This window comes from Nocardiopsis sp. NPDC058789, from assembly GCF_042745575.1.
Taxonomy (GTDB): domain Bacteria; phylum Actinomycetota; class Actinomycetes; order Streptosporangiales; family Streptosporangiaceae; genus Nocardiopsis; species Nocardiopsis eucommiae.
The window spans coordinates 340,852-397,836 of sequence record NZ_JBHYOW010000004.1 but is presented as its reverse complement, the minus strand read 5'-3'; the positions used below and the strand labels follow the sequence as shown (position 1 = coordinate 397,836).

Genomic DNA, 56,985 nt, shown 5'->3' with positions numbered 1-56,985 from the left:
CTGTTGAGGAAGTTGAGGGTCAGGTCGACCACGTCGTCGTCGGCCTGGTCCCCGATGTCGAAGAAGGACAGCCCCAGGTCGTTGTTCTGGACCACCGTCGAGCCGTCGAGGACCACGGCCATCGGTGTGCTCTGGCCGTCGTCGATGGCGGCCCTGTCCAGACCGGGCATGACCGTGAGGTGCTCGCACATCTGCTGGGTGTCGCAGGTGCCGAGGTCGGTGAACTCGCCGTTCTCCAGGTCGAGGGCCCGGACGACGTCCTCGCTCTCACCGGTCTCCGACACGAAGACGATCCTGTCCCGCTCCGGGTCGGCCACGGGGTGCAGGTGGTCGGCCGGGCCCTCGGAGCCGGCGTCCTCGGGGGCGGGGCTGAGCGCCGTGAACGTGCCGTCCTCGGCCATGACCCCGAACCCCGTGACGGCGACGCCGTCGACCCTCTCCGCGAAGGTGCCCAGGACCAGGCCGCGTTCGGGGAAGAGGGACGGCGCGCCCGTGTCGCAGGAGGTCTCCAGGGAGAGGCTCTGCGGTTCCACCGCACGACCGTGGGAGAGGTCGTCGGACTCGGCGTGGACGGCCTCGGCCGTGTCGAAGCGGACGCTGGTGATCTCCCGGGCGTCCTCGGGGGAGCGGAGGGTGAACTCCAGCCAGCCGGGCTGGCACTCCGCGGTGAGGATGCCCGGGGCGGCCAGCGAGCCCGACCCCGTGGACCTCTCGCGGGCGGGACCGCTCTCCTCGGTGTCGGGTGCCTCCGTCTCCTCGGAAGCGCTCTCCCCGGGCTCCGTGGGAGCGGGTTCCTCTGTTCTGAGGAGGCCGCAGCCGGAGAGCACCAGGGCCAGGGCGGCCGCGGGGGCGAGCACTCGGAGGGCGGGGGGAATGGTTCTGGAGGTCACGGCCGAAATCTATACCACGGGTCGTCCGGGCGAATTCCCGGAGCGGGGGGAATGGTGACGGAGACGGTCACGTGTTTCTCGCGGGAGCGCGCCGGAAAGCGGCGGACCGCTGGTGATCCGTGACCCCTCCGGGTGGCCGGAACCGGCCAGGAAGGGGCGAGTCTGGTGGCGAGCGGAGCTCAAGCCACCAGACCCGGGGTGCCGACCGACGAGGGCGAGCGGGTGGGAGCTCGAGCCCGGTCATCGGCCGTGCCCCCCGTACAACCAGGGGATGAACCAGGACATTCCCGGCACTGGCTCAGCACTCGATGACGTTGACGGCGAGGCCGCCTCGGCTGGTCTCCTTGTACTTGTCGTGCATGTCGCGGCCGGTGTCGCGCATGGTCCGGATGACCTTGTCCAGGCTCACGAAGTGGCTGCCGTCGCCGCGAAGGGCCATACGGGTGGCGCTGATCGCCTTGACCGAGGCGAGCGCGTTGCGTTCGATGCAGGGGATCTGCACCAGGCCGCCGATCGGGTCGCAGGTCAGCCCCAGGTTGTGCTCCATCGCGATCTCGGCCGCGTTCTCCACCTGCGCGGGGGAGCCGCCCAGGACCTCGGCCAGACCGGCCGCGGCCATGGAGGAGGCCGAACCCACCTCGCCCTGGCAGCCCACCTCCGCACCGGAGATCGACGCGTTCTGCTTGAACAGGATGCCGATGGCCGCCGCCGTCAGCATGAAGCGGACCACGCCCTCGTCGCCCGCGCCCGGGCTGAAGTGCAGGTAGTAGTGCAGGACCGCCGGGACGATACCGGCGGCGCCGTTGGTCGGCGCGGTCACCACGCGTCCGCCCGCGGCGTTCTCCTCGTTGACCGCCAGCGCGTACAGCGTGATCCAGTCGCTGCCGCGCATCGGGTCCGGGTCCACGTGGGTGGGGGCGAGCAGCCCGTGCTCGTCGCAGTTGCCGCCCAGCTGACGGTAGAGCCGGTGCGCGCGGCGGGGCACCTTCAGGCCCCCGGGCAGGCTGCCCTCGGTGGACACGCCGCGACGCACGCACTGGCGCATCGCCGTCCAGATCTCCAGGAGCTCCTCCCGGATCTGGTCCGGCGTCCGCCCGAAGGCCTGCTCGTTCGCGAGCATCAGCGCGCTGATCGACATGCCGGTCTGCTCGCACAGCTCCAGCAGTTCCTCGGCGGAGGAGAAGGGGTGGGGCAGGACGGTGTCGTCGGCCTTGATCCGGTCGGCGCCCGCGGCCCTCTCGTCCACGACGAAGCCGCCGCCCACCGAGTAGTACACCTTCGCGGCCACCTCGGCGCCGGAGGCGTCCAGCGCCAGGAAACGCATCCCGTTGGGGTGGTCGGGCAGGCTCTCCCTGCGGCGGAAGTCCACGTCTACGGCGGGGTCGAAGTCCACCGCCGGGCCCTCGGGGCCACCCAGGAACAGTCTTCGGTCCGACCGGACCCCCTCCACGAGGCGGGGGACGGCGTCCACGTCGACGCCCTCGGGGGTGTGCCCCATCAGCCCCAGGATCACGGCGGTGTCGCTGCCGTGCCCCTTGCCGGTGAGTGCCAGTGAGCCGTACAGCTCCGCCCGCACGTGGGTCACGCGCGACAGGAGGTCCTCGGAGCGCAGGCCGGACACGAACGTCCGAGCCGCCTTCATCGGACCGACGGTGTGGGAACTCGACGGACCGATACCGATCTTGAACAGGTCGAAGACACTGATGGCCATGGCTGTCCTCCTCGTTGAGCACAGGGGTGGGGCCGTGGTGACCGGCGCCGTGTGGGCCCGCGCGGCCCACACGGCGGGGACTGCTACAGGTTCGGGTAGAGCGGACGCTTGGCGGCCAGAGCGGTGACCCGGTCGCGCAGGGCGGCCTCGTCGAACTCGGGCTTGAGCGCCTCGGCGATGACGTCCGCGACCTCGGCGAAGTCACCCTCGTCGAACCCGCGCGTGGCCAGGGCCGGGGTCCCGATCCGCAGGCCCGAGGTCACCATCGGCGGCCGGGGGTCGTTCGGGACCGCGTTGCGGTTGACCGTGATCCCGACCGAGTGCAGCCGGTCCTCGGCCTCCTGCCCGTTGAGCTGGGAGTCGACCAGGTCGACCAGGACCAGGTGGACGTCGGTGCCGCCGGTCAGGACCTTGACCCCGACCTTGGAGGCGTCCGGCTGGGTGAGCCGCTCCGCGAGGATGCGGGCGCCCGCCACCGTGCGGCGCTGGCGCTCGGCGAACTCCTCGCTCGCCGCGACCTTGAACGAGACCGCCTTGGCCGCGATCACGTGCTCCAGGGGTCCGCCCTGCATGCCGGGGAAGACCGCGGAGTTGATCTTCTTGCCGAGCTCGGCCCTGGACAGGATCATCCCGCCGCGCGGGCCGCCGAGCGTCTTGTGGGTCGTGGTGGTGACCACGTCCGCGAACGGCACCGGGTTGGGGTGCAGTCCGGCCGCGACCAGACCGGCGAAGTGCGCCATGTCCACCATGAGCAGCGCGCCGACCTCGTCGGCGATCTCGCGGAACCTCGCGAAGTCGAGGTGGCGCGGGTAGGCGGACCAGCCCGCCACGATCATCTTCGGCTGGTGCTCCCTGGCCAGGGCGGCGACCTCGTCGTAGTCGACGGTGCCGTCCTCGTCGCGCACGTGGTAGGCCACGGCGCTGAGGATCTTGCCGGAGTAGTTGATCCGCATGCCGTGGGTCAGGTGACCGCCGTGGGCCAGGTCCAGGCCCAGGATGGTGTCACCCGGCTTGAGCAGCGCGAAGTACACGGCCGTGTTGGCCTGCGCGCCCGAGTGCGGCTGCACGTTGGCGTGCTCGGCGCCGAACAGCTCCTTGGCGCGGTCGATCGCCAGCTGCTCGACGACGTCGACGTGCTCGCAGCCGCCGTAGTAGCGACGGCCGGGGTAGCCCTCGGCGTACTTGTTGGTCAGGACCGTGCCCTGGGCCTCCAGGACCGCCTGGGGGGCGAAGTTCTCGGAGGCGATCATCTCCAGGGTGTCGCGCTGGCGCGCCAGTTCGGCGTCGACGGCGGCCGCGACCTCCGGGTCGAGTTCGCCCAGGGTCTGGTTGAGAAGGTTGTCGCTGGTCATGCTAGTTCTCGCCTTCGGTCAGCTTGGTGTACTCCTCGGCGGAGAGCAGGTTCGCGGGCTGCTCGGAGAAGCGCACCCTGAACAGCCAGCCACCCTCGAAGGGCTCGGAGTTGATGGTCTCGGGGGCGTCCTCGAGCGCCTCGTTGACCTCCACGACCTCTCCGGTGACGGGGGAGTAGATGTCGCTGACGGACTTGGTGGACTCCACCTCGCCCGCGGTCTCGCCGGCGGTGACCTCGTCACCGACCGCCGGGGTCTCGACGAAGACGATGTCACCCAGCGACTCGGCGGCGAAGGCCGTGATCCCGACGGTGGCGACCCCGTCCCTGACCGCGATCCACTCGTGTTTGGCGGTGTAACCCAGCTCCGTGGGAACGCTCACTTCAACTCTCCTTGGAGGTGTTCCATTTGTCTGCCGTGCGCCCGTACGGCGACCCGGCCCGGCCTACGCCTGGCCACGCCCCGACCGTGCCGGTCCCTCGTGGGGATCCGGCCGCGCGGGGCGTGCAGGTTCTCGGGTCCGCCGGTGGCGGCCCCGCTTCCTACGACTGCCGCTGGTAGAACGGCAGCTCGACCACGTCGACGTCCTCGCCCCGTCCGCGCACGTCCACGGTGAACGCGCCGGTCGAGGTGTCGAGGTCGCCGTCCACGTAGGCCATGGCGATGGGGCGGCCCAGGGTGGGGGAGGGGGCGCCACTGGTGGTGACTCCGATGACGGTGCCGTCGCGCAGGACGTCCTGGCCCTTGCGGAGCGGACGGCGGCCGCGCGAGGCGAGGCCGATCAGACGCCGACCACGGGCGGTGCGCGAGGCCTCCTCCAGCGCGGCGCGGCCCACGAAGTCGCCCGGCTTGTCGAGCTTGACCACGCGGCCCAGTCCGGCGTCGAAGGGGGTGAGGTCGGCCGAGAGCTCCTGGCCGTAGAGCGGCATCCCGGCCTCCATACGGAGGGTGTCGCGGGAGGAGAGACCGGCCGGGACCAACCCGTGCGGGGCGCCCTCGGCCATGAGCGCCGCCCACACCTCGGGGGCGCGGTCGGCGGGCCGGACGAAGATCTCGAACCCGTCCTCGCCGGTGTAGCCGGTGCGGGCGAGCAGGACCGGTACCCCGGCCACGGTGTGCTCGTACCCCGCGTAGTAGCGGATGTCGTCCAGGTCGGCGTCGGTGAGCGGGGCGAGGATCTCCACCGCGCGCGGGCCCTGGATCGCGATGAGCGAGTAGTCGGCGGACTCGTCCGCGACCTCGACGTCGAAGCCGGAGGCGCGCTCGGCCAGGGCGGAGGCGACCACGGGCACGTTGGCCGCGTTGGCCACGACCAGGTACTCGTCCTCGCCGAGCCGGTACACGATGAGGTCGTCCAGGACCCCGCCGTCCTCGGCGGTGATCATGGTGTAGCGGGCGCGGCCGACCTTGACCTTGGACAGGAAGCCGACCAGGGCGTGGTCGAGGGCCTCGGCTGCCTGCGGGCCGGTCAGCCGGATCTCGCCCATGTGGGAGAGGTCGAACAGCCCCGCGGCCTCACGGACGGCGGTGTGCTCGGCGGTCTCGCTGCTGTAGCGGAGGGGCATCAGCCATCCGGCGAAGTCGACGAGCGTCGCCCCGGCCTCTTCGTGGATCTTGTGCAGCGCGGTGAGACGCGGCGCGGTCGCGGACTCTGACATGGGCACTCCCGAGAGGATGGGTGTCGTGCGTAAGGCGTTGCCATCCTCCCCCTCTGTCATGGGTGCCTGAGAGCTTCACCGCGCGCTCGGCGTGGTTTGCACCTTCGGCGAGGGAACGCGTCCCTGCTTTCCAGAGTGGTCTCGCCCGTACGGTCCGCTGTGCCTGAGAGGTTGTCTTCGGGGAGGGATTGCTCCTTCGGCGGCCCACGCTGGATACGCGGACACTCTCCCGTACGGGGTCAGCAACACACTCAGCCTAGCAGCGGAGAACTGGGGCGCCCAAGACTGCCCGGGCGGTTGTGGACGACCGCGCCACCCCGGCTCAGACAGGCCGGGACGACCTTCGCGACACGGTCCGCCGAGGTCACGAAGCGTGGTGTGTGACCACCGTGCATGCCCTAGCTTTGTGGGTGGACGTTCCTTCGGACAGCCCTGTGGAGGAGACGAGTGCGTACCGACACCGAACACGCTCCCGGGAGGCCGGGGCACGCCCCCGGCCGTTTCGCCCTCGGAGCGGCGGGTTGTGCCCTCACCCTGTTCGGCGGGGTCGCCTGCGCGGCGACCGACGACACGGAGCCCGCCCAGGGCACCGTCGGCAACCCCGTACAGCTGGGCGACGTGCAGACCGTGGAGCGTGAGGACCTGGAGGCGGTCTTCGCCGAGGCCGGGGTGAAGGGGACGTTCGTGCTCTTCGACGCCGGTGACCGGTCCGCCGTCGTCGTGAACCCGGACCAGGCGGACGAGCGCGCCGTGCCCGCGTCCACCTTCAAGCTGCCGAACACGCTGATCGCCCTCCAGACCGGCGAGGTGTCCGACGTGGACGAGGTGATCTCCCCGGAGTCCGGCGACGAGCTGAGCCTGCGTGAGGCCCTGCCCACCTCCGACGTCCCGGTGCACCAGGAGGTCGCGGACCGGATCGGGTACGACCGGATGTCCACCTGGGTGGACCGGTTCGACTACGGCAACCGGAACGTGGGCGAGGAAGGGGCTACGGACCGCTTCTGGCTGGAGGGCCCCCTGGAGATCTCCGCGCTGGAGCAGGCCACCTTCGTCGCGGAACTCGCCCGCGAGGAACTGCCCGTGGACGTCCAGCACCAGCGCGCGCTGCGCGACCTGCTCCTGGTCGAGGAGGGACCGCACCACCAGCTCTTCGGCCGGACCGGCCTGGGCGTCGACGTGGACCCGGTGCCCGGCTGGTGGGTGGGCTGGGTCGAGCAGGGCTCCGACCTGCACACCTTCGCGCTCCGTCTGGAGGTCGAGGACCAGGAGGACGCCGACCTGCGCGAGTCGCTGGGCCGTGAGCTCCTGGTCGCCCTGGACGTCCTCCCGGCCGCCTAGGAACGGCGAGGGGCTGCCCGGGGCCGCCGGGGGCGACATTGCTTCTCGGGTCCTTTCGGCCCGTGAGACGACCAGACGTCCCGAGGGGTCGGGGGGACGCCTCGACCGTTCTCGCGGGAGAGGGATCGTGGCGTGCGGCCGGGTCGGCGGAGGGCGCCGATCCGGGGGACAGGTGTCCCCGCTCTCCCGCCCCGAACCTACGGGTCGCCCGGGGACCGGAGCTGGACCGGGACGGACCGCACGAAGCGCTGGTCGGCGTCGGTCACCCCGCCCATGAACTTGAACGTGCGCAGCGTCATCCGACGGTCCGCGATGCGCAGTCCCGGCAGCTCCTCCAGCAACCTGCGCTCCACCCGGGTGAGGTCGGGGGCGTCGCGCAGCCACAGGATGAACAGCGTGTTCTCCGGACCCGCGATGGTCGTGCACAGACGCACCTCGGGGATGCGCTCCCCCAGATCGGGAACGGCGTCCAGCACGCTCGGGTCCACGGTGCCCCACAGGGTGGCGGCGCTCGGCCACCCCATGTGCGCTCGGGAGATGTCGCAGCGCAGCCCGAGGAGGCCGTCGCGCAGGAGCCGGTTGATCCGCCGTGCGGCGGTGGTGGGCGCGACGTCCAGCCGGTCCGCGATGGCCTGGTAGCCCAGCCGGGCGTCCCGGCACAGCAGGTCCACGATCTCCTGGTCGAGCTCGGTGACGCGTTCGTCGCCCACCGGGTCACGCAGGGTGGGGGCGAGGGCGCGCAGCCGACGCCGTTGCGCGGGCGACAGGGCGCGGACCTGCCACAGGTAGGCCTCCCGAGGGACCTCCGTGACGACGTGCACCCGGTAGGAGACCACGTCCGGGATGCCGCCCACCCAGTTGAGCAGGTAGTCCGCCAGACCCGAGCCGGGCACCACGGTGAGCATGAGCTGGTGGGACCCGGCCACGAACTGGATGCTCAGGGTGTCGCGGTCCTCGGCCAGCGCCGCCGCGACCCGTTCGACCGATCCGTTGCGGCAGCTCAGCTCCACGTAGCTGAGGTGCCGCCGTGCCATCACCCGGCGACGGGGGAACGCGGCTATACGGGCCAGACCCTCCTCCTCCAACCTCCTCCAGCGTCGGGCGAGCGTGGTGGGGTCCGCGTCCAGCACCGGTCCCAGCTCCGCCCAGGTGGCTCTGGGGGCGAGCTGGAGCGCGTTGATCAGGGTCAAGTCGAACTCGTTGGGCATGCTCGATTCCGGCAGGATCCACCTCCTCGATAGCGGTATCCGGCGATTTCCGCAGGCTACCGGAGCATCCACGTAGGTTTCCGCAAGATCAGAAGCGCGGCCCTGAGCTGCGAGTCCTCGGTTGGGTGCGCACCGTCGCGTCCGGGCGGCCGCGTCGCGGCGCCGGGACCGGGTGCGGGGAGAAAGGTGGCGTCGATGACCTCGGCTGTCAGGACCCTCGTGGTCCGCAACGGAACCGTGATCGACGGGACCGGAGAGGGCCCCCGCCACGACTGGGCGCTGGTCCTGCGTGACGGACGGATCGACTGGATCGGCCCCGCCGACCAGGCGCCGCACGTCGGCGAACCCCACGAGGAGGTCGACGCGGCCGGGGGCACGATCCTGCCCGGCTTCGTCGACACCCACGTGCACATGACCATGTCCGGCGACGGCATGAACCCCGCCGACCTGATCGACCAGCCCCCGCACTACGGCTACTTCACCGCCATCCCGCGCCTGCGGGCCACCCTCGACGCGGGGGTCACCAGCGTCCGCGACCTGGCCGGACTCGACCAGGCCGTGGTCCGCGCGGTCGAGGAGGGCATCGTCGCCGGGCCGCGCGTCACGACCGCCTACCGGGCGCTCGGCCCCACCGGCGGCCACGGCGACTTCCGCACGTGCTGCGGCTTCGACTACGGCACGGTCCTGGGCCCGGGCGGGGCCGTCTCGATCAACACCGACGGCCCCGCCGAGGCCCTGCGCGCCACCCGCGAGGTGATGCGCAAGGGTGCCGGGGTCATCAAGGTGATGGCCAGCGGCGGTGTGTGGAGCCCCCAGGACACCCCCTGGCACGACGGCCTCAACGTCGAGGAGATGTCCGCGATCGTGCGCGAGGCCGCCAGCCACGACATCCCCGTGGCCGCGCACGCGCAGAGCGCCCGCAGTATCCGCAACGCCCTCACCGCCGGGGTCACCAGTGTGGAGCACGGCTACGAGATCGACGAGCTCGGCATCGAACTCATGCTGGAGAACGGCGCCTACCTGGTGCCCACCCTGTCCACCGCCACCACCCCGCCCGACCCCGCGAAGTCGGCCGACTACGCGGTCGCCAAGAAGCTCAGGCTCCAGGAACACCTCGGCGAGAACATCACCGCCGCCGTCCGGGCCGGGGTCCGCGTGGCCCTCGGCACGGACTCGGGTATCTGCCCGCACGGCCGCAACCTGCGCGAACTCGCCCTTCTGGTGGAGCACGGCATGAGCCCCATGGGCGCCCTGCTCGCCGGTACCCGCGACGCCGCCGACCTCCTCGGCCTGAGCGAGGAGATCGGCACCCTCGAACCCGGCAAGCGCGCCGACGTCGTCGTCTGCTCCGGCGACCCCCTCGCGGACATCAGCCTGCCCGGTGACCCCGACAACGTCACCGTGGTCATCAAGGACGGCGCGGTCCACAAGGACACGACCGGCACGCGGCCGGGCACGGCGAACTGACCCCGGGACCCTCCCCGACCCCTTCATCCCAGAGGTGACCCATGAGCACCCCACGCTCCCAGCGGGGCGGCGCCGTCGAGACGCGCCCCGGCTTCCTCACCCGCTCCCTCGACGGCATCGAGCGCCTCGGCAACAGGATCCCCGACCCGTTCGTCCTCTTCCTGCTGCTCTTCGCGATCGTCGCCGTCGCGTCCTCCGTCCTGTCCGCGCTGGGCGCCACCTACGAGGTGCCCGGCAGCGAGGACGGCGCCCAGCGGGTCCAGGGCTTCTTCACCACTGAGGGACTCACCTGGCTCACCACCAACCTCGTCCCCAACTTCATCGGGTTCCCGCCCCTGGGCGTGGTGCTGACCATCCTCCTGGGCGTCGGCATCGCCCAGCGGACCGGGCTGCTCAACACCCTCGTCCGCCGGGCCTTCAGCGGGGCCCCGCAGTGGCTGCTGCCGTACGTGGCCGCCCTGGTCGCGGTCTCCGGCAGCATCATGAGCGACGCCGCGATGGTGGTCATCCCGCCGCTGGCCGCGATGGTCTTCAAGGCGGCCGGACGCCATCCCGTCGCCGGTCTGCTCGGCTCCTTCGCCGCCGCCATGGCCGCGTTCAGCTGCAGCCCCTTCATCACCAGCACCGACGCGCTGCTGTCCGGCATCACCAACACCGCCGCCGCGTCGGTCGAGGGCCTGGGCACCACCCACGTCAGCCCGATCTCCAACCACTTCCTCACCTTCACGATCGCGATCGTGCTCAGCGTCGTGGCCGGTCTCCTCATCGACCGCGTCCTCGAACCCGCCCTCGAACGGCGCGGGGTCAGCCGCGAGCAGACCGGCACGGAGGACGGGACCATCGCGAACGGGACCGCCGAGGAGCGCCCCGACCTCAAGATGGACGCCGAGCTCACCCCGAGCGAGCGCGGCGGGCTGCGCTGGGCCGGGGCCGCCCTGGTGCTCACGGTCGTCGCGGTCCTGCTGGTCACCCTTCCGCCGGGGGCACCCATGCGCAACGGGGACGGCACGTTCCTGCCCGAGTCCCCGCTGCTCAGCTCCGTGGTCTTCCTCGTCTTCCTGACCCTGGCCGTGCCCGGCGTGGCCTACGGCGTGGCCACTCGGGCGATCCGGGGCGGGGCCGACGTGGCGCGGATGATGGGGCACACCGTCAAGGAGATGTCCGGCTTCATCGTCCTGGCCTTCGTGATGGCGCAGTTCCTGGAGCTGTTCAACTGGACCGGCCTGTCCACGTGGATCGCGATCAAGGGCGCGGAGGCCCTGGAGTCCACCGGGTTCACCGGGTTCGGGGCCGTCCTCTGCTTCATCCTGCTGGCCTGGCTGATCAACTTCTTCATCATCTCCGGCTCCGCGCAGTGGGCCCTGTTCGCGGTGGTCTTCGTCCCGATGTTCGCCCTGCTCGGCTACGAGCCCGGGTTCGTCCAGGCGGCCTACCGGATCGGTGACTCCACCTCCAGCGTGCTCTCGCCGCTCAACCCGTACGTGATCATCGTCCTCGGCTTCCTCAAGTCCTACGAGCCCAGGGCGGGCATCGGCACCGTGATCGCGCGCTGCCTACCCTTCTCCCTGGTCTTCCTGGTCATGTGGGTCGCCGTCTTCGCCGTGTTCTTCTTCGGGGGCCTGCCGATCGGCCCCGGCATGTACCCGCAGCTGTAGTCCGCGGGCCCGGGACGGGCCCGCCCCCGCACGCACACCGACGCAAGGAGACCGCCATGACCCGTGCCAGGACCCTCTACCGGGACCTCACCCTCATCGACGGCACCGGGGCCGCGCCCGTCACCGACGCCGCCGTCGTGGTCGAGGACGGACTGATCGCCTACGCCGGACCCGCCGCCGACGCCCCCGCGCCCCGCCCCGGGGAGACCGTGGAACACCTGGGCGGCCGCACCCTGCTCCCCGGGTTCATCGACACCCACGTGCACTTCGGGTTCTCCGACGGTCGCGCGCTGGCCACCAACAACGCGTCCGTCTCCCGCAGCCTGCACGCCTTCGAGTCCGCCGAGCGGATGCGGATCACCCTGGAGGCGGGCGTCACCGGAGCCCGGGACCTCGGCGGAGCCGACGCCGGATTCCGTGTCGCGCAGGAACGCGGCCTGATCCGCGGACCGCGCCTGAGCATGGCGCTGCGCCTGATGAGCCACACCGGCGGGCACGCCGACTTCACACTGCCCTCCGGCGCCAACCCGCACGACTGCGAGCACACCGCCGCCGAGATCGCGGACTCCCCACAGGAGGTCCGGGTGGCCACCCGCAGGCTGGTCCGGGACGGTGCGGACGTCATCAAGGTGTGTGCCACCGGCGGGCTCTCCAGCCCCTCGGACGGGCCCACCGACGAGGGGATCACGGAGGAGGAGATCGCCGTGATCGTGGCCGAGACCGCCAGGCACGGCGGACGTCCGGTCGCGGCGCACGCCCAGGGCGCGGCGGGGATCAGGAACGCGGTGCGCGGCGGGGTCGCCAGCGTCGAGCACGGCTACCTGATCGACGACGAGGGCATCGACCTCATGCTGGAACGCGGCACCTTCCTCGTGCCGACCCTGACCACGTTCGACTTCGAGGACCGGGTCCACCTGATGACCCGGAAGGCGGTCGACACGAAGCGGGCGCTGGCGGAGGAGACCTACCGCAGGATCTCCCACGCGGTCAGCCGGGGGGTGCGGGTCGCGATGGGTACCGACGCGGGCATCTCCGAGCACGGCCGCAACCTGCGCGAACTCGCCCAGCTGGTGTCCGTGGGGCTGTCACCGATGGAGGCGATCCAGGCGGGTACGCGCAACGCCGCCGAACTCGTGGGCACCGCCGACCGGACCGGCACGGTCGAGGCCGGCAAGCTCGCCGACCTCGTGGTGTGCGAGGGCGACCCCCTCGCCGACGTCGCGCTGTTGGGCGACCGCTCCCGCGTGGTGCTGGTCGTCCAGGGCGGTGAGGTCGTCAAGGACACCCGGGGCTGACCCCCGGGTTCCCGTCCGGCCCGGGTCCCCCGACACGGTCGGGGAACCCGGGCCGACGTCAAGGGCCCGGCACGCCGTCCTCGTGCCGGGCCCCGCGTGCGCCGGGACTCAGGCGGCGTTCTTGCGGCGCTGGCGGACCGCCTCGGCCAGGTTCTCCAGCACGCCCTCCGTGGTCTCCCAGCTCATGCACTTGTCGGTGATGGACTGGCCGTAGGTGAGCTGGGACGGGTCACCCAGCTTCTGGGCGCCCTCCTCGATGAAGCTCTCCAGCATGACGCCGACGATGCCCCTCTGGCCCTCGGCCACCTGCGCGGCGATCTCCCGGGCCACACCCGCCTGGCGGATGTGGTCCTTGCCGCTGTTGGCGTGGCTGGCGTCGATCATCAGGCGACGCGGCAGCTTGGAGCCCTCCAGCACGTCCAGGGCCGAGGCGACCGACGCGGGGTCGTGGTTGGGGCCGCCACGTCCACCGCGCAGGATCACGTGGCAGTCCGGGTTGCCGTCGGTGACCACGACCGAACCGGCGCCGGCCGGGTCCACACCGAAGAACGTGTGGGAGGCGGCGGCCGCGCCCACGGCGTCCACCGCCACCTGCACGTCGCCGTCGGTGCCGTTCTTGAAGCCGACGGGGGTGCTCAGACCGCTGCTGAGCTGGCGGTGCACCTGGCTCTCGGTGGTGCGGGCGCCGATCGCGCCCCAGGAGACCACGTCGGCGATGTACTGCGGGGTGATCGGGTCGAGGAACTCGGTCCCGGCGGGCAGACCCAGGGCGTTGATGTCGATCAGGAGCTGACGCGCGGTGCGCAGGCCCCGGTGCACGTCGTAGGTGTCGTCCAGACCGGGGTCGTTGATCAGGCCCTTCCAGCCCACCGTGGTGCGCGGCTTCTCGAAGTACACGCGCATGACCACGCACAGCTCGCCGCTCACGGACGGCACGAGGTCGCGCAGGCGACGCGCGTAGTCGAGCGCCGACTCGGTGTCGTGCACCGAGCAGGGGCCGACGACCACGAGGAGGCGGTCGTCCCCGCCGTCCAGGACGCGCTTGACCTCGGCGCGCGAGCTCTCCACGAGGGCGGTGCTCTCCTCGCTCATGGGGAGCTCAGCGAGCAGGTCCTGGGGGGCGATGAGCGGTTTGTAGCTCGCCACCCGTGTGTCGTTGGTGCTCGTCATCGTTTCCCCTGGTCCCATCGCGTCGATCGCCTGGCGGCAGATGCCCGTGCCGCACCACGACCGTAGCGCGGTCCGACGGGGCTGACACGGTCGCGGTGGGAATTCGGCGGTGAATCCGGGGATGGGAAAGGCCACACCGGTGCCTTCCCGGGAAGGCGTCCCAACCCGCGAGACACAATGGCTCGTCCGCCATTTCCGCGGGGGCACCACCGGCCCCGCGTCGTCAGTCCTTCAGGCCCGGGAGGTCCTCCTCCCAGTACTCGTGCGGGTTGCGCACCCCGTCCGCGACCGTGCCGCGCTCGGCCTCGGCACGGCGCAGGCGGACCCGGCGGATCTTGCCCGATGAGGTCCTGGGCAGGTCGGTGAACTCCAGGCGGCGGACCCTCTTGTGGGGTGAGAGGCGCTCCCGGGCGTACTCGAGGATGGCGCGGGCGGTCAGGGCGTCGGCCGCCACACCCTCGGCCAGCGTCACGTACGCCTTGGCGACCGACAGCCGCAGCGGGTCCGGTGAGGGCACCACGGCGGCCTCGGCCACGTATTCGTGCTCGATCAGCACGCTTTCCAGCTCGAATGGTGAGATGCGGTAATCCGAGGCCTTGAACACGTCGTCGGTTCGGCCGATATAGGTAAGGGAACCGAGTGAATCCCGCGTGGCGATGTCACCGGTGCGGTACAGTCCGCGCCGCGTCACGTCCCGCGTGGAGCCGGAGGCGTCGGCGTAGCCGCGCATCACCCCCACGGGGCGGTCGGCCAGGTCCACGCAGATCTCGCCCGTGTCCGAGGGCTCCTCCGTCTCCGTGTCGAGCAGGACGACGTCGTAGCCGGGCATGGGGCGCCCCATGGATCCCGGGACCACCTCCTGGCCGGGCCCGTTGCCGACCAGCAGGGTGGTCTCGGTCTGCCCGAAACCGTCGCGCACCGTGAGTCCCCACGCCTGGCGCACGTACTCCACGATCTGCGGGTTGAGCGGTTCCCCCGCCGCCACCACCTCCCGCAGCGGCACCTTCCAGGCCCCCAGGTCGGCCTGGACCAGCATCCGCCACACCGTGGGGGGCGCGCACATCGTGTGCGCGCCGCACCGTACCGCCGCGTCCAGCAGGGTCGCCGGGTCGAACCGCTCCTGGTTGACCACCAGCACCGTCGCCTCGGCGTTCCACGGCGCGAACACGCTGCTGTAGGCGTGCTTGGCCCAGCCGGGGGCGGACACGTTCAGGTGCACGTCGCCGGGCCGTACCCCCAGCCAGTACATGGTGGACAGGTGCCCCACCGGGTAGGAGCTCTGGGTGTGGGTGACCAGCTTGGGGCGGGCCGTGGTGCCGGACGTGAAGTACAGCAGCAGGGGGTCGTCCGGTTCGGTGGGGTGGGGCTGGGTGAAGTCCAACCCCGAGTGCTCCGAGTCCGGGTAGCTGAGCCACCCGTCCATGTAGCCCACGCAGATCCGGGTCCAGTGGCCGCGCAGGAGCTCGAAACGCTCGGTGTGCTCGGGCGAGCAGATCACGTGCGCGACCTCGCCCCGGTCCAGCCGGTCCACCAGGTCGGCGTCGGACAGGTTGGTGGCGGTCGGCGTGACCACCGCGCCCAGCTTGACGGCGGCGAGCAGGGTCTCCCACAGCTCCACCTGGTTGCCGAGCATGAGCATGATCCGGTCGCCGGGGTGCACCCCCTGGCCGATCAGCCAGTTCGCCACCTGGTTGGAGCGCTCGGACATCTGGCGGTACGTGTGGTGCGTCTCGGTGCCGTCCGCCTCCACCAGCCACAGCGCGGTGCGGTCGGGGCGGGTGGCGGCCACGTGGTCGAAGTGGTCCAGCGCCCAGTTGAACCGTTCCGGCCGGGGCCACGTGAACTCCCGGTGGGCCGTCTCCTGGTCCTCCCGGTGCTGTAGGAGCAGGTCCCGCGCGGCGCGGAACTCCCGTGCCCCCTCGGACATCTCGTGCGACATCGAAGGCCTCCGGTTCGGGGGCGGCACGCGGAGCGCGCCGCTCACGGGCTCCCGGCCACCGGACGGGTGGCCAGACGAGGTGTGCCCCGGTTCTACCCGGAACCGGACATCCCGACCCATCGGTCGCGTCGGTCCCGGTACTGATCGGGAGCCCCGGGGCGCGGAATCCGGGATGTCCGTCCAGCACCGGCCCCTCTAGGATGGTCTGCCATGGAGGAACTGCACGGACACCACGCCATCTGGCGCTTCGACGAGGAGACGGTGCGGATCGGTTTCGGTACCGGTCGTAAGGTCCCCGCCCTGTTCAAGGCGTTGGGCCACTGCTCCGTGCCGCTGAGCGCCGTACACGACGTGGAGTTCGACCCGGGTGACCGCAAGCAGGGCTGGCGGCTCCGGCTGCGCCTGGTGGAGGGAGCCGACCCCTACGCTCCGCTGGAGACCGGCGGCAGCGGCGGGGCCTCCACGCCCCTGGTCCTGACCGGCCCGCACGAACGCGAGCTGGTCGCGGAGTACTGCGCCGACCGCATCACCGAGTCGGCCCGCTACGCCCGGGAGGCCCGCTCCTCCCCGATCGATCTCGCCCAGGTCGCCAGGGCCCTGGTGGCGGGGCTGCCCTATCAGGCGCGCACCGGAGAGGGCTCGGCGTCCTTCGACGGCGAACGGGTGCGGCTGGTGTGGGACGGCTGGATGGCCAGCACCGCCAAGGGCCAGGAGAAGTCGCGCGAGTTCGCCGTCTCCGAGATCGACTCCCTCCAGTGGTTCCCCCAGCGCGACTTCGACGAGGGCTTCCTCCGGGTGGTGCTGCGCGGGGTGACCATGCCCGAGGCCTCCGGTCTGGAGAACGACTTCTTCACGCTGGCCTCCCACGGCCTCAAGGGCAGCGAGGAGAGCCTGTTGATGGCCGCCACCGTCAACACCCACATCGCCCTGGCCGGTGAGGAGGACGCCGACGAACCGTCGGGGGGCGCCCCCGAACTGGCGGCGGCGCCCCCGGCCGAGGGCAGCGACGAGATCTTCGCGAAGATCCGCGAGCTCGGCAGCCTCCACGCCGAGGGGCTGCTGACCGACAGCGAGTTCAGCAGCAAGAAGGCCGAGCTCCTCGACCGGCTCTGACTCCCAGCCACCACCACGAAAGGGCCACCCTGTGCGCACCCTGTACCCGCCCATCGAGCCGTACGACTCGGGCATGCTCGACGTCGGTGACGGACACCGCGTCTACTGGGAGCTGTGCGGAAACCCGGCGGGCAAGCCGGTGGTGTTCCTGCACGGCGGCCCGGGCGGCGGATGCACCCCCGACCACCGACGGCTCTTCGACCCGGAGAAGTACCGGATCCTCCTGTTCGACCAGCGCAACTGCGGACGGTCCACCCCGCACGCCAGCCGCATGGACGCCGACCTGGCCACCAACACCACGTGGGCGTTGGTCGAGGACATCGAGCGCCTGCGCGAGATGATCGGTGTGGAGGCCTGGCAGGTCTTCGGCGGCTCCTGGGGCAGCTGTCTGGCGCTCGCCTACGCGCAGAAGCACCCCGACCGCGTCACCGAGCTGATCGTGCGCGGCATCTTCACCCTGCGGGACCAGGAACTGCGCTGGTTCTACCAGGAGGGCGCCTCGAACCTCTTCCCGGACCTGTGGGAGTCCTACCTGGAGCCCATCCCGGAGGAGGAGCGGGACGACCTGATCAGCGCCTACGCGCGCCGACTGGAGTCCCCGGACCGGGAGGTGCGCCTGGCGGCGGCCCGCGCGTGGAGCGTGTGGGAGGGCTCGACGATCACGCTGCGTCCCAACCCGGTGCTGCGCGAACACCACGCGGACGAGGACTACGCCCTGGCCTTCGCCCGGATCGAGAACCACTACTTCCACAACAAGGGGTTCTTCACCCCCGAGCAGCTCATCGAGGGCGCCGAGAGCATCCGGCACATCCCCGGCGTGATCATCCAGGGGCGCTACGACGTGTGCACCCCGGTGCGCACCGCCTATGACCTGCACCGTGCCTGGCCGGAGGCGGACTTCCACATCGTCGACGACGCGGGGCACGCCTTCAGCGAGCCCGGCATCCTCGACCTCCTCATCGAGGCCACCGACCGCTTCGCCGAGTAGCGGACGGGGTCGCGCCCGCCCGGGCGCGACCCCTCGGCGGCGGTTCGGCACTGTTGGTGCCGTCGGGCGTGACGGCGGTCGCGCCCGGTGGGTTCGTGGTTAGGGTGTTGCCACCCGCAGACCCCCACGGGCCCACGGCCCAGGAGAGAAGGACCAGATGCGAGTAGAGGTCGACTACGACCGGTGCGAGAGCAACGCCCTGTGCATGGCCGCCGCCCCCGAGGTGTTCGAGGTCAGGGACGACGACTTCCTGTACCTCCTGACCGAGGAGCCGGGCGAGGAGCTCCGCGAGAAGGTCCTCAGGGCGCAGCGGACGTGCCCCAAGCAGGCCGTCACCGTGACGGGGTGACCCCCGCCACGGCGAGGGCCTCGTCCCAGGTGGTGGGCTTCTCCAACAGGCCGCGGTAACGCATGGTGCGTGGGGTGGAGCGCAGCCCGAGCACACCGGTGAGCATCCCCCCACGCCCCAGGAACGCGACGAACTTTCGGTCCTCCGGTGACCCGTGCACGAAGGCGACCTCATCGGCGGGCGCGCCCTGGCCCAGGAGCTGGATCTTCTTCCGGTACTGGTCGGACCAGAAATAGGGCACCGGGGTGAACGGCGTCCGCCCCGATCCGGCGAGCAGGTTGCGGGCGGCCGCCTCCCCCTGTTCGCTGGCGTTGGTCCAGTGCTCCAGCCGGATCCGGCCGCCGTAGCGCGGGTGCGGCCAGTTGGCGAGGTCCCCGACCGCGTACACGTTCGGTACGGAGGTCTCGGAGTACCGGTCGCACACCACCGACCCGTCCTCGAACAACGCGACGCCCGAACCGCGCAACCACTCGGTGTTCAGGTGCACGCCCACACCGGCCACCACCAGGGAGGCGTCGATCGCGGAGCCGTCCGCCAACCGGACCCGCTCCACCCGGCCCGACCCCTCGAACGCGCTCACGCCCACACCGAGGCGCACGTCCACGCCGTTCTCCCGGTGCAGGTCGGTGAGGATCCCGCCGATCCGGGGGTCGACCACCCGGGTCAGCGGGGTGGTCGCCGCCTCGATCAGCGTGACCTCCATGCCCACCGCGCGGGCGCTCGCGGCCACCTCCGCGCCGACGAACCCCGCTCCGACCACCACCAGGTGCCCGGCGGAGTCGAAGGCCGCCCGGACCGCCTCGGCGTCGTCCAGGGTGCGCAGGACGTGCACCCCCGCCAGGTCGGTGTCCGGACGCCGGGCCCGCGCCCCGGTGGCCACGATCAGTCCGTCGTAGCGCAGCGAACCCTCCTCGCCGGGTCCCTGGACGCGTACCTCCCGTGCCGCCGGGTCCAGCCCGACGACGCGGGTTCGGGGGCGGAAGTCCAGGTCGAGGCCGTCGATGACGGAGTCCTCACGCAACTGGAGTCCACGGTGCCCGGCCAGCCAGCCGGGGCCGCCGTGGGCCGGGTCCAGACCGACGCCGGTCAGGGCCTCCTTGGACAGCGGAGGCCGTGAGTAGGGCCGGTGGGCCTCCTCGCCGACCAGGGTCAGACGCCCCTCGAACCCCCGCTCCCGCAGGGCCTCGGCCGCGTGCAGGCCAGCCATCCCCGCACCGGCGATGACGATCTCGTTCAGGGTGTCCGACACCGATCTCTCCTTACAGTCGTCCCGTCGTCACGGAGACTAGTCACATTCACGTCGATCAGATCCCGGCCGCCAGCCGTGAGTCCCGCCCGTCCACCCCCACCACAGTGGGGTGCTCGTTCGGGCGCCGCCAGGGTTCTGCAAGACGAGTCAAGCCGCCAGCGAGGAACGAGCCAGGCGTAGACGAGGATGAAGAACAGCTGGCTTCTTGGGCGCCCGAACACGGGCCGAAGCGAAGCGGAGGCCCCAAGCAAGTACAACCGAACACGGGCCGAAGCGAAGCGGAGGCCCCAAGAAAACAGAACTACAGGGCCCGGACCTCGCCCACACGCGCCCCGCCGCCGTTCACCGGTGTGGTCAGGCGGTCGCTCACCGGGCCGACGTCCACGCCCAGGGCGCGCAGGGCGGTCAGGCCGACCACGACTCGGGATCGCTCCTCCGCGTCTCCGTCGCTGATCTTGACCGCGACGGTCTCGCCGGTGGGGGCGTTGAGCACGAGGACGCCGTCCGCCCCGATCTTGGAGACCAGCCCGGGCATCCGCGTCATGAGGTCGGTGTCGACGCGTTCGGGGCCGGAGACGTACTCGGGGTGCGTGCTCATCGCCTCGATGATCCGGCGCTCGTGGGTGCCCTCGGGGGACAGGCGCATCCCCTGGACGCCCCGGGCCAGGCCGGTGAGGGTGACGGCGAGCTGGGGGGCGCCGCAGCCGTCGACGGCGGTGTGGGCGACGCTCTCCCCGCACATGTCCTCGGTGGCCTCGCGGACGAGCAGCTGGAGGGGGTGCTCGGGGTCGAGGTAGTCGTCCGTGCTCCACCCCTGGGCGACGCAGGCGGCGAGCATGCCCGCGTGCTTGCCGGAACAGTTCATGTACCGGGGCTCGGGTGTGCGCCCGGCGGCGACGAACGCCCGACGGGCGGTGGGCGCGCCGGGGACGGCGGGCGGGCACTGGAGGGCGTCGGCGGTGAGTCCCACGGAGGCCAGGACGCGCTCCGCCTCGGCGGCGTGGAACTCCTCGCCCCCGTGGCTGCCCGCGGCGATCGCCAGGGAGGGGCCCTCCAGCCGGGCGCCCGCGCGCAGCATGGCGAGCGCCTGGAAGGGCTTTGCGGAGGAACGGGGGAACATGGGGTCGTGCACGGGGCCGCGCGCGTAGGCGATCTCACCCTCGGCGGAGAGACCGATCACCGCTCCGTAGTGCACGCCCTCGCGCATTCCGGACCGGACGACCTCGGCCAGGGGGGCGTAGCTGGGCAGCGGTGACTGGTTCATGCGGCTTCTCCTCGCCGTTGAGGCTGTGCGGTTCGTGCCCGTTGCTCCCGGGCACGCGTCAAAACGTACACACACCCCTCCTTCTTCCCGTTCGGCGGTGTGCCGTCCGTGGGGCCCGTGCCCTGTGCGGCGGCCGGTGTCGGGCACGGGCAGTAGGGTCGTGAGCCGACGTTGATCGACCACAGGGAGTAGGGACAGACGATGGGAACGCTGCGGACGGGCGCACTGACCCGGAGAAGGGTCGGCACGCGGGCGGCGGACCTGGAGTACGCGGTACTCGACGTCGAGACGACCGGGCTGGATCCGCGCGAGGGCGCGCGGTTGGTCGAGATCGCGGTGGTGAGGGTGCGCGGGGACGGCACCCTCGTGGAGGAGTTCAGCACCCTGGTGGACCCCCGGGCCCCCGTCAGGGGACAGGAGTTCCACGGGATCGGGGAGGGCGACGTCGTCGGCGCCCCGCGAGTGGAGACGATCGTGCCCCGCGTCTCCCAGCTGCTCTCCGGCGCCGTGGTGGTCTGTCACAACCTGGACTTCGAGGAACGCTTCCTCACCGCGGAGCTGGTGCCCGCGGGGCTGCCGCGCGGGCTGTCGGGGCTGTGCACGCTGCGTGCCCTGCGGTCGCAGCTGGACCTGCCGCGCTACTCGCTGCCGCGCGCCACCCACCTGCTCAGCGGGGAGTGGCCCACCGGTCAGCACACGGCGCTCGGTGACGCGCGCGCCTGCGCCAGGCTGCTCGTGGAGATGATCGCGAACGCCCCCGGCGAGCTGCGCTACACGGGGCCGGAGCCGCGCCTGCTCCGGGCCGTCGGGTCGTCGGCGGAGGACGCACCGGACGAGCCGGTGCGCTGGAAGCCCCGGACCACGCCTCTGACCGGTGGCCTGGCTCCCCTGAACACCTGGAACGCGCGCTGGCGCCGGAGCGAGCTGGACGCGGCGCTGTGCGGGGGCGCCTTCCGTGACACCGACAGGGAGGTCGCGGAGTCGGCCGCGCGGCGCGGGGCCCGGCTGCGGCGCCGGGTGGCCGCGGCCGCGGCGGTGACCGGAGGGATCGCGGCCACCGCCGCGGGCGGGCTGCTGCTGCGTCTGGCCGGAGTGCACGGCGGCCACCGGGGCCGCGCGCGCTGAACCGGCCGCTTCGGGCCGGTGCGGTCAGAGACCGGACAGGCTGAGGAAGAACGCCACGATCAGCGCGCTCCCGCCCACCGCGGTGAACAGCGCGCGCCCCTGTTCGGTCAGCCGCGCGGAGACCAGGCACACCCGTGGGGGCGTGCCGGTGCGTTGCGCGGTGGCGACCCCACCGGCGGAGCGTGGATCGGGCAGGCGACCGGGCACGAAACGGGGCACCTTGTTGAAGAGGGCGAGCGACACCAAAGCGGCGCCGAAGGCGATCAGCGTGAGGGACACGAGGAGGAGGGCCTAACTGAACTCGGCGGCGGTCGGACGGGTACGCCCGGGTGGGGGTCGGGCAGTGCCGGTCGTTCCCGCTTCCGAGGGCTTCATGCCGCCGGGCCATGGCCGCTCACGGCCACCCTTCAGTTAGAACCTGACCCTTATGACTGAGGGTGATTCAGTCGGAACTCTGTGTGTCCATCTGATGGTTCGAGGGGAGGATCGTGTCCACCGTTTCGGTCCCCACGCCGAGGGCGCGGAGCACGAAACGGGTCACCAGGGAGTGGGTGCCGTCGATGTCGACCTCACCGTTGACCAGGGGCAGCCGCTGCGAGCCCACCATGGACAGGGTCAGCCCCGCGACGCGTTCGGCGGGCAGGCGGTCGAACTCCCCGGCGACGGTGCCCTCCTCCAGGATCTCGGTGAGCAGGCGCTGCATCGGGGCCACGTGCGCGGCCAGCGCCTGGTAGGCGTCGGGCCCCAGGCTGGCGCCCAGCTCGGCGGCGGGCGGGTGCGGGTGCGCGACGATGCCTTCCAGCTGGAGGCGGACGAAGGCCGACAGGCGGCGGGCGGCGGAGACCCCCGAGGGGAGCTCGCGCTTGTAGCGCTCGACGAACGCGCTGCTGACCTGCTCGGTGAAGGCGAGGAGCAGCGCGGGCTTGTCCGGGAAGTAGTTGTACAGCGCGGTGCGGGTGATGCCCGCCGCGTTGGCCACGTCGGTCATGGAGATGCGGTCGATCCCCTGTGACCTGGTCAGCTGCTCGACGGCGTCCATGATGCGCTCCCGTGTGCGGGCACGGTGAGCGGCGATGGTCGGAGCCGTGATCTTGGGCATGACTCCTATGGTGGCACGCCAGGGGAGTGCCGGATGTTCCCCCGGGCGCGGCCGGGGGCGCGGGTCCGGTTCAGGCGTGGCGTCTGCCGAGGTCCGCGAGCACCTCGGTGTTGAGTTGGTAGGCCAGCCGGGTCTCCCGGACGAGGAGGTCGGCGGTGCGCTCGTCGAGGTCCAGGGAGTCGAGGCGCTCCCGGTACCCGGCCCGGAACTTCGGGAGGCTGCCCAGGGCGTCGAAGACGTAGAAGGCCACGCCGGCGTCGTCCGAGAGGCCGTACGCTCCGGCCGCGATCCGCCGGATGAACTGGCCGCCGGAGACGTCGCCCAGGTAGCGGGTGTAGTGGTGCGCGACGAACCCCGCGGGGTGGTCGGCCATCTGTTCGATGCGCGCGACGTAGGTCCGGGTGGCCGGGGTGGGGGAGACGTGGTCGCGCCAGTCGGCGCCGAGCAGGTGGGCGAGGTCGGTCTCCAGCGCGGGGACGCGTTCCAGTTCGGGGTAGTGGAAGCGGCCGGCGACGGGGTCCTCGATGAGCTGGCGGCCGACGCGCTCCAGGGCGACGTACGCGAAGTAGTGCTGGGCGACCATCGCGGTGTAGCCGTCCAGGGGGAGCTCGCCCTCGGTGAGGGCCCTGGTGAAGCCGTGGTGCTCGGCGGCCGCGTGGTCGTTCCAGGTGGCGGCCTTCAGCCGCGCGGAGAACGGTTCGGCCGTGGGGTCGACCGCGGTGGGGGCATCGGCCGTGGCGCTCATGGTCACCTTCACCTCTCTTTCCGGAATCTTTATGACATGATGTCATTTAGGTGGTTCTGGTTGTCAAGATGGATGCGACACCGTGTCAGAAAAAACGTGACACAACGCCCACTCGACGTGTCCTGTGTCACTGTGTTCACGTGCTTTCGCACGGGCACCTGCACGCGCTGACCACCTGCGCGACCCCTCCGCGACGCCGGGCCGCCTCGCCCGCGCGGTTCCTCCGACACCCCCGAACCCGGTGGTTCCGCCTCCCGGGGTTGGATGTGTCTCGTCTCGTCCGCTGGTCAACTGGTCGCCGGGGCGATTATCGTTTGGGTGTCGTGCGGTCCGAACCACCGCCGGGATCCGAGGCGTGCGCCTCGGGTACGCGGCGTGACGGACTCCCACGGCCCCGTGGACCTTGAGGCGATGAGTGGATACCAGGAGAACAGGGCACGATCACCTGACAGTGATCGGCGACGACGCGGCCCGAGCCGCCGACGGCGCTGCGACACACGGCAGCGCCGCCCTGGGTGACGACACCGTTCTGGACGACCGGGTGGAGGCTACCGTCGAATCAGTTGACGTCCTGCTGATCGAAGACGATCCCGGCGACGCCTTCCTCGCGGAGGAGCTCCTCGCGGACACCGCGCTGACCACCAGGATCACCTGGGTCTCCACCCTGAAGGCCGCCCGTGAGCACCTCACCGGTTTCCGCGGCTGCGTCCTGCTGGACCTCAACCTCCCGGACGGGCACGGGCTCGACCTCCTGCGCGAGGTCCTCGAAGGCGCGCCCTCCGCCGCGGTGGTCGTCTTCACCGGCCTCGACGACGAACACGAGGGCATCGCCGCGGTCGCCGCCGGAGCCCAGGACTACCTGGTCAAGGGCCAGGTGGACGGCTCGCTGCTGGCCCGCAGCCTGCGCTACTCCCTGGAGCGGCGCCGCGCCGACGAGAACGCCCGCCAGCTGCGCGAGGCCCGCATGCGCGCCCGCGAGAACATGCGCCTGGAACGCGGCCTGCTGCCCCAGGTCCTGCTCGACAGCTCGCCCCTGAGCCACCGCGCCTACTACCGCCCCGGCCGCAAGCGCGCCCTGGTCGGCGGCGACTTCTACGACGCGGTCGAGAAGGACGGCACCACCCACGTCATCATCGGTGACGTCAGCGGCCACGGCCCCGACGAGGCCGCCCTCGGCGTCAGCCTGCGGATCGCCTGGCGCACGCTGGTCATGAGCGGGGTCGCCGAGGAGCGCGTCCTCCCCAACCTGGAGGACCTCCTGGTGAGCGAGCGCGCCCAGGAGGAGATGTACGCGACGCTGTGCATGATCAGCCTGGACACCGGCAGTGACCGCGCCCGGGTGCGCGTGCTCGGACACCCCCCGCCCATGATCGTCAGGGACGGGGTCGCCGAGGAGATCCAGGCCGTCCCGCAGCCGCCCCTGGGGGTCTTCCCGGTCGACCAGGACGAGTCGACCGAGGTGGTCCTGCCCGAGGGTTCCAGCATGCTCTTCTACACCGACGGCCTGGTCGACGCCTACGACGGTGGTCCGCCCGCGCGCCTGGAGGTCGCGGGCCTGCGCCGGATGGTGAACGGTGTCCTCAGCCAGGGCGTGGCCCTGTACAACCTGCCCGAACACCTGGTGGACGAGGCCGAGCGCAGCAACGGCGGCCCGCTCCAGGACGACGTGGCGATGCTGCTCATCAACCACGGAGAGCCGCAGTGAACCCCTCCGGGGAGGAGGACCGCACCATGGAGACCGACTCCCGGACCGGAGACACCCACGACGGTGAACCGGACGAGGGGGGCCGGACCTCCGTCGGCGGCGCCCCCTTCGTGAACGCCTCCCCGCACGAGCGCGTCCACTCCAGCCGCCACTCCTGGAGCCTGCGCCGCAGGGTCACCAGCCTGCTGACGGTGGTCGCCGTCGTCCTCGTGGTGGCCGTCTCCGTCATCACCCTGGCGGCCTTCCAGGCCAGGGACTCCCTGGTGCTCCAGGTCGACTCCCTGACCCCCGGCCTGAGCACCGTCGAGCAGACCCGCTCGGCCTACCTCAGCCAGGACCACGCCCTGCGCGGGTACATCCTCACCGGCGACCGCGACTTCCTCCAGCCCTTCGTCGAGCAGCGCATGTCGCTCGCGGAGCACCGGAGCGCGCTGGCCACGCTCGCCGAGGAGAACCCGGACATCGCGCCCAAGGTCAACGAGCTCATCGACGCCGGGGACGTCTGGAGCGAGCAGTTCGCCGAACCCGTCCTGGAGGAGGTCCGCAGCGGCGAGACCCCCACCCAGGAGGACCTCCAGCGCGGACGCGTGCTCTTCCTGGAACTCAACAGGGCCGCCGACGCCACCACCAACCACCTCACCAACGAGATCCAGGAGGCCCAGAGCGGCCTCACCCTGGCCACCCAGCAGGTCGTGGCCCTGCTGGTGCTCGTCGGCCTGGTCGTGGTGTTCCTGTCGGTGTTCCTGTGGGTCATGCTCCAGCAGTGGGTGCTGCGCCCCCTGGAGGAGCTGGCCGGGCACATGCGCCAGGTCTCCGAGGGCTACTACGCCCACCGCATCTCGCTGCACGGGCCGCCCGAGATCGTCCAGCTCGGCCACGACGTGGACGCCATGCGCGAGCGCATCGTGCAGGACCTGGACGAGGTCGCCTCCGCGCGCCGCAAACTCCAGGAGCAGTCCACCCTGCTGGAGCACCAGACCGAGGAGCTGCGCCGGTCCAACCTGGAGCTGGAGCAGTTCGCCTACGTCGCCTCGCACGACCTCCAGGAGCCGCTGCGCAAGGTCGCCAGCTTCTGCCAGCTCCTCCAGCGCCGCTACCACGGTCAGCTGGACGAGCGCGCCGACTCCTACATCGACTTCGCGGTCGAGGGCGCCAAGCGCATGCAGACCCTCATCAACGACCTGCTGGCCTTCTCCCGGGTCGGGAGGACGAAGAACTTCGCGCCGGTCGACCTCAACGTGGCCCTGGACGACGCCCTGAGCAGTCTGGAGACGCGTCTGGAGGAGGCGGGCGCCGAGATCTCCGGCGACACCCTGCCCACGGTCCAGGGCGACCGCACGCTGCTCACCCAGGTCTTCTTCAACCTGGTCGGCAACGCCGTCAAGTTCCGGGGCGAGGACGCGCCCGAGGTGCGCCTGAGCGTCGAACGCCAGGGCGACGAGTGGGTGTTCTGCTGCTCGGACAACGGCATCGGTATCGAACCGCAGTACGCCGAGCGCATCTTCGTCATCTTCCAGCGCCTGCACACCAGGGAGAAGTACACCGGAACCGGCATCGGCCTGGCCATGTGCAAGAAGATCGTGGAGTTCCACGGCGGCCGCATGTGGCTCGACACGGGCCCGGAGAACGCCGAAGGGGCCGAAACCACCGACGGCACGGACTCCGGGCGGACCGGAACCCGCATATGCTGGACCCTGCCCGTAGACACCGAGGCGGAGAAGGAAGAGCCGGTTGCCCTGGAGGGAACCGAACCGACCGACGACGTCGATAGTGGTGACGAGGGCACCGAGGTCGCCGAGCCCGCCCCCACGGACGAGGCACCGACGGCCACACGAGAGTCCGGCGGCACCGAGCCGGAGACCGAGACCCCCACGGGCAGTGACGCCGAGGGGGAGTCGAGTCCCCTGCCCGGCGGCGCTGGCGGTACGGTTCCACCCGGTCACGGGGCGGGACCCGTATAGGGGTCTGGAAGCTTGAGCGAGGTCATGTTGGTGCATCCCATTGAGGTGCTGCTGGTCGAGGACGATCCCGGTGACGTCCTGATGACCAAGGAGGCGTTCGAGGAACACAAGCTGGGCAACCGGCTGCACGTGGTCTCGGACGGCGTCGAGGCGCTCCGCTTCCTGCGTCGCGAGGGCGAGTTCGCCGACGCGCCCCGGCCCCACCTGATCCTTCTCGACCTCAACCTGCCGCGCAAGGACGGCCGGGAGGTCCTGGAGGAGGTCAAGAACGACGACGACCTGGCGCACATCCCCGTCGTCGTGCTCACGACCTCGGAGGCGGAGGAGGACGTGCTGCGCAGCTACCGCCTGCACGCCAACGCCTACGTCCCCAAGCCCGTGGACTTCGAGCAGTTCATCAGGGTCGTGCGGCAGATCGACGACTTCTTCGTGACGGTGGTCAGGCTGCCCAAGGGCTGATCCGTGAACGGACCGGGGACGGAACCGTCACTCACCGCGCCGGATCGGGTGGGTGTGGCGGTTTTTCGTTACGGTAAGGGGCATGAGCCTGCCGGAACCGCGTGAACCCACTGGTCCCTACCGCGTCAGTGTCGTGTGCCTGGGCAACATCTGCCGGTCGCCCATGGCCGAGAAGGTGCTCACGGCCGACCTCGAACGCGCCGGAATGAACGGCCTCGTCAGGGTCGACAGCTCCGGCACGGGCGACTGGCACATCGGGGACGGGATGGACACCCGAGCCGCCGCCACCCTGCGCGTGCACGGGTACCTCACCCACCACACCGCCCGCCAGTTCCATCCCGAGGACCTGGCCACCCGGGACCTCGTCCTGGCCATGGACCTGGACAACCTCGACGACCTGAGCCGGGTCGTCGACGAACGCGGTCCGGAGCTCGGCTTCGACCCCTCCCGGCTGCTCCTGTTCCGCTCCTTCGCGCCGGGCGGGGGGCCCAACCCGGAGGTCCCCGACCCCTACTACGGCGGGGACGACGGGTTCACCGCCGTCCTGAACATGGTCGAGGCCGCCTCCAAGGGCCTCACCGGGGAACTCGTCACCCGGTTGCGGGGCTAGTCGCGTGGACAGGGAGCCGATCGTGCGGTCCTTCGGGGGCACCGGTGACGGACCGGGCAGACCGGGCCGAGACCCGCAGACCGGCACCCTCGCGGACCGGGTCGAGGCGCTGCTGGACACCCAGGTCCGACGCGCCGCCAAGGCCGGGACCAGCCACGACTGGACCCTGTCCTACGTGGAACTGGCCGACGGCACCCGGCTGTTCGTGAAGTCCCAGACACGCGGAGCCGAACCGGCCGGGGCCCTGTCGGCGGAGGCGCGCGGTCTGGAGTGGCTCGGCCGGTGCTTCGGCTCCCCGGTGCTCCAACCCCTGGGCTGGGACGAGCGCCTGCTCGTGCTGCCCCTGGTGGAACAGGACGAACCCACACCCGCCGCCGCCGAACGGCTCGGGAGACAGCTGGCCGGAACCCACCTGACCGGTGCGGACGCCTTCGGCGCGGACTGGCCCGGCTACATCGGACCGCTGCCGATGGACAACACCCCCGCGCGGCACTGGCCGCGCTTCTACGCCGAACAGCGGCTGCGGCCCTACCTGCGCCAAGCACTGGACCAGGGGGCGCTCACCCCCACCGACGCGCGGGCGATCGAGCGGGTGGTGGACGCCGTCGACGAGCTGGCGGGGGAACCCGAACCGCCCGCCCGTATCCACGGGGACCTGTGGAGCGGCAACGTGCTCTGGCGCTCCCGGGACGCCGTCCTCATCGACCCGGCGGCGCACGGCGGCCACCGGGAGGCGGACCTGGCGATGCTGGCGCTGTTCGGGCTGCCCCACCTGGACCGGGTCCGCGACGCCTACAACGAGGTCGCGCCGCTCTCCGCCGGTTGGCGCGGCCGGGTGGCGCTGCACCAGCTGCACCCGCTCCTCGTCCACGTGTGCCTGTTCGGCGCCGCCTACCGGACCACCGCGCTGGAGGCCGCGCGGACCGCGTTCCGCGCCACCTGAGTCACCCCTTGACGCTGCCCGCGAGGAGTCCGCGCACGAAGTAGCGCTGGAGCAGGAAGAACACGAGCAGCGGGACGACGATGGACACGAACGCCCCCGCGGTGAGCCGGTGCCAGGCCTCGCCCCGGGTTCCGGCCAGCTCGGCCAGCCGTACCGTGAGCGGCGCGGTGGAGGTGTCGCCCCCGGCGAAGATCAGCGCCACCAGCAGGTCGTTCCACACCCAGAGGAACTGGAAGATGCCCAGGGAGACCAGGGCGGGCGCGATCAGCGGCAGCGCCACCTTCCGGAAGATGGTCCCGTGCCCGGCCCCGTCCACCCGGGCGGCCTCGAAGAGCGACCTCGGCAGCTGGGACAGGAAGTTGTGCATCAGGAAGATCCCCAGCGGAAGACCGAAGATGGTGTGCGCCACCCACACGTTGGTGAACGCCATCGCCCCGGTGAGCTCCCACGCGGGCAGCAGTTGGACCCCTCCCAGCGACACCCCCTGCGAGAAGAAGCGCAGCAGCGGCACCAGGGACATCTGGATCGGCACGACCTGGAGGGCGAAGATCCCCAGGAACACCCAGTCGCGGCCCCGGAAGTCGATCCAGGCCAGCGCGTAGGCCGCCAGCGCGGCCAGGCCCAGGACGAACACCGTGGAGGGCAGGGTGATCACGAAGGAGTTCACGAAGTGGCTGGCCAGACGGCCGTCGTTGGCGCTGCCGAAGAGCACGTCCCGGTAGTTGTCCAGGGTCACCTCGGGAGAGCCGAAGAACGTCCACCAGCCGCTGGCACGGATCTGGTCGGCGGGCCGGAACGACGAGACGAACAGTCCGGCGGTGGGGAGCGTCCACAGCACGGCGATGACCAGCGCCGCGAGGCTGGCCGCGCGCCCGCTGAGCCGTCCGCGCACCCGGGCGGCGGCGCTTCGGTTCCGCTCGACGTGATCGATGCTCATGCCAACTCCCTGGCCTTGCGGTTGCGCCGGATCTGGAGGACCACCAGCGGGACGACCAGGACGAAGAGGACCACCGCCAGCGCGGATCCCTGACCCACCTGGCCCTGGGAGAACGCCTGGCTGTACATCTCGTTGGCGATCACGCTGGTGCCGTAGTTGCCGCCGGTCATGGTGCGGACGATGTCGAAGATCTTGAGGGTCTGTACGGAGATCGTGATGAGCACGACCACGAGGGTGGGCCACACGGACGGCAGGGTGATGCGGGCGAACAGCTGCCAGGCCCCGGCACCGTCGATGCGGGCCGCCTCCACCGTCTCCGTGGGGACGGCCTTGATCGCGGCGGACATGACCACCATGGCGAACCCGGCCTGGACCCAGATCAGGACCAGGATCAGCAGGAACGTGTTGAGGGGCTGTTCGAGGAGCCAGAGCCGGGGTTCGCCGCCGAACCACACGACGATCTGGTTGAGCAGGCCGTACTGCTCCTGGTCGGCGGGCCGGTAGGCGTACACGAACCGCCAGATGATGCTGGCGCCGACGAAGGAGATCGCCATCGGCATGAACACCATCGACTTGGCCAGGGACTCGAACCGGGAGCGGTCGATGAGCACCGCGTAGAGCAGACCGACGGCGGTGGCCAGGGCTGGGGCGAACAGCACCCACAGCAGGGTGTTGGACAGGACCTGGAGGATCTCCGGCCGCTGGAACATCCACTGGTAGTTGGCCAGCCCCACGAACGCGTCCCCCGAGCGGTCGTGGAAGGACAGCACGGTGGTGCGGACGACAGGGTAGACCAGCCCGCCCAGGAGCAGGAGGACGGCCGGTCCGAGGAAGAAGGCCGCCTGCCAGCGGTCCCTCCTGCTCCGGGGGGCGTCGAGCAGGACGAGCATCAGGCCGATGACGCCGAGGAACGCGGCGATCCCGATGAGCATCCAGACGAGCTTGGGCAGCTCGTCCAGGAAGGAGAACTCCATGGAAGACCCCTGGTGGTGCCTGGATGTGTGGGGGGTGGACCGGCCGGGGCTCCCGGAGCCCCGGCCGGAGGGCCGACTGCGTACGTCAGACCCGAGGGGGTGTCAGGCGCGGGCGCCGAACCCCGGGCCGAAGCGGAGCGCGGGCCTCGAGGATCACGGCCAGGCCGACTCCACGCTCTCCAGGACCGTCGCCGTGTCGGTCCCGGTCACCCAGTCGATCATGCCGCTCCAGAAGACGTTGGTCCCCACGGAGGAGGGCATGGCGTCGCTGCCGTCGAAGTGGAAGACGGTGTCGGGGTCGTTGAGGACCTCGGCGGTGAACTGGTCGGTGGGGTCGGACAGCACGGACGGGTCCAGGTCCTGGTGGGCGGAGACCCAGGAGCCGAGGGAGGCGCGCTGGTTGGCGTACCCGCCGGAGGACAGGTACTCGTGGACGGCGACCACCTCGTCGCGGTCGTCGAAGGCGACGACGAACTCCCCGCCGCCCATGATCGGGACCTCGGAGTCGGCCTCCAGCGGGGGCAGCACGAAGCCGTAGACGTCGCCGTCCTCACCGATCTCCACGTCGTCCTCGAACTGGGCTCCGTAGAAGGAACCCATCAGGTACATGGCGCAGCCGCCGTCCAGCAGCGGGGCCCCGGCCTCCTGGAAGGAGGTGACGGCGATGCTGTCCACGCCGCCGAAGGTGCCGTTGACGTAGTCCTCGTTGCGGATGACGCCGTCCGCGAGGTCGAAGGCCTCCTCGACCTCGGGGGCGTCGAAGGGGATGTCGTGGGCGATCCAGTCGTGGTAGACGTCCGTGCCCGAGGTGCGCAGGAGGGCGTTCTCGATCCAGTCGGTACCGGGCCAGCCGGTCGCGTCCCCGGACTCGAAGCCCACGCACCAGGGCCTGGTGCCGTCGGCGGCGATGGTGTCGCTGAGCTCGATCATGTCGTCCCAGGTCTCGGGGATCTCGTGCCCGTTCTCGGCGAAGAAGGAGGGGGAGTACCAGACCATCGACTTCATGTTGGCGCCGAGCGGGGAGCCGTACAGCTCTCCGTCGACGGTGGCGTAGCCCCGCCAGTCCTCGCTCCAGCCGGACTCGACGTTGCTCCGCACCCCGTCCGCGACGGGGACGGCGTGGCCGTCCGAGGCGGCGCGCTCCAACAGGCCGGGCTGGGGGATGAAGGCCAGGTCGGGTGCGTTGCCGCCGTCGAGGCGCACGGGGAGCTGGGCCTCGAACTCGCCGCTGCCCTCGTACTGGATGGTGATGCCCGTGCAGGCCGCGAAGTCCGCCCAGGACTGTTCCAGGCGGTCGCCCTCCTCGTCGCGGATGGAGGCGTAGACGGAGACGGTGCCGCCGGTGCCCTCCCACTGTTCGTAGGGGGAGCAGTCGATGCCGGAGGTGTCGGCGGCGCCGCCGTCGCCTCCGCTGAGGTAGGAGCAACCGGAGACGAGGAGCAACACGCCTCCGGCGGCCAGGGCGTGTCGGGTGACCGAACTCGGCATGGGGGGTCTCACTCCTTCGGCACGCACACCCACCGGGGGCGGGGGTGTGATCCAGGTCATGCGCTTCTCGATGTAAGTCCCCTCCGAGGCGAATGTCCATAGCTCACGCAATTTCTTGCGTAACGATCCGAAATATTGCAGGACAACCGTGTGCGCTGCGCCTTTGTCAAGCTGCCCGGAGTCCCGTCGCCCCCTCCGTTCCCGGGGGCGGGTGCGCCGACAGCCCGGCGGTTCCGACGTGGCCGTACATTGGGGGGATGGCTGACGCACCCAGCCCTGGTCAGGGCCCACACGAAGGACCCGAGCTGCACGTGGCCCTGGTCGGCTACGGCAAGGGCGGGGAGGTCTTCCACGCGCCCCTCATCGACGCCGTCCCGGGGCTGCGCCTGTCCGCCGTGGTCACCGCGTCCCCGGAACGCGCGCGGGCCGCACGTGAGCGCTACCCGTGGGTCACCGTGTACCCGACCGTCGCGGAACTGTGGGCCGACGCCGGGCGGTACGAGATCGCCGTGGTCAGCACGCCCAACGACACCCACGCGCCGCTCGCGCGGGCCGCGCTGGAGTCCGGTCTGGCCGTGGTCGTGGACAAGCCGTTCGCGCTCACCGCCCACCAGGCCCGGGAACTCACCGACCTGGCCGACGATCTCGGGCACGTGCTCACCGTCTACCAGAACCGTCGCTGGGACGCCGACTTCCTCACCCTGTGGCAGCTGATCGAGGAGGGCGCCCTGGGGCGGGTGCACCGCTTCGAGTCGCGGTTCGAGCGCTGGCGGCCCCAGCCCAAGGGGACCTGGCGGGAGACCGGAGGCGTCGACGCCGGAGCCGGGCTGCTGTACGACCTCGGCCCGCACCTGATCGACCAGGCGGTCAACCTGTTCGGCCCGGTGGCCACCGTCTACGCGGAGATCGACGCCCGCCGCGAGGGGGTGAACGCCGACGACGACGTGTTCCTGTCCCTCGGGCACGCGCGGGGCACCCGCTCCCACCTGTGGATGAGCGCCCTCAGCGCCCAGAACGGGCCCCGGTTCCGGGTCCTCGGTGACCGGGCCGCCTTCACCAGTTTCGGACTGGACGGCCAGGAGGCGCGCCTGACCGGGGGTGAGCGTCCCGACGCCGCAGACTGGGGCGTGGTCCCGGAGGGGGAGTGGGGGATGCTCGGCACCGACGGGGTGTCCACGCCGGTGCCCAGCGTGCGCGGCGCCTACCCGGAGTTCTACGCGGGGGTCCGGGACGCCGTGGGGGAGGGCGAGCCCCTGCCGGTGGATCCGCACGAGGTGATCCACGGCCTGGAGGTCATCGAGGCGGCCCGCCGCTCCGCCCGCGCCGACGAGGTCGTCCGCCTGCGCTGACCGGCTCCCGAACCCCCGCCTTGGCCCTATGTTGGACACAGGTCAGTGCAGGGATTCCAACGCCGAAGGAGCAGCACCGTGGCCCAGGTCCTCGTGGTCGCCGACGACCTCACCGGAGCCAACGCCACGGGCGCGCGGTTCGCCCGCACCGGTATGCGTGTGGCCACGGTGACCCCCGAGCACGTGAGCCGGGTCGCCGGGGACTACGACGTGGTGGTCGCCAACCTGGACAGCAGACACGTCCCGGCCGAGCAGGCCGCCGACCTGGTCACCGACGTCGTCGAGGCCGTCTGGCCGGTCGGGCTGGTGGTCAAGCGCACCGACACCACGCTGCGCGGGAACGTCGGCGCCGAGATCGAGGCCGCCTACGACGCCGTCCGTGAGCGCCTGCCCGCCGGAACCCGCGTCCGGGTGCTGTTCGCCCCGGCCTTCCCCGGTTCCGGTCGCATCACCGAGGACGGTGTGCAGCTGCTCGACGGGGTGCCGCTGGAACGCAGCGAGCTCGCCAACGACCCGCTGTGCCCGATGACCACCAGCCTGGTCTCGGAGATCCTCGCGGCCCAGAGCGACCTCGCCGTCAGACACGTGCCCCTGCGGCGGATCACCCAGGAGATGCTCACCGCCGAACTGCTCGCGGGTGACGAGCCCGTCGTGCTCTGCGACGCCAGCACCGAGCAGCACCTCACCGACATCGCCGAGGCCGCTGCCGCCGCCCACCACGCCGAGGGCATCGTCTGGGTGGCCGTGGACCCCGGCCCCACCGGGGCACTGCTCGCCTACGCGCTGCGCCTGCGCGGCCAGGCCGGTTCCCGCGGGCCCCTCCTCGCGGTGGCGGGAAGTACGACCGACCTCACCCGCCGCCAGCTCGCCACGGTCGCCCGCACCGGCGCGGTCCGGTTCGTGGACCTGGACGCGGTGGCCCTCAGCGACCCCGACAGCGACCACCCCGACCAGGTGGCGCGTGAACTCACCGACCACCTCTCGTCCTCGGGCTTCCCCGAGATCTGCGTGCTGCGGGTGGTGACCACGGCCGCGCGCGTCCGTGAGCTGCCCGCCCAGGCCCGGGCCGAGCTGCCCGGCCGCGTCGCCCGTCTGGTGGCCGACGTGGTCAACGACCTGGCGGACTCGGTGGGCCCCCAGGCGCTGCCCAGCGGCCTCTACCTGACCGGGGGAGACCTGACCGCGAGCCTGCTGGACGAACTCGACGTGCACGCCTTCGACGTGGGCGGTGAGATCGTGCCGCTGGCCGTGCACGGGCACCTCAGCGGCGGTCCGCTCGACGGCACGCCCGTCGTCGCCAAGGGCGGACTGGTGGGCGACGACATCACGCTGGTGGAGTGCCTGGCCAAACTGCGCCGGTCCGTCCAGGCCCGCCTCCACCAGGTCCACTCCGAGGTGTCCGAGCACGTGATCCCCACCGCGACCCGCGACGCCTAGCGGCTCGCTCGACCCGTCCGTCGTCGGTGTCCGTCCGCTCGCGGGACGGTGTCCGGTCCCCGGTCACACGGAGGGGCGCGGTGCCGGCTCCGCACCGCGCCCCTCGGTATGTCGGCGCTAGGGCGTCGTGTCCTCGGTGATGTGGTTGGCGGCCAGCTTCCCGACCAGTTCGGCCAGGGCCGCGGGGGCCTCCAGGGGGCCCATGTGGCCGAGGCCTGGGATCACCCGGACCTCGACGGGGTCCTGGACCAGCCCGCCGATGTGGTGGGCGTGCCACGGAGGAGTCAGCTTGTCCTCGTCACCGCCGACGACGACGGTGGGCACCGCGATCTCCCGCACCGCGTCGTCCAGGTGCAGCCTGGTCATGACCCGGCCCCACTCGCCACGGGCGACTCCGCCGCACTCGTGCACCAACCGGGCGCACAGGCGCTTCGCGGCCGGGCTGCTCCCCTTGCCCATGACCAGGTACCGGAGCACGCTGGCGCTTCCGGCGTTGGCCGGGCCCAGGGGCAGCGGCGCGGTCAGGAAGACCTTCGCCCCCACCTTGCCGAGCGGGCCGGGCAGGGGGATCGCGGTGGACCGGTCGGGCAGCTCCGTGCACCCGGTGTTGGTCAGGAGCACCGCCGCCACCTTCTCCTTGAAGGTCGCCCGCGGCCCCGAGGCCATGATGGTCATCCCGCCCATGCTGTGTCCGGCGACCACGGCCTTCCGGCCGGCGGGCACGGTCGCCTCCAGGACGGCGCACAGGTCGTCCGCGAGCTTCTCCGTCCCGTAGCCCGCCCGGGTCAGGGGGGTCTGGCTGCGGCCGTGGCCGCGCTGGTCGTAGAGGACCACCCTGAGGTCCGGGTCGAGGTCGCGGACCACGGGGCCCCAGGAGGCCAGGGACGTGGACCAGCAGTGGGAGAACACCACGGTCGGTCCGTCCGAGGGCCCGCGCACCTCGACGTGCAGCTGGGTGCCGTCGGCGGAGCGGACCCGGAGTTCCTTTGCCGCTCCCACGTGTCGTGTCGCCATGGGGGTCTGCCTCTCAGTCGTCGAGGTCGATGCGGGGGACGGCGAAGGGCGGTGTGCCCGACCCGTTCACCGGGAGCCCTCCCCACAGGTTGGGGCCGTCGAGTTCACCGACCCCCTCGTGGCCGTCGGGGGTGCGCACGGTCACCGTACGCGCCCCCTGTTCGTAGGCCCTGGTGAGCCCGGGCTCCGGGGCCAGGCGCCCCTTCCAGCGGTAGTCGCCGGTGAGCGGCGAGAAGTGCCCGGCGAAGTGCGCCCGGACCTCGAAGCTCTCCGCCGGTTCCGAGCCCTCGGAGTGCGGCTGGACCGTCACGGGCCCCCGGTACTCCTCTTCCTCGTCGTCGAACCCGCTCACGCGCTCTCTCCTCCGATCGGGACGGGGCGCCGGCCGCTGGGGGCGCGGCGCAGGTCGTAGTTGTGCGGGTCGAACCACCGGGTGCGCAGTGCGTAGTTCCAGGTGAAGGTGGGCCACAGCGTGGTGTTGCGGCCCTGCGCGTTCAGGTACCAGCTGTCGCAGCCCCCGGTCACCCACACGGTGCCCTTCATGGACCTGTGGACCATCTCGGTGTAGGCGCGCTGGGCCTCGGGGCGGGGCTCCAGGCGGTCCACCCTGTTGCGGCAGGCGAACTTCAACGCCTGCATGGTGTACCGGATCTGCGCCTCGATCATGAACACCTGCGAGGTGTGCCCCAGGCCGGTGTTGGGCCCGGCGAGCACGAACGCGTTGGGGAATCCGTTCACGGTGGTGCCCCTGAAGGCCTGGACGTCGTCCCCCCAGTGCTCCGCGAGGGAGCGCCCCGAGGCGTCGTACACGCGGTGCGCGATGGGCGGGTCGGAGACCTGGAAGCCCGTGCCGAGGATGATCGTGTCCACCTCGTGCTCGGTCTCCGCGCCGGAGGAGTCCCTCGTGACCACGGAGTTCGCCCGGACCTCCACGATGCCGTCGGTGACCACGTCCGCGTTGGGACGGGCCAGCGCCGGGTAGTAGTCGTTGGACATCAGGATGCGCTTGCACCCGGCGCGGAAGGTGGGGGTGAGCTTGCGCCGGAGTTCGGGGTCCCTGACGCTGCGGTTGATGTTGGCCCGGCCGAGCCGTTCCACGACGCCGAGCAGTCCGGGGTTCTTCGCGAACCCGAGGACGTAGGTCTCGCGACCCCAGTAGATGCTCTTGCGGGCGACCTGCTGGGCGCCCGGGACGTTCCGGTAGAGCCACCTCTCGGCCCTGGTGATGTCCCGGTCGTGGCGGAACATCACCCACGGCGCGGTGCGCTGGAACAGCGTCAGCTTCTCCACCAGGGGTTGGATCCGGGGCACGAACTGGATCGCGGAGGCGCCGGTGCCGATCACCGCCACCCTGCGGCCGGTGAGGTCGTGGTCGTGGTCCCACTCGGCGGAGTGGAAGAGCCGGCCCTCGAAGGAGTCGAGCCCCTTGATGTCCGGATAGGTCGGGTCGGCCAGCGGACCGGCGCCGCTGACCAGGAACTGTGCGGTGACGGTACCGCTGGTGGTCTCGATCCGCCACCGGTTCTGCTCCGGCTCCCAGTGAGCGGCCCGGACGTCGCTGTCGTACCGGACGTGCCGGTCCACGCCGTGCTCACCGGCGACCCGTTTCATGTACTCCCAGATCTCCGGCTGCGGGGAGAAGGTCCGACTCCAGCCGGGGTTGAGCGCGAAGGAGAACGAGTACAGGTGCGAGGGGACGTCGCAGGCTGCGCCCGGATACGAGTTGTCGCGCCAGGTCCCGCCGATCCCGTCGGCCCGTTCGAGGATGACGAAGTCCCGGAGCCCGGCCTGGGTGAGGCGCACAGCCATGCCGATCCCGGCGAACCCGGAGCCGATGATGGCGACCCGGTGGTGCGGCACTTCTTCGGTCACGATGCTGTTCCCTTCGTACGGGCCCGGTGCGGCGGGCGCTCGCGTACCGACCGGTAAGTATGGGCCCCGGGAAACGTGGCGCGTGACGTTCCCCGGGGGAGGGGGTGTCGGGGGCCGAGCGCGTGGCGCGTTCGCTCTCGGCCCCCGACGTCAGGGCCGCCGTCGGAAGACGTGGCGCGTTGCGCCTTCCGACGGCGGGGTTCCGGGGAGAGGTGTTCCTCTCGGTGGCCTAGCGGCCGAGCAGTCCGGCCTTCTTCCAGAAGTACCGGCCCAGGCCCGTGATCGCACCCGCGGTGTCCAGAGTGTTGACGACCTTGCGGGCGGCCCAGGTCTTGGTCTCCACCCAGTGCGGGTTGGCCCTGGCGACCCGCTGGGCCTCCTTCGGGTCCAGCCCGACCTGTGCGTAGACCTTCGGGTTGATGAGCCGGGTCGCGGAGTAGTAGGTGACCAGGCCCAGCACGATCCGGCTGTAGGCCTTGTTGAGGGCGCCGCGCTCGGGCCAGTCCCGTTGGAACTCCTCGCGGGCGTAGCGCATGTGGCGCGCCTCCTCGGTCACGTGGATGCGGGCCACGGCGCGCACCAGCGGGAGGATCTGCTCGTCCGGGACGGCCTCGCGCTGGAGCTGGTCCAGGACCTCCTCGACGAAGAGCGCGCCCGCGAAGATCAGCGGACCGTGCGCGATCGCCTTGAACACGCGGCCGAGGTGGAAGGTGACCGGGTCCAGCCGGTGCGCCTCCCAGCCCAGTTTCCGCACCATCTTCGCGAACATGACCGTGTGGCGGCACTCGTCGGCGATCTCGGTGTAGGCGTACTGGACATGGAGGGTCGTCGGGTCGTTGTGGTAGGCGTGCCGGACCAGCATCTGCATGAGGATCGTCTCGAACCAGATGCCGATGGTGGCGACACTGGCGACCTCCAGCCGGGACAGCTCCTTGCGCTTCTCGTCGCTGAGCTGGTCCCACAGGTGGGTGCCGTAGAGGGAGATCCGCTCGGGGCGGATCGCCCACATGTCGGGATCGACGGGGGCGTCCCAGTCGATCTCGACCAGGGGGTCGAAGGAGGCCTTCGCGGAGCCGCGCAGGAGGCGCTTGGCGATGTCCTCGCGGTCGGTGAGCTTCGGCTTGGCGACGACGTCGGCGGTCATCTCGTTCCTCCTCAGGAGGCGCTGGTCTGGGCGTGCGGGGAACCGTGGCGCGCGTGGAGCCCCCGGGCGATCTCGGCGTCCGCGAAGGCTCCGTCGGTGAGGAGCAGGCCGAGCTGGAGCGACACGATCTGTTCGGTGGTTCCGGGGAAGTGCTTGGTCAGGTGCAGGGCGGCCGTTCCGAACGCCGTGCAGGCGACGTCGCGGGGGGCGCGCCGGGCACCGGCGGCGCGGACGACCGTCATCACGGTGTCGCGCTCGCTCTCGGCGGGCACCAGGCCGTCGAGCGAGGCGCCGGTGGCACGGGAGCTCTCGTGGATGGGGGTGTCCACGTAGCCGGGGTAGACGGTGGTCACACCGACATGCGTGCCGTACTCGGCGCGCAGGCTGTCCGCGTAGGCGGTCACCGCGCGCTTCGAGACCGTGTAGGCCCCGGCGAGCGGGAGCTGGAGGTTGGCCAGGAGCGAGGCGGTGACGATCACGCGGCCGCGGCTCCGGAGCAGCGCGGGCATCGCGGCGGCGGTGACGCGCCAGGTGCCGAGGAGGTTGACCTCCAGCGCCTGGTGGGCGTGGGAGTCGGGCAGGTGACCGATGTCCACGGAGGGCCCGACCCCGGCGTAGTGGATGAGCAGGTCCAGGCGTCCGCCGAGCTGGTCGATCGCCTGGGCGACTCCCGTGCGCACCTGCTCGTCGTCGGTGACGTCGCAGGCGATGACGCCGGGGGCGGGTTTGCGGTCGATCCCGACGACGTTGACGCCGAGGTGACGCAGGACCGCCACCGTGGCACCGCCGAACGCACCGGAGGCGCCGGTCACGATGGCGTTCTGGCCGGGCAGGCGGCTCAGGTGGCGAGGCAGGGGGGCCGTCATGTGATCTCCTCCACAGTCATTGCGGGAACGTTACAACGAGCATTGTCACAATGCAATGGGTAGAACCCGGAAATTTACTCGCGAGTAAGGTTCGTGTGCCAGGGCTGTTACGGAGGTGCGGGCGCACGGACGGGGCCGCGCACGGGCGCGGCCCCGTCGGTGTGGGGGCGGGGCCTACCCCCGCCCGAGCAGCCCCGCCCTCCGCCAGAAGTACCGGCCCAGGCCGGAGATGGCCCCGGCGGTGTCCAGCGTCCTGACCACCTTGCGGGACAGTTCGGTCTTGCTGTCGATGAAGTGCGTGTTACGACGGGCCGCCCGCTGGGCCTCGCGGGGGTCGAGGCCGATCCGCTCGTAGACCTTCGCGTGGATCAGCCGGGTCGTCGCGTAGTAGGTGACCAGGCCCAGCACGAGCCGCGAGTAGGCCCGGTCCAGGGGGCCGCGCCGCACCCAGTCGCGGTGGAACTCCTCGCGGGCGTAGCGGATGTGGCGCGCCTCCTCGATGACGTGGATACGAGAGGTGGCCCGCACGACCGGCTCGATGCTCTCGTCGCTGATCATCTCCCGCTGGAGCTGGTCGAGGATCTCCTCGACGAAGAGTGCTCCCGCGAAGATCAGCGGCCCGTGCGCGATCGCCTTGAAGAGGTTGCCCAGCACGTGCGCCACCGGGTCCAGGCGGTGGGCGGTGGAGCCCAGCTTCTCGATGGCCCTCGCGAACATGACCGTGTGGCGGCACTCGTCGGCGATCTCGGTGTAGGCGTACTGGACGTGGAGCGTGGTGGGGTCGTTGTGGTAGACGTGCCGGACCAGCATCTGCATGAGGATCGTCTCGAACCAGATGCCCGTGGCCATGGTGCTGGCCATCTCCAGTCGGGACAGCTCGCGGCGCTCGTCCTCGCTGAGGCGCTCCCACAGGTGGGTGCCGTAGAGGGAGACCCGCTCGGGGCGCATCCCCCACAGGTCCTCCAGGGGGGCCTCCCAGTCGATCTCGACCAGGGGGTCGAAGGAGGCCTTGGCGGAGCCCCGCAAGAGGCGCTTCGCGATGTCCTCGCGGTCGGTGAGCTTCGGTGTCGGCGCGTTTCCCACGGACATGTGGACCTCCAGGGGGTTCCGTGCCGGAGGCGCGCCGAACGGGAGGTTCGAGTGGTGTGACCCCGTTCACTCCGATCACCTAGAACGTTACAATCTCCGTTGTCATCGTTCAACGGCGCCAGGGGAGCGGATTTACTGATGAGTACGGCACGACGGGGTCTCTAGGCTGGGTTCCATGGCGGAATACCGTATTGACGAACTCGCCCGGCTCGCCGAAACCACGGTGCGCAACGTCCGGGTGTACCAGGACCGAGGACTCCTCGCCCCGCCCCGGCGCCAGGGCCGGGTGGGCATCTACTCCGAAGCGCATCTGGCGCGTCTGCGGCTGATCGGCCAGCTCCTCCGGCGCGGCTACACCTTCGCGAACATCGGTGAGATGTTCCAGGTGTGGGAGCGCGGCGGCGACCTGTCCGAGATCCTCGGCTTCGAGTCCGCGGTCGGGGACGCCTGGAGCGACGAGATCGCCGACTACCTCGGCATGGGCGACCTCAAGGACCTGTTCGGCAAGGGAGTGACCCCCAAGACCATAAAGCGTGCCCTGGACCTCGGTGTCCTGGAGCGCGACGGGCTGCGCTTCCGGGTCCCCAGCCCGCGCCTGCTGCACGCCGGGGTCGAGCTGGTCAAGCTGGGGATGAGCGTGGGCGCCGTACTGGACATCGCGGAGAACCTGCGGGACAGGATCGGTGACGTCGCCGAGCACATGGTCCGCCAGGTCTCCGACCACATCATCGCGGAGCACGCCCCCGGCACCGTGATCCAGAGCGAGGAGGTCGCGCAGATCGCGGAGCTCATCCGTCGGGTGCGCCCCCTCGCGCAGCAGGCGGTGGACGCTGTCCTGGCCCAGGAGATGGCCCACCACCTCACCAACGTCATGGGCGACCACTTCGCGGACGCCATGGAGCACCTGAGGAACGAGGACCAGGCGACCCAGGACACGGACGGTCCCCACGGACCCTGAGACGAACCGGACCGTCGCACTCGCCGGACCCGCTCTCCGGCCCCCGGACCCGACCCCATCCCCCACCCCCGGGACCCCCACCCGAACCCCGAACCCCCACCCCTCGACACGGACCACGGGCCCGGACCCCAGCGCGGGTGTCCGGGCCCGTCCGTCGCCGGGGTCGGTCAGTCGTCGACCCTCGCCCCCTCGGGCGCGGGAGCGGTCGTGCCGTCGACCACGGTCAGCGGCAGCGACGTCGTGAAGCGCAGCTCCGCGAAGGCGCCGCGCGGCACCGCCGGGGACTCGGGGAAGACCGGCCGGACGCTCCGGTAGGCCTCACCCGGTGCCGGGCGGGTGTCCTCCCCGCCCTTGTTCGGCCACAGGGACATCGCCCGTTCGGCCTGCGCGGTGATGGTCAGGGACGGGTTGACGCCCAGGTTCGCGGAGACCGCCGAGCCGTCCACCACGTGCAGGCCGGGGTAGCCGTACAGACGGTGGTAGGGGTCGATCACGCCGGTCTCGGCACTGTCACCGATCGGGCATCCGCCCAGGAAGTGGGCGGTCATCGGGATGTTGAAGATGTCACCGACCGTGCCGCCCGCGTAGCCGTCGATGCGCTTGGCCAGCCGCGTGGCCACCTCCTGGCCCGCGGGGATCCAGGTGGGGTTGGGTTCACCGTGCCCCTGTCGGGAGGTGAGCTTCTTCCTGCCGCCCAGCAGTCCCCGCTTCACCGAGGTGGTCAGCGAGTTGTCCAGGGACTGCATGACCAGCCCGATGATGATCCGCTCGGACCAGCGCCGGTTGGAGAAGCTGCGCAGGAACACGGTCGGGTGGCGTGCGGCCAGTCCCAGGAAGCGCAGCCAACGCGGGATCGAGCCGCCGCCCGGGACCTGGATCGCGGTGAGCAGGCCCATCGCGTTGGAGCCCTTGCCGTAGCGGACGGGTTCGATGTGGGTGTTCTCGTCCGGGTGGATGGACGACGTGATCGCCACACCGTGGGTCAGGTTCTCCGGCGGCGGGACCTGCTTGCTCATGGCGCCCACCAGCGCCTCGGAGTTGGTCCGGGTCAGGGTCCCCAGCTTCTCGGACAGGCGGGGCAGCAGCCCGTCGGAGCGCATCCGGTGCAGCAGGGTCTGGGTGTTGTAGGTCCCGGCGGCGACCACGACCTGCCGGGCGGTGAACGTGCGGGCGTTGGAGCGGCGGCGGGGGGCGTCGGTGCGCAGGGTGTCCACCGCGAAGCCGCCGCCCTGGGACTCGGGGCGTTCCCGCAGCCGCTCGACCGTGGTCAGCGGGTGCACGTCGGCGCCGCCGCGCTCGGCGAAGTGGAGGTAGTTCTCGGTGAGGGTGTTCTTGGCGCCGTGGCGGCAGCCCGTCATGCACTCGCCGCACTCCGTGCAGGCCCGGCGCTCCGGGCCCGCGCCGCCGAAGTAGGGATCCCCGACCGACGCCCCCGGGGCCGCCTTGGAACCGTCGCCGTCCTGACCGTCGCCGAAGCACACCCCGACCGGGGTGAGACGGAAGGTGTCACCGACCCCCATCTCGTCGGCCACGGCCCTGAGATGGACGTCCGAGGGGGTGACGGTGGGGTTGGTACGGACACCGAGCATGCGGCGGGCCTGGTCGTAGAAGGGCGCCAGTTCCGACTTCCAGTCGGTGATGTGGCTCCACTGCGAGTCCTCGAAGAAGGCGTCCATGGGGTGGTAGAGCGTGTTCGCGTAGTTGAGCGAACCGCCGCCGACGCCGGCTCCGGCCAGGATCATCACGTCCCGCAGGAGGTGGATGCGCTGGATGCCGTACAGCCCGGCACCCGGGGCCCAGAGGAAGTTCCGCACGTCCCAGGATGATGACGGCAGGGTCTCGGGTGTGAAACGCCGCCCCGCTTCCAGGACGCCGACGCGGTAACCCTTCTCCGTGAGGCGTAGGGCGCTGACCGAACCGCCGAAGCCGGAGCCGATCACTACCACGTCGTAGTCGAAGGGGTCGTTCGTGGGGTTCGGACCTTCGGCGGGGTCTTCCGTGCGCTGAGGGGACATGGTGTGGTCTCTCTCCAGGTCGGATGCGGTGCTCGTCGTGCGCCGGAAACGAGTCCGCAACGATGAATGCGCCATCTAGAAATGTGACATTCGATATTGTAATGTTCGTCACTACCGCCGAGTAAGGTGTGTTCCATATAACACACGAGGCGTGCTTCGGCGCAAGTTTCGCTCCCCCTCGCCGCTCCCCCCAGCGGCGGACCACTGGAGGTTCACATGCCCAAGGCTCCCGAAGAGGTGCCCGAGGCGCCGCAGGACGCGCCTGAGCAGCACGAAGGCGGTGGCGGAACGCGCTGGCGCAGGTTCGCACTCGTGGCGGTGCCCGGGTTCCTGGCGGCCGGAGTGCTCGGCGCCATGACCACGCAGGGTCTGCTCGCCGCGTCCTTCGCGGTCTCCGGGGACAGCTTCAAGATGTCCGCGGACTCGCTCTCCGGAACGGGATTCAGCCAGTACGGCGACGTCGCCAACTCGGTCGACGGCTCCGCCCGCGCGGTCGGCCTGTCCACCGTGAACAACGCCGAGCTGGAGAACCTGTGCATGTCCTCCCTGTGGGACCTCCCCATCGGTGAGGCCACCCTCGTCATCAACGCCGGGGCCAGCAGCCCTGTCGAGGGCACCAACCTCGTCATCGACATCGAGCAGCTTCAGGGCAACGCCGAGTTCGGCGCCATCGAGATCGGCCGTGACGCCAGCACCCTGGACAAGGCCGAGGGCGGCCAGGGCCCCGCCGGTGGTTTCGGTCTCCAGGCCGACACGATCACCGTCTCCGAAATGGAGATGACCACCTGGGCGGTGACCTCGGGCTCGCTGCGCCTGAGCGGGCTCAACCTGGCGATCAAGCCGGGCAACCACGAGTGCTTCTGAGCCCATGGCGCACGCACTGACACCGATCCGCTCGGGGTGGACGTGGTTCCGTGACTGGCGACGGAACCGGCCGTTCTGGGGCGGACTCCTCCTCGTCGCGGCCGGGATCGAGCTGCTGGTCGCACCCGCCGCGCAGAGCCTCATCCTGCCGATCGACCTGGTCATCTACGCGGGCATCGCGGGGGTCTACGGGCCCCTCATCGCGCTCCTGATGATCTCCCTCGGCGTGCTGAGCTGGCTCCAGCCCGCGCAGCACGTGTTCTTCGGCCTGGTCGGGCTCATGCTCGCGCTCGTGTCCTTCCCGACCTCCAACTTCGGCGGGTTCGTCATCGGCATGCTGCTCGGCATCGTCGGCGGATCCCTCGTGTTCGCGTGGTCACCTCGGGTACGGCGTCGGCCCCGTCGTGCTCGCGGTGCCCGGACGCCCGGTGGGGAGTCCGACGCGGGTGACGACGAGGAGCCCGGGCCCGTCCAGGGGGACGCCGAGCCGGAGGAGACCGGGAGCCCGTCCGAGACGTCCGGCCGGGAGGACGCCCCGACCGTGGCCGTCGAGCCGCCCGTGCCGCGCGACCCGCCCCGCCACCTGGCGGCCCTCGCCCTGCCGCTCGCCGCCGCGGTCGCCCTCGCCTCGGCGCCCGCTCCCACCCTGGGCTGGCCCTGGGACTGGCTGATCCCCGGCGACGACAGGGAACAGAACGAGGAACAGCCCTCCGAGGAGCCCTCGGACGAGCCCACCGAACGGCCCGGCGGCACCGACCCCGGAGACGACCCCACGGAGGACCCGGTCGACGAGGACCCGGAGGAAGAGGAGGAACCGGAGGAGGAAGAGGAAGAAGAGGAGACCGAGCCGGACGAGGGCGACGCCGAGGACTGCGACCCTCGTGTCGGCGAGGACGCCCTGGTCGAGGACGAGGAGGAACTCCTCGCGGCGGTCCTGGCCTGCCAGGCCGCCCAGGACGAGGGACAGTACCCGGAGGTCGTGGTCGACTCCGACTACGACTGCTTCCGGGGCTCGGTCCGCGAGTCCGGCCTCACCGCCGACAGCCTCGCCATGTACGGCGCCCGCTACCGGGGCGTCGTGGAGTGCCCCACCGAGGACGGCCCCCAGCGCTACATCCGCCTCACCATGAGCAGCGGCGACGTCCGGGGCGGCGAACTGTGGTTCGACGACCTCGGCACCCGGCGGAGCCTCGGACTGCCCACCATGAACATGACCGGTGACGTGGAGATGCACGTGACCCGCATGCACGTCCGGCTGCTCGGGATTCCGCTGACCTTCACACCGGACTTCCCGCCGCCGCTCCTGCTCCCGATCATGTACCTCACCGACGTGGACGTCGACAGCCCGATGGCGTACACGGACTCGATGACCATCCCCGACCTCAACGGCCGGTACGGCGGCTAGGCCGTGGGCGGGCACCCACTCGGGGTGCCCGCCCGGTCAGCCGCCTCGCAGTCGCCCGCGTCAGCGGGCCCGGATCACCGGCTCTCCGCGATCAGACGGCTGGGCTGTCCCACGTGCGACACGTACAGGGCGTCGCGGGCACGGGTGCAGGCCACGAACAGCAGCGTCCGCTCCTGCTGACGCGCGTGCTCCAGGGCCACCTGGTCCCCGTCGGCCGCCTCCAGCGCGGCCTTGGGCGGCAGCAGGTGGTCACTCACACCGACCAGCGCCACGCAGCGGAACTCCTGGCCCTTCATGCTGTGCATGGTGCCGACCCGGACCGCGTCGGGGTCCGTGGCGCCCTCCAGGGGGGTGGTCCGCACACCCCGGGCCTCCAGTTCCTTGGCCACGCCGCGCACCACCCAGTGGTTGCGCCCGGCCACCGCGATCTCGGCCGGATTCACCCCGGCCTCCAGCCACACCCGGACCCACTCGCCCAGAGCGTGGAACTCCTCGGCGCGGCTGTCGCAGCCACGTACCACCGGGGCAGGGCCGCGCAGCAGCGAACGGTAGCCGGCCAGGGTGTCGGCGTCGTCGTCCATCCCGAGGGCCGACCCGCGCCCCAGGATCGGCATGCTCCAGTCCAGGATCTCCTGGGTCACCCGGTAGCTGACCCGCAGCCGGTGGCCCCGGCCGCGCACGTTGATGCCCAGTGAGGCCAGCGACACCCGGTTGTCGGACACCCGCTGGTTCGGGTCGCCCACGACGAACAGGTCGTCGGGGCCCTCCGCGACGGCGGCGCGCAGCATCCGCCACTGCGCCGGGTGCAGGTCCTGGGCCTCGTCGACCACCACGTGCCGGAACGGCGGGCCGGTGCGGCCCAGCAGTCGCGCGGCCTCACCAGCCAGCTGCGGGTGGGACCACAGCCCCTCCACCCGCATCGCGCCCACGTAGCGCCGGACCGTCTCCCACACCTGTCGCCGGTGCTCGGGTGCCAGGTGCTGGACGCGGCCGCTGCGCTCGCAGCGGATGTAGTCGGGCAGCAGCTCCAAGCCCTTGGCCAGGATCACCTGTTCCCACTCGTCCACGAGGAAGCGGCCGGAGAAGGGCAGGCCGTCCGCGAGCGCGACCGCGCGCCAGCGCTGGGCCAGCTCGTCCCTGCTCACCATGCGCGGGGCGACGCTGGTGTGGGACTGCACGACCGACCGGGCGATGCCGTCGACGGTGGCCACCCGGACCCGGGAGCGGGTGTCCGGGTCGGGGAGCAGCTGGTCGAGGCGCTCGGACAGGGACTGGGCCAGGGCGCGGTTGTAGGAGGTCAGGAGGATGGACTCGCGGTGCCCGCCCGGGTCCTCGGCGGCGTCCAGCTCGGCCAGGTGGGCGGCGCGGTACAGGGCCAACACGGTCTTGCCGGTCCCGGGGCCACCGGTGACCTGCGCCGATCCCCTGAAGGACGTGCTGACGACCCGGTGCTGGTCCGGGTGCAGGGTGATCCGCCACTGGGAGAAGGGCGCGCTGAGCGCGCCGGAGAGCTCGGGCGGACCGACGGGGGTGGGGTCGACGCTCTCGGACCCGGCGTCGGTGAGGGTGGCGGAGGTGCGCGGGCGCAGGCTCCGTGCGTAGCGGAGCGCCTCGTCGCGCGGGCGCACGGTGAGCAGCCGGTAGTGCGTGTCGTCGGAGTCGGCGGCCGGTTCGGCCCCGGCGTCGGGGTCGGGGACGATGACGCCGGACCAGTCGGGGGCGATGCTGACGACCCGGACCCGGGGGTCGGCGGCGCCCTCGACGGACTCCGCTCCCGGGTGGTCACCGGCCTGGTAGGCCCGCATCACGGCCAGGGTGTCGAGCTGGACCTCCGGAGTGAGGCGGCTGAAGTCGCTGAGGAAAGTCGGGGCGATCGCAAGGGCTGACACGTGGTGTGTTCCTCCGGTCTTCGACCTGGTGCTGGCTCTGGTGGACGGTCGGATCGGATGTGTCGTGGGAGGGAGTCGGTGGGCTCCGCTCTCACCTGAGACATGCTCGCGGCGGAATTTGGGCAAACGCCGCCAAAGGGTGGATTCGGGGCGGCTTTCGGGAGTGGTGCCTCGTCCCTGTTGGTGCAGGTCAGGATGGTCCTTGCGTAAGGGAGTTCGACCGCGTTCCGGAACTTCCTCGGGGTCCTCCAGCCGGTCTCGTCCGACCTGCGGTTTCCTGGCGGGGGACGATAGCCACAAATGGGGTTCTGTAGTGGCCCGAAACCCGTGGTCCACGTGCGCGCTTCACTGTTCTCGCTGGGGAGTGCGGGGGAGGGGAGAGGGGGAAGGCCCGTGGGAAAGGGGTGACCGAAATCCGAGGTGGGTGCGGAGCGTGGGAGGAGCCTGAACATGAGAGGTCACCCGGGCCGGGCTCACACTCTGGCCAGTTTCGGACACGCTCTGTGCGGAGGGCCGTGCGGTGCGAGATCGTGTACGAACCCGGGGCGCATGACGCGTGGTTCAGGACTCTGCCGGGGTCCGTCCTACCCCGGCAGAGTCCTCAACCACCCGGAGGACACGGTCGTCGGCACGCGCACCGAGTGCGGCCGTCGACCGCTCCGGTGTGAGGGGACCCGACCACCCTAGAGAAGCGGTACCCCGTCCCCGCCCTCCCCAAAGCCCGGAGGCCGCCGAAAGCCCCGCTCCGTCGAGGGGTTCGCCCGACGTGGCGACGAACCCGGTCGCCGCCCGTGCTCCCTTCGCCGTGGCGTCGTGTTCCCCCTTCCGTGCCGATCCGTCTCCTCATCCGCCGTGGCTCCCGTGCCACGGAGGTCCGTCGCGGCCCCACCCTCCCCTCAGCACCACACGGCACCCCTCCCCGTCTTCGGACGGACCGGGCACGACCCCGGGCCGTCGGTCTCTGACACGTACTCTGCCGCGCGGGTGTGACAATCCGGCCCCGGCGCGTGACCACCGTGGTCGCGGACCCGAACGCCCGTCCCACGGGGCGGCGCGGAGCGGGGGTCATGCTCTAACGTTGGTCACGACAAACCGGGCGGAAGGAGCGGGACGAGCACGTGGCCCCCAACGACAAGAACCAACTGCGTATCTCGGACACCGAACGCGACCAGGTCGCGGAGATCCTGCGCGAGGCCGCGGGAGAGGGCCGACTGGACCTCGACGAGCTGGACGAACGCCTCGGCGCCGTCTACGCCGCCAAGACCTACGCCGACATCCAGCCCATCGTGGCCGACCTCCCCGCGGGTGCGGGGGGCTTCGGCGGCTCCGCACCCGCCGGAACGCGCCGCCCCGGCGGGCTCACACCCCAGGTCCCCAGCCCGGTCCCCTCCGGAGGGCAGACGCTGTACCTGACCGGCCAGGGCGACTCCGTCGTGCGCAAGAAGGAGTGGACCGTCCCGCAGCGCGTCGAGGTGAACGCGCGGTTCGGGGAGGTCAAACTCGACTTCCGCGAGGCCCGCCTGACCGCCCCGGTCACGGAGGTCTGGCTGGACGTCTCCTGGGGCTCGGGCGACCTGATCATCCCCGAGGGAGCCACCGCCGAGGTCAACCTCGAGACCTCCTGGTTCGGCAGTCAGCGTTCGGACGTGGACTCCATCGCCCGTCACGACGCCCCGCACTTCGTCATCACCGGCAAGAACCAGGGTGGCAGCCTCAAGGTGCGTCACAAGAGGTCAGGCGGCTGGTCCGACCTCTTCGGGTGATCCGGCGGCCCGAGGCCCGGTTCGCCCGCCCCCGCCGTGCGCCATGATGGTGTGGCCGCGCGGCAGGGGCCGCACGGGGAGTGGGAGGACTCGGGCTGTGGGTATCTGGATCGCGACGACCCTCGCGGGTGTGTGCGCCCTCGCGCTGGCCCCCTTCGCCTGGACCTACCTCGCCAGCGCGCGCCGTCGCGGCACCGTCGCGTCCGTGCCCCACCGGCCCGTCGCCGTGGTGCTCGGCGCCGCCGCCTGGCACGACGGCCCCTCCCCGCTGCTCGCCCGCCGCCTCGACCTCGCGGTCCAGCTGGTCGAGACCGGCAGGGTCGACCGCGTCATCGTCTCCGGGGACAACCGTGAGGTCTCCCGTCGGGAGACCGACACGATGACCGACTACCTGGTGGCTCGCGGCGTCCCCGCCGACCTGGTGACGGCGGACCCGTTCGGCTACCGCACCTGGGACACCTGCGTCCGTGTGCGCGGACTCTACGGAGTGGACGCCGCGACCATGGTCACGCAGTCCTTCCACCTGCCGCGCACCGTCTCCCTGGCACGCGCCGCGGGGATCGACGCGGTGGGCGTGGGCGACCCCAGCCTGGGGGCGCGCCGCCGTTCCACCCTCATCGGCTACGCGCGTGAGGTCGGCGCCGCGGCCAAGGCCCTCAAGGACGCAGTCCTGCGCCCCGAGCCCCTCCGAGGGGAACTCACCGACTCGGAGTCCTAGGGCGTGTTCCGTCGCCGGTGAGAAGCCCGACGCCCGGCGCCGATTCGCGCGCGGCCGCCGAGCCGGGATAATCGGCACATGAACGCGACCACGGGAAACGAACCACACGACAACGCGGCGGACACGGACTGGGCGGCCCTGGTCCCCGAGGGCGGTGAGCGCGTCCCCGAGCTGCTCGAACAGGTCGCGGCCAGCGACAGCGCCCTGTCCGACCTCCACGAGCTCATCCACTTCCCCGCCCCCGGCCACCGGGCCGCTCCCAGGGCCGTGGACCACCTGGTCGACGTCGCCATCGCCGAGGAGACCCTGCCCACCGACCGGTGGCGCCCCCTGAGCCTTCTCCTCGAACTGGTCAGCGCCCACGCCGAGGACCGCTTCCCCCAGCACCGCGACCTCGACCAGTGGCGCGACGAGGTGGCCTGGGCCGTCTCCACCGACGCGGAGAAGGTCCGCGAGCAGTACCGCGCCTGGATGGAGGAGGCCCCCGACGAACAGCACTTCCACCGAATGCGCAACCGCCTGGCCGTGATGGAGGCCGACGACGGCGCCGAGCTGCTCCAGGCCGAGCTGGACACCTACGAGGCGGTCCTGGCCCGCGTCCCCGACCTGGTCACCCTCCTCCAGGGCGGCGCCAACCGCGGCGGCCTCGACCGCGCCGGTGAATGGGTCAGCTACCTGCTCGGGTTCCTGCCCGCCGACGCCGAGCGGATCGCCTCCGAGATCACCGGAGCCTCCCAGGTGCTCCTCGCCAAGGACCTGCGCTCCGCCCCCAAGGCCCCCACCTCCATGCGCGAGATCATGACCCAGGGCCTGGACAGCGGCGAACCGCTGCCCGCCGAGCTGTTCGCCCTCGGCCAGGTCGCGGACCCCCGGGACGTCGACACCACCATCGGCCTCACCCACCAGATGGCAGGGGGAAACCTCTACAACTCCTTCGCCGCCTCGGTGGCGCTGGTGCTGATCCACGGGGAGAACACCCCGCGCGAGGGGCTGCGCCGGATCGGTCGCGGCGGCGGCACCACCGTGGGCTACGAGGGTCTGTTCAACGAGTCCTGGCCGCACTGCGGACAGCGTTCCCCGCAGGTCCTCGGCTTCCTGGCGCTGGGCCGCGCCGGTGACCGCGCCCGCCGCCTGCGTCTGGACATCCTGCCCGGGCTGATCAAGGGCGAGGACGACTCACGCGCCCTGGTCACCGGCGCCGGTCTGGAGATGGTCCTGGGCCCCCGGTCCAAGGGGCACACCGCCGAGGAGCACGCCCAGGCCGACTACGACGAGGAGACGCTGAAGGTCCTGTGGGCCATCGCCGAACTGCCTGCCTCCGCGTGGGAGGACGAGGAGTTCAGGGAGACCCTGCGGGCCTGGGCGCTGCCGGACGACGCCGAGGAGTACTGCGCCCTGGTCGGTGTGGAGCCCGAGCCGGAGACGGAGGAGCCGCAGGAGACCGCGCCGCAGCAGCCCCAGGAGGCGCCCGCCGGTCTGTTCGGCCGTCTCTTCGGAGGAGGCCGCTGACCCGACCCCGCCGCCGAACCCGCTCCCGGGCGCCGAGGCCCGGAGCGGGTTCGCGTCAGGGGGTGCGGGCGGCGGCGAGGGCGTCGTCCACGCCGGTCTCGTAGTCGCCCAGGAAGCGCGGATCGGGCCGGAACACCACGGTGCCCAGCGCCGCCACCGCCGCCGGGACCTCACGGACCCAGCCGTAGACCGTGGCGACGGCGCGCTGGTCCATGCTCGCCCCGCCCACCCCGACCGCGTCGATCCCCGCCGCCCGACACAGACGCACCGCGCGCGGCAGGTGGAACTCCTGGGTGACGACGGTGGCCTCCGCCACGCCGAACACCTCGTTGGCCCGCGCACAGGAGTCCCAGGTGGAGAATCCGGCGTGGTCTCCCACCACCCTCTCCTCCGGCACCCCGGCCGCCACCACGTAGTCGCGCATCGTGTCGGTCTCGTTGTAGTGCTCGGCCCCGTTGTCACCGGTGACCAGGACCGCCTGGACGCTTCCGGCCTCGTAGAGCTCCACCGCCAGGTCCAGCCTCTGGGCCAGCAGGTAGCTGGGCAGACCGTCGGGGCGGACCCCGGCCCCCAGGACGATGGCCACCGGCCGGTCGGGAACGGAGTCCACGGTGTGCCGCTGGCCGCCGGTGGAGGTCAGCACCCACACGAACGGCAGGCACCCCAGGAGCACCACGGCCACGGTCAGCAGGGCCAGACGCCGCCGTCTCCAGCATCGCCGGGGCGCGTCGTCGTCGGGGCCGTCGGTGGCGTCGGACCCGGGATCGGGTTCCTCACCGGGGAGCGGAGTCGCTGAGGTCGTCACACCAGGGGAGACGCACGGGGAACGACCGGAGTTCCGCGCCGGTCGGGCGTCCGACCCCGGGAAACCCACCTGTGTGACCCGGGTCCCACGGGCTAGGGTCGGCTCATGTCTGCACAGCCCCACGATCCCGCACCGTCCTCCCACGACGAACTCCCCCCGAGGCTGAGGGCCATCGCCGACCTCATGCCGGGCTCCCTGCGCGAGGGCGCGGGAATGCACGAGTACGACGGCAGGGCCGCCGACCTCTCCCCGGAGGGGGTGCGCGCCGCCCTGGCCGACCTGGGCGGCGATCCCCTGGACGACCCTCACGACGAGGCCCACCTGACCGCCTTCGAGAACGGGCTCCGCTACGAGCTGGGTGAGCTGGAGACGCATCGGACCAACCCGCTCCACCACGTGGGCGAGATGGACGTGTCCAGCTACGAACGCGCCTACGCCCCCGAGGCCGAGCGCGCCGCCGCACGGATCGAGCACCTGCGGCTCTGGCCGACCCTCGCGGACCACGCGGTCGCCGCGCTGGACCGGCTCAGCGCACCCGTCGCCCGGTCGCTTCTGGGCGCTGTACGCGGCCTCGGGGAAGGGCTCCCCGACGACCTCCCCGACGCCGTGCGCCGCGACGCCCTGGCCGCGCACGCGCGCCTGCTCGCCCACGTCGAGCACGCCGCCGAACACGGCCCGGAGAGCGCGGCGCTGGGTGCCGAGGCGCTGAGCCGCCTGATGGGCACCGGAGAGGCCATGGAGGTGGACCTCGACGCCCTGGCGGCACGGGCCGACGCCGAGCGCGACCGCCTGCGCGTCGGGCTCGCCTCGGCCACCGGGCGGCTGGCCCCCGGTCGCGACCCGATGGAGTTCAGCCGGGAACTCACCCGTCGGCACCCCGACTCCGAGGGCGTCCTCGACGCGGCACGCACGTGGACCCGGATCGCGCTCGACTTCACCGAGGAGCGCGGCCTCGCCCCCTTCAACGACGGGGAGTGCCGGGTGGACGTCCCGCCGCCCGCGCTGCGCTGGGCCACCGCGATGATGGCCTGGTCCGGCCCCTGGGAGGCGGACAACCCGTCCTTCTACTACGTCACCCCGCCCGACCCAGCGCTGTCGGACCGGGAGGCCGCCGAGTGGTTGGAGCAGTTCAGCCACACCACCCTCCCGGCGGTGAGCGTCCACGAGGTGGCCCCCGGCCACTTCTCCCACGGCCGCGCCCTGCGCCGGGCACCGAGCGCGGTGCGCCGGGCCCTGCACTCCATGACCTTCGCCGAGGGGTGGGCCCACTACGCCGAGGAGATGTGCCTGGAGGAGGGGTTCGGCGCCTACGCCGCCGAGCGCCTGGGCGATCCCGACTGGACCGCCGACCACTACGAGATCGGCGTGTGGCTGGAGGCGCTCATCCGGGTGACCCGGCTGTCCGTGGCCATCGGCGTGCACACCGGCACGATGACCGTGGAGCAGGCGGCGGCGCGCTTCGCCGAGGACACCCCGTTGCAGGGGCCGGCGGCGCTCTCCGAGGCCAGGCGCGCCACCTTCGACCCCACGTACGGTCGCTACACCTGGGGCAAGCTGGAGATCCTGGAGCTCCGCGAGCGCGCCAGGGAACAGTGGGGGAGTGCCTTCTCACTGCCGCGTTTCCACCGCGCGCTGCTCCACCTGGGATCGCCGCCCCTGGGCCTGATCGGCGCGGCCCTGGACGGCTGACCTGCCGGGGTCCCGGACCGGCGGGGCCCGTGGACACCGGCGCGGTGACCACGGGCCCTCACCCGTCGGGGTGCCCTAGGAACCGGGGGTCTCCTGACCGGGCAGGCCCAGGTCGGCCAGCGCGGTCCGCACGCGGCCACGGGCCTTCTCCAGGGACCTCGCGGCCGTGACGGCGTCCACCTCGGCCAGCAGCGACACCAGGGCCACCCGGGTGTCGCCCTCGGCCTCGGAGAGCGCCTCGGCGCAGACCTCCTTGGTGAGGCCCGTGGCCTCCACCAGGATGGTCACCACGCGCCCGCGCAGTTTGCCGTTGGTGGCGTCCACGCCCACCATCAGGTTCGAGTAGGTCCGCCCGATCCGCACCATCACGGCGGTCGAGAAGGCGTTCAGCAGCAGCTTCTGTGCCGTGCCCGCCTTCATCCGGGTGGAACCGGCGATGACCTCCGCCCCCGTGGACACACCCACGTGCACGTCGGCGCCGGAGGCCAGCGGGGCGTCGGGGTTCGCGCTGATCAGCACCGTGGCGGCCGACCTCTCACGGGCGGCCTCCAGGGCACCGCCCACGTACGGGGTGCGGCCGCTGGCGGCCAGACCGACCACCAGGGCCCCCGGACGCACGGCGGCGGCGTCGATCCGGCCGGACTCCCAGTCGTCCTCGATCCCCTCGACCGCGCGGACCAGGGCCTCACCGCCGCCCGCGTGGTGGGCCACCACCCACTCCGGGGGGACGCCGTAGGTCGGCGGCAGTTCGGCCGCGTCCAGAGCCGCGATCCGTCCGGAGGTGCCCGCCCCGAAGTAGTGGATGCCCGCGCCGCTCTCCAGCGCCGCCACACCCAGCTCCACCGCCCGTGCCAGCTCCGGAAGCACCGCGGCCACCGCCGCCGCGACCGTGGTGTCCTCGGCGTTGATCTGCCGCAGCACGTCCAGCGCGGGGAGGAGGTCGATGTCGTAGGTGCCCGAGTTGCGGGCCTCCGTGGGCGCCCGCACGATCACGGCCCCACCGTCGGCCGCTCGCCCGTCTGATCCGTTTCCGTCCTGCTCCGTGCCACCGTGCACTGCGATCTCCTGTTCGGTCCGCACCCTCGTCCTTCCGCTCGGCCGCGCCCGGCGGGCGGGTCAGTCGTCGTTTCCGGCGGGGGTGTTCCTCGCGGCGGACGCCTCGTTCCGCCGTCGTCTGCGGTCGTCGCTCAGACGGAGACCACGGACCGCCTCGTAGGTGGTCTCCAGAGCGGTCCTGCTGTCCGTGTAGCGGATCTGCGCCAACCCGACGAACAGGCAGTCGACCACGGTCAGCTGGGCCAACCGGGAGGCCGTGGCACCTGAGCGGAACATGGTCTCCCGCGCCGCCGTGGTCAGCACGTGGTCGGCGAAACCTATCGGGGACCGGGGGAAGTTGGTGATCGCCACCGTGCGCGCGCCGCGTCGGCCCGCCTCGGTCAGCGCCTGCACGGTGTCGATGGTGGTGCCGCTGTGCGAGATGCCGATGGCGACGTCGCTCTCGTCGAGGAGGGCGGCGCTGGTCAGCATCACGTGCGCGTCCGACCACGCGAACGAGGTCAGCCCGATCCGGTGCAGCTTCTGCTGGAGGTCGGCGCCGACGAAGGCGCTCGCCCCCACCCCGTAGACGTCGACGCGTCGCGCGTTCGACATGGCGTCGATGACCGCGCGCAGCACCTCCACGTCCATGGCGGCGCCGGTCTCCTCGACGGCGCGGGCGTCGGTGTAGGCGATCTTCTGCACGACGGTGACGAGGGTGTCGTCGGGGTTGATGTCGCTGGCCAGCTCGGTCGTGTCACCGCGCGCGCCCCGGGCCTGACCGGCCTCGGTGGCCAGCGCCAGGCGCAGTTCGCGGTAGCCGCTGAAGTCGATCGTGCGGCAGAACCGGATGACCGTGGCCTCGGAGGTCG

49 protein-coding genes and 1 riboswitch (2 of these 50 cut by a window edge) are annotated in these 56,985 nt (G+C 71.5%); of the genes, 22 read left to right on the top strand and 27 right to left on the bottom strand.

The features are described 5' to 3' along the window. The 5 genes from ACFW3L_RS07725 to gcvT form a co-directional block, all read right to left on the bottom strand. Window positions 1–890, bottom strand: partial view of a hypothetical protein gene (locus ACFW3L_RS07725; protein ID WP_378737541.1) — the 5' portion only. It extends 376 nt beyond the left edge of the window; 890 of the gene's 1,266 nt are visible here — the first part of the coding sequence; the start codon lies at window positions 888–890; its stop codon lies beyond the left edge, outside the window. 298 nt (window positions 891–1,188) lie between these two features. Next, window positions 1,189–2,601, bottom strand: coding sequence for an L-serine ammonia-lyase (locus ACFW3L_RS07720; RefSeq protein ID WP_378737539.1), 1,413 nt, complete (start codon window positions 2,599–2,601; stop codon window positions 1,189–1,191). A gap of 83 nt (window positions 2,602–2,684) precedes the next feature. Next, complete coding sequence (glyA, locus tag ACFW3L_RS07715) at window positions 2,685–3,953, bottom strand: serine hydroxymethyltransferase (RefSeq protein WP_378737537.1); 1,269 nt, start codon at window positions 3,951–3,953, stop codon at window positions 2,685–2,687. Between the two features lies 1 nt (window position 3,954). Beyond that, the gene (gcvH, locus tag ACFW3L_RS07710; RefSeq protein ID WP_378737535.1) at window positions 3,955–4,335 is read right to left on the bottom strand and encodes a glycine cleavage system protein GcvH; all 381 of its coding nucleotides are present in this window, start codon (window positions 4,333–4,335) and stop codon (window positions 3,955–3,957) included. A 160-nt stretch (window positions 4,336–4,495) separates the two neighbouring features. Further along, a complete protein-coding gene (gcvT, locus tag ACFW3L_RS07705) occupies window positions 4,496–5,611 on the bottom strand; it encodes a glycine cleavage system aminomethyltransferase GcvT (RefSeq protein ID WP_378737533.1) in 1,116 nt (371 codons plus the stop codon). Window positions 5,612–5,751: 140 nt separating this feature from the next. Continuing rightward, window positions 5,752–5,853, bottom strand: a riboswitch (glycine riboswitch). A gap of 205 nt (window positions 5,854–6,058) precedes the next feature. Here gcvT and ACFW3L_RS07700 point away from each other — a divergent pair. Then, window positions 6,059–6,949, top strand: coding sequence for a penicillin-binding transpeptidase domain-containing protein (locus ACFW3L_RS07700; protein WP_378737531.1), 891 nt, complete (start codon window positions 6,059–6,061; stop codon window positions 6,947–6,949). Between the two features lie 197 nt (window positions 6,950–7,146). Here ACFW3L_RS07700 and ACFW3L_RS07695 read toward each other — a convergent pair whose 3' ends face one another. Continuing rightward, window positions 7,147–8,157: an Lrp/AsnC family transcriptional regulator gene (locus tag ACFW3L_RS07695; protein ID WP_378737529.1), complete on the bottom strand. Its 1,011-nt coding sequence runs from the start codon at window positions 8,155–8,157 to the stop codon at window positions 7,147–7,149. A 195-nt stretch (window positions 8,158–8,352) separates the two neighbouring features. Between ACFW3L_RS07695 and ACFW3L_RS07690 the strand changes: the two genes are divergently transcribed. From ACFW3L_RS07690 to ACFW3L_RS07680, 3 genes are read left to right on the top strand one after another with little or no spacing between them, the layout of a single operon-like run. Beyond that, complete coding sequence (locus ACFW3L_RS07690; protein WP_378737527.1) at window positions 8,353–9,624, top strand: amidohydrolase family protein; 1,272 nt, start codon at window positions 8,353–8,355, stop codon at window positions 9,622–9,624. A 41-nt stretch (window positions 9,625–9,665) separates the two neighbouring features. Then, window positions 9,666–11,279 (top strand): AbgT family transporter, encoded by a 1,614-nt coding sequence (locus ACFW3L_RS07685; protein ID WP_378737525.1) that lies wholly within the window; start codon window positions 9,666–9,668, stop codon window positions 11,277–11,279. A gap of 56 nt (window positions 11,280–11,335) precedes the next feature. Then, window positions 11,336–12,574 (top strand): amidohydrolase family protein, encoded by a 1,239-nt coding sequence (locus tag ACFW3L_RS07680; protein WP_378737523.1) that lies wholly within the window; start codon window positions 11,336–11,338, stop codon window positions 12,572–12,574. Between the two features lie 108 nt (window positions 12,575–12,682). Here the strand turns inward: ACFW3L_RS07680 and ACFW3L_RS07675 are convergent, their stop codons facing one another. Next, window positions 12,683–13,744, bottom strand: coding sequence for a 3-deoxy-7-phosphoheptulonate synthase (locus ACFW3L_RS07675; RefSeq protein ID WP_378737521.1), 1,062 nt, complete (start codon window positions 13,742–13,744; stop codon window positions 12,683–12,685). A gap of 223 nt (window positions 13,745–13,967) precedes the next feature. Further along, the gene (locus ACFW3L_RS07670) at window positions 13,968–15,683 is read right to left on the bottom strand and encodes an AMP-binding protein (protein ID WP_378737519.1); all 1,716 of its coding nucleotides are present in this window, start codon (window positions 15,681–15,683) and stop codon (window positions 13,968–13,970) included. A 210-nt stretch (window positions 15,684–15,893) separates the two neighbouring features. On the opposite strand from ACFW3L_RS07670, the gene ACFW3L_RS07665 reads away from it, so the two are divergent. The 3 genes from ACFW3L_RS07665 (at window position 15,894) to ACFW3L_RS07655 (ending at window position 18,133) form a co-directional block, all read left to right on the top strand. Then, window positions 15,894–16,796: a DUF4429 domain-containing protein gene (locus ACFW3L_RS07665; protein WP_378737517.1), complete on the top strand. Its 903-nt coding sequence runs from the start codon at window positions 15,894–15,896 to the stop codon at window positions 16,794–16,796. A gap of 31 nt (window positions 16,797–16,827) precedes the next feature. Further along, window positions 16,828–17,784, top strand: coding sequence for a prolyl aminopeptidase (gene pip, locus ACFW3L_RS07660; RefSeq protein ID WP_378737515.1), 957 nt, complete (start codon window positions 16,828–16,830; stop codon window positions 17,782–17,784). 157 nt (window positions 17,785–17,941) lie between these two features. Next, window positions 17,942–18,133: a ferredoxin gene (locus ACFW3L_RS07655; protein WP_378737513.1), complete on the top strand. Its 192-nt coding sequence runs from the start codon at window positions 17,942–17,944 to the stop codon at window positions 18,131–18,133. On the opposite strand, the gene ACFW3L_RS07650 is transcribed toward ACFW3L_RS07655, so the two are convergent. Then, window positions 18,117–19,382, bottom strand: a complete 1,266-nt coding sequence (locus ACFW3L_RS07650; RefSeq protein WP_378737511.1) for an NAD(P)/FAD-dependent oxidoreductase — start codon at window positions 19,380–19,382, stop codon at window positions 18,117–18,119. The two genes, ACFW3L_RS07655 and ACFW3L_RS07650, sit on opposite strands and share 17 nt — an antisense overlap. 301 nt (window positions 19,383–19,683) lie before the next feature. Beyond that, a complete protein-coding gene (locus ACFW3L_RS07645) occupies window positions 19,684–20,646 on the bottom strand; it encodes an asparaginase (protein ID WP_378737509.1) in 963 nt (320 codons plus the stop codon). A 201-nt stretch (window positions 20,647–20,847) separates the two neighbouring features. Between ACFW3L_RS07645 and ACFW3L_RS07640 the strand changes: the two genes are divergently transcribed. Further along, window positions 20,848–21,771: a PolC-type DNA polymerase III gene (locus ACFW3L_RS07640; protein WP_378737507.1), complete on the top strand. Its 924-nt coding sequence runs from the start codon at window positions 20,848–20,850 to the stop codon at window positions 21,769–21,771. Window positions 21,772–21,795: 24 nt separating this feature from the next. Here the strand turns inward: ACFW3L_RS07640 and ACFW3L_RS07635 are convergent, their stop codons facing one another. The 3 genes from ACFW3L_RS07635 to ACFW3L_RS07625 all read right to left on the bottom strand — a co-directional run bounded on the left by ACFW3L_RS07635 (window position 21,796) and on the right by ACFW3L_RS07625 (window position 23,615). Continuing rightward, on the bottom strand, window positions 21,796–22,050 hold the full coding sequence (locus ACFW3L_RS07635; RefSeq protein WP_378737505.1) for a hypothetical protein: 255 nt from the start codon (window positions 22,048–22,050) through the stop codon (window positions 21,796–21,798). A 163-nt stretch (window positions 22,051–22,213) separates the two neighbouring features. Then, window positions 22,214–22,870: a TetR/AcrR family transcriptional regulator gene (locus tag ACFW3L_RS07630; RefSeq protein WP_378737503.1), complete on the bottom strand. Its 657-nt coding sequence runs from the start codon at window positions 22,868–22,870 to the stop codon at window positions 22,214–22,216. 70 nt (window positions 22,871–22,940) lie between these two features. Next, window positions 22,941–23,615, bottom strand: coding sequence for a heme oxygenase (biliverdin-producing) (locus ACFW3L_RS07625; RefSeq protein ID WP_378737501.1), 675 nt, complete (start codon window positions 23,613–23,615; stop codon window positions 22,941–22,943). Between the two features lie 445 nt (window positions 23,616–24,060). Here ACFW3L_RS07625 and ACFW3L_RS07620 point away from each other — a divergent pair, with 445 nt between their 5' ends. From ACFW3L_RS07620 to ACFW3L_RS07600, 5 genes are all read left to right on the top strand, one after another. Then, the gene (locus ACFW3L_RS07620) at window positions 24,061–25,320 is read left to right on the top strand and encodes a PP2C family protein-serine/threonine phosphatase (RefSeq protein WP_378737638.1); all 1,260 of its coding nucleotides are present in this window, start codon (window positions 24,061–24,063) and stop codon (window positions 25,318–25,320) included. Next, window positions 25,317–27,281, top strand: a complete 1,965-nt coding sequence (locus ACFW3L_RS07615) for an ATP-binding protein (protein ID WP_378737499.1) — start codon at window positions 25,317–25,319, stop codon at window positions 27,279–27,281. Before ACFW3L_RS07620 ends, ACFW3L_RS07615 begins: the two co-directional genes overlap by 4 nt. A 24-nt stretch (window positions 27,282–27,305) precedes the next feature. Next, complete coding sequence (locus ACFW3L_RS07610; RefSeq protein WP_026129711.1) at window positions 27,306–27,740, top strand: response regulator; 435 nt, start codon at window positions 27,306–27,308, stop codon at window positions 27,738–27,740. Between the two features lie 82 nt (window positions 27,741–27,822). Beyond that, window positions 27,823–28,350, top strand: coding sequence for a low molecular weight protein-tyrosine-phosphatase (locus ACFW3L_RS07605; RefSeq protein ID WP_378737497.1), 528 nt, complete (start codon window positions 27,823–27,825; stop codon window positions 28,348–28,350). 4 nt (window positions 28,351–28,354) lie between these two features. After that, entirely contained in the window at window positions 28,355–29,293 is a 939-nt protein-coding gene (locus ACFW3L_RS07600) for a fructosamine kinase family protein (RefSeq protein ID WP_378737495.1), read from the top strand. A 1-nt stretch (window position 29,294) separates the two neighbouring features. Here the strand turns inward: ACFW3L_RS07600 and ACFW3L_RS07595 are convergent, their stop codons facing one another. The 3 genes from ACFW3L_RS07595 to ACFW3L_RS07585 all read right to left on the bottom strand — a co-directional run bounded on the left by ACFW3L_RS07595 (window position 29,295) and on the right by ACFW3L_RS07585 (window position 32,692). Next, window positions 29,295–30,230, bottom strand: coding sequence for a carbohydrate ABC transporter permease (locus ACFW3L_RS07595; protein WP_378737493.1), 936 nt, complete (start codon window positions 30,228–30,230; stop codon window positions 29,295–29,297). Beyond that, on the bottom strand, window positions 30,227–31,204 hold the full coding sequence (locus tag ACFW3L_RS07590) for a carbohydrate ABC transporter permease (RefSeq protein WP_378737491.1): 978 nt from the start codon (window positions 31,202–31,204) through the stop codon (window positions 30,227–30,229). The genes ACFW3L_RS07595 and ACFW3L_RS07590 overlap by 4 nt, the downstream gene beginning before the upstream one ends. Before the next feature lie 153 nt (window positions 31,205–31,357). Further along, the gene (locus tag ACFW3L_RS07585; RefSeq protein WP_378737489.1) at window positions 31,358–32,692 is read right to left on the bottom strand and encodes an ABC transporter substrate-binding protein; all 1,335 of its coding nucleotides are present in this window, start codon (window positions 32,690–32,692) and stop codon (window positions 31,358–31,360) included. 257 nt (window positions 32,693–32,949) lie between these two features. Between ACFW3L_RS07585 and ACFW3L_RS07580 the strand changes: the two genes are divergently transcribed. Both ACFW3L_RS07580 and ACFW3L_RS07575 read left to right on the top strand, forming a co-directional pair. Then, window positions 32,950–34,041, top strand: coding sequence for a Gfo/Idh/MocA family oxidoreductase (locus ACFW3L_RS07580; RefSeq protein WP_378737487.1), 1,092 nt, complete (start codon window positions 32,950–32,952; stop codon window positions 34,039–34,041). A 78-nt stretch (window positions 34,042–34,119) separates the two neighbouring features. After that, complete coding sequence (locus ACFW3L_RS07575; RefSeq protein ID WP_378737485.1) at window positions 34,120–35,478, top strand: four-carbon acid sugar kinase family protein; 1,359 nt, start codon at window positions 34,120–34,122, stop codon at window positions 35,476–35,478. A 117-nt stretch (window positions 35,479–35,595) separates the two neighbouring features. Here ACFW3L_RS07575 and ACFW3L_RS07570 read toward each other — a convergent pair whose 3' ends face one another. From ACFW3L_RS07570 to ACFW3L_RS07545, 6 genes are all read right to left on the bottom strand, one after another. After that, on the bottom strand, window positions 35,596–36,492 hold the full coding sequence (locus ACFW3L_RS07570; RefSeq protein WP_378737483.1) for an alpha/beta fold hydrolase: 897 nt from the start codon (window positions 36,490–36,492) through the stop codon (window positions 35,596–35,598). A gap of 13 nt (window positions 36,493–36,505) precedes the next feature. After that, on the bottom strand, window positions 36,506–36,844 hold the full coding sequence (locus ACFW3L_RS07565) for a DUF4873 domain-containing protein (RefSeq protein ID WP_378737481.1): 339 nt from the start codon (window positions 36,842–36,844) through the stop codon (window positions 36,506–36,508). Beyond that, entirely contained in the window at window positions 36,841–38,364 is a 1,524-nt protein-coding gene (locus tag ACFW3L_RS07560; RefSeq protein WP_378737479.1) for a flavin-containing monooxygenase, read from the bottom strand. Before ACFW3L_RS07560 ends, ACFW3L_RS07565 begins: the two co-directional genes overlap by 4 nt. Before the next feature lie 229 nt (window positions 38,365–38,593). After that, window positions 38,594–39,508 carry a diiron oxygenase gene (locus ACFW3L_RS07555; protein WP_378737477.1) on the bottom strand — a complete coding sequence of 305 codons (915 nt, stop codon included), beginning with the start codon at window positions 39,506–39,508 and terminating at the stop codon, window positions 38,594–38,596. An 11-nt stretch (window positions 39,509–39,519) separates the two neighbouring features. Continuing rightward, a complete protein-coding gene (locus tag ACFW3L_RS07550; protein ID WP_378737475.1) occupies window positions 39,520–40,374 on the bottom strand; it encodes an SDR family NAD(P)-dependent oxidoreductase in 855 nt (284 codons plus the stop codon). Window positions 40,375–40,548: 174 nt separating this feature from the next. Further along, entirely contained in the window at window positions 40,549–41,463 is a 915-nt protein-coding gene (locus tag ACFW3L_RS07545) for a diiron oxygenase (RefSeq protein ID WP_378737473.1), read from the bottom strand. A 175-nt stretch (window positions 41,464–41,638) separates the two neighbouring features. On the opposite strand from ACFW3L_RS07545, the gene ACFW3L_RS07540 reads away from it, so the two are divergent. Then, window positions 41,639–42,421 (top strand): MerR family transcriptional regulator, encoded by a 783-nt coding sequence (locus ACFW3L_RS07540; RefSeq protein ID WP_378737471.1) that lies wholly within the window; start codon window positions 41,639–41,641, stop codon window positions 42,419–42,421. 167 nt (window positions 42,422–42,588) lie between these two features. Here the strand turns inward: ACFW3L_RS07540 and ACFW3L_RS07535 are convergent, their stop codons facing one another. Further along, a complete protein-coding gene (locus ACFW3L_RS07535) occupies window positions 42,589–44,436 on the bottom strand; it encodes a GMC oxidoreductase (RefSeq protein ID WP_378737469.1) in 1,848 nt (615 codons plus the stop codon). Between the two features lie 216 nt (window positions 44,437–44,652). On the opposite strand from ACFW3L_RS07535, the gene ACFW3L_RS07530 reads away from it, so the two are divergent. Then, window positions 44,653–45,300: a DUF6230 family protein gene (locus ACFW3L_RS07530; RefSeq protein ID WP_378737467.1), complete on the top strand. Its 648-nt coding sequence runs from the start codon at window positions 44,653–44,655 to the stop codon at window positions 45,298–45,300. Window positions 45,301–45,304: 4 nt separating this feature from the next. Beyond that, entirely contained in the window at window positions 45,305–46,705 is a 1,401-nt protein-coding gene (locus ACFW3L_RS07525) for a DUF6114 domain-containing protein (protein WP_378737465.1), read from the top strand. A 74-nt stretch (window positions 46,706–46,779) separates the two neighbouring features. Here ACFW3L_RS07525 and ACFW3L_RS07520 read toward each other — a convergent pair whose 3' ends face one another. Then, the gene (locus ACFW3L_RS07520) at window positions 46,780–48,594 is read right to left on the bottom strand and encodes a UvrD-helicase domain-containing protein (RefSeq protein ID WP_378737463.1); all 1,815 of its coding nucleotides are present in this window, start codon (window positions 48,592–48,594) and stop codon (window positions 46,780–46,782) included. A 1,118-nt stretch (window positions 48,595–49,712) separates the two neighbouring features. Between ACFW3L_RS07520 and ACFW3L_RS07515 the strand changes: the two genes are divergently transcribed. The 3 genes from ACFW3L_RS07515 to ACFW3L_RS07505 all read left to right on the top strand — a co-directional run bounded on the left by ACFW3L_RS07515 (window position 49,713) and on the right by ACFW3L_RS07505 (window position 52,584). Next, window positions 49,713–50,357, top strand: a complete 645-nt coding sequence (locus ACFW3L_RS07515; RefSeq protein WP_378737461.1) for a DUF1707 domain-containing protein — start codon at window positions 49,713–49,715, stop codon at window positions 50,355–50,357. 97 nt (window positions 50,358–50,454) lie between these two features. Continuing rightward, complete coding sequence (locus tag ACFW3L_RS07510; protein ID WP_378737459.1) at window positions 50,455–51,075, top strand: vancomycin high temperature exclusion protein; 621 nt, start codon at window positions 50,455–50,457, stop codon at window positions 51,073–51,075. A gap of 78 nt (window positions 51,076–51,153) precedes the next feature. Beyond that, a complete protein-coding gene (locus ACFW3L_RS07505) occupies window positions 51,154–52,584 on the top strand; it encodes a hypothetical protein (RefSeq protein WP_378737457.1) in 1,431 nt (476 codons plus the stop codon). A gap of 55 nt (window positions 52,585–52,639) precedes the next feature. Here the strand turns inward: ACFW3L_RS07505 and ACFW3L_RS07500 are convergent, their stop codons facing one another. After that, window positions 52,640–53,389, bottom strand: coding sequence for a vancomycin high temperature exclusion protein (locus tag ACFW3L_RS07500; protein ID WP_378737455.1), 750 nt, complete (start codon window positions 53,387–53,389; stop codon window positions 52,640–52,642). A 105-nt stretch (window positions 53,390–53,494) separates the two neighbouring features. Between ACFW3L_RS07500 and ACFW3L_RS07495 the strand changes: the two genes are divergently transcribed. Then, entirely contained in the window at window positions 53,495–55,078 is a 1,584-nt protein-coding gene (locus tag ACFW3L_RS07495; RefSeq protein ID WP_378737453.1) for a DUF885 family protein, read from the top strand. A gap of 75 nt (window positions 55,079–55,153) precedes the next feature. Here ACFW3L_RS07495 and ACFW3L_RS07490 read toward each other — a convergent pair whose 3' ends face one another. Further along, on the bottom strand, window positions 55,154–56,158 hold the full coding sequence (locus ACFW3L_RS07490) for an N-acetylmuramic acid 6-phosphate etherase (RefSeq protein ID WP_378737451.1): 1,005 nt from the start codon (window positions 56,156–56,158) through the stop codon (window positions 55,154–55,156). Between the two features lie 36 nt (window positions 56,159–56,194). Next, window positions 56,195–56,985 carry the 3' portion of a MurR/RpiR family transcriptional regulator gene (locus tag ACFW3L_RS07485; protein ID WP_378737449.1) on the bottom strand. It continues 190 nt past the right edge of the window, so 791 of the gene's 981 nt are visible here — the last part of the coding sequence; its start codon lies beyond the right edge, outside the window; the stop codon is at window positions 56,195–56,197.

Excerpts from the sequence above, each read along its gene's own strand:
- glyA (WP_378737537.1), bottom strand. The coding sequence starts at position 3,953 with ATGACCAGCGACAACCTTCTCAACCAGACCCTGGGCGAACTCGACCCG.
- ACFW3L_RS07540 (WP_378737471.1), top strand. The coding sequence starts at position 41,639 with ATGGCGGAATACCGTATTGACGAACTCGCCCGGCTCGCCGAAACCACG.
- ACFW3L_RS07690 (WP_378737527.1), top strand. The coding sequence starts at position 8,353 with ATGACCTCGGCTGTCAGGACCCTCGTGGTCCGCAACGGAACCGTGATC.
- ACFW3L_RS07590 (WP_378737491.1), bottom strand. The coding sequence starts at position 31,204 with ATGGAGTTCTCCTTCCTGGACGAGCTGCCCAAGCTCGTCTGGATGCTC.
- ACFW3L_RS07630 (WP_378737503.1), bottom strand. The coding sequence starts at position 22,870 with ATGCCCAAGATCACGGCTCCGACCATCGCCGCTCACCGTGCCCGCACA.
- gcvT (WP_378737533.1), bottom strand. The coding sequence starts at position 5,611 with ATGTCAGAGTCCGCGACCGCGCCGCGTCTCACCGCGCTGCACAAGATC.
- ACFW3L_RS07605 (WP_378737497.1), top strand. The coding sequence starts at position 27,823 with ATGAGCCTGCCGGAACCGCGTGAACCCACTGGTCCCTACCGCGTCAGT.
- ACFW3L_RS07555 (WP_378737477.1), bottom strand. The coding sequence starts at position 39,508 with ATGACCGCCGACGTCGTCGCCAAGCCGAAGCTCACCGACCGCGAGGAC.
- ACFW3L_RS07675 (WP_378737521.1), bottom strand. The coding sequence starts at position 13,744 with ATGACGAGCACCAACGACACACGGGTGGCGAGCTACAAACCGCTCATC.
- ACFW3L_RS07505 (WP_378737457.1), top strand. The coding sequence starts at position 51,154 with ATGAACGCGACCACGGGAAACGAACCACACGACAACGCGGCGGACACG.
- ACFW3L_RS07545 (WP_378737473.1), bottom strand. The coding sequence starts at position 41,463 with ATGTCCGTGGGAAACGCGCCGACACCGAAGCTCACCGACCGCGAGGAC.
- ACFW3L_RS07495 (WP_378737453.1), top strand. The coding sequence starts at position 53,495 with ATGTCTGCACAGCCCCACGATCCCGCACCGTCCTCCCACGACGAACTC.
- ACFW3L_RS07685 (WP_378737525.1), top strand. The coding sequence starts at position 9,666 with ATGAGCACCCCACGCTCCCAGCGGGGCGGCGCCGTCGAGACGCGCCCC.
- ACFW3L_RS07595 (WP_378737493.1), bottom strand. The coding sequence starts at position 30,230 with ATGAGCATCGATCACGTCGAGCGGAACCGAAGCGCCGCCGCCCGGGTG.
- ACFW3L_RS07585 (WP_378737489.1), bottom strand. The coding sequence starts at position 32,692 with ATGCCGAGTTCGGTCACCCGACACGCCCTGGCCGCCGGAGGCGTGTTG.
- ACFW3L_RS07610 (WP_026129711.1), top strand. The coding sequence starts at position 27,306 with ATGTTGGTGCATCCCATTGAGGTGCTGCTGGTCGAGGACGATCCCGGT.
- ACFW3L_RS07695 (WP_378737529.1), bottom strand. The coding sequence starts at position 8,157 with ATGCCCAACGAGTTCGACTTGACCCTGATCAACGCGCTCCAGCTCGCC.
- ACFW3L_RS07645 (WP_378737509.1), bottom strand. The coding sequence starts at position 20,646 with ATGAACCAGTCACCGCTGCCCAGCTACGCCCCCCTGGCCGAGGTCGTC.
- ACFW3L_RS07665 (WP_378737517.1), top strand. The coding sequence starts at position 15,894 with ATGGAGGAACTGCACGGACACCACGCCATCTGGCGCTTCGACGAGGAG.
- ACFW3L_RS07640 (WP_378737507.1), top strand. The coding sequence starts at position 20,848 with ATGGGAACGCTGCGGACGGGCGCACTGACCCGGAGAAGGGTCGGCACG.
- ACFW3L_RS07720 (WP_378737539.1), bottom strand. The coding sequence starts at position 2,601 with ATGGCCATCAGTGTCTTCGACCTGTTCAAGATCGGTATCGGTCCGTCG.
- ACFW3L_RS07670 (WP_378737519.1), bottom strand. The coding sequence starts at position 15,683 with ATGTCGCACGAGATGTCCGAGGGGGCACGGGAGTTCCGCGCCGCGCGG.
- ACFW3L_RS07655 (WP_378737513.1), top strand. The coding sequence starts at position 17,942 with ATGCGAGTAGAGGTCGACTACGACCGGTGCGAGAGCAACGCCCTGTGC.
- ACFW3L_RS07550 (WP_378737475.1), bottom strand. The coding sequence starts at position 40,374 with ATGACGGCCCCCCTGCCTCGCCACCTGAGCCGCCTGCCCGGCCAGAAC.
- ACFW3L_RS07680 (WP_378737523.1), top strand. The coding sequence starts at position 11,336 with ATGACCCGTGCCAGGACCCTCTACCGGGACCTCACCCTCATCGACGGC.
- ACFW3L_RS07580 (WP_378737487.1), top strand. The coding sequence starts at position 32,950 with ATGGCTGACGCACCCAGCCCTGGTCAGGGCCCACACGAAGGACCCGAG.
- ACFW3L_RS07625 (WP_378737501.1), bottom strand. The coding sequence starts at position 23,615 with ATGAGCGCCACGGCCGATGCCCCCACCGCGGTCGACCCCACGGCCGAA.
- ACFW3L_RS07525 (WP_378737465.1), top strand. The coding sequence starts at position 45,305 with ATGGCGCACGCACTGACACCGATCCGCTCGGGGTGGACGTGGTTCCGT.
- ACFW3L_RS07530 (WP_378737467.1), top strand. The coding sequence starts at position 44,653 with ATGCCCAAGGCTCCCGAAGAGGTGCCCGAGGCGCCGCAGGACGCGCCT.
- ACFW3L_RS07535 (WP_378737469.1), bottom strand. The coding sequence starts at position 44,436 with ATGTCCCCTCAGCGCACGGAAGACCCCGCCGAAGGTCCGAACCCCACG.
- ACFW3L_RS07570 (WP_378737483.1), bottom strand. The coding sequence starts at position 36,492 with ATGGCGACACGACACGTGGGAGCGGCAAAGGAACTCCGGGTCCGCTCC.